The sequence below is a fragment of the Corynebacterium sp. 212_CJEI genome, assembly GCF_001055915.1.
Taxonomy (GTDB): domain Bacteria; phylum Actinomycetota; class Actinomycetes; order Mycobacteriales; family Mycobacteriaceae; genus Corynebacterium; species Corynebacterium jeikeium_D.
In genome coordinates this window covers 1-43392 of record NZ_JVPT01000059.1, presented here as the reverse complement: position 1 = coordinate 43392, position 43392 = coordinate 1, and the positions used below count along the sequence as shown (strand labels likewise).

40 protein-coding genes, 2 tRNA genes and 1 pseudogene are annotated in these 43392 nt (G+C 58.9%); 23 read left to right on the top strand and 20 right to left on the bottom strand.

The genetic code is table 11. The features are described from left to right. Positions 1-58 precede the first annotated feature (58 nt). Positions 59-134 (bottom strand) — tRNA-Glu (locus ADB02_RS07090). Between the two features lie 200 nt (positions 135-334). Here ADB02_RS07090 and ADB02_RS07085 point away from each other — a divergent pair. Continuing rightward, on the top strand, positions 335-865 hold the full coding sequence (locus ADB02_RS07085; RefSeq protein ID WP_016421372.1) for an NUDIX hydrolase: 531 nt from the start codon (positions 335-337) through the stop codon (positions 863-865). Between the two features lie 76 nt (positions 866-941). Here the strand turns inward: ADB02_RS07085 and ADB02_RS07080 are convergent. Next, positions 942-1014, bottom strand: a tRNA-Lys gene (locus ADB02_RS07080). A 202-nt stretch (positions 1015-1216) separates the two neighbouring features. On the opposite strand from ADB02_RS07080, the gene ADB02_RS07075 reads away from it, so the two are divergent. The 6 genes from ADB02_RS07075 (at position 1217) to phoU (ending at position 9276) form a co-directional block, all read left to right on the top strand. Continuing rightward, the gene (locus ADB02_RS07075; RefSeq protein ID WP_049190245.1) at positions 1217-2806 is read left to right on the top strand and encodes a cytochrome ubiquinol oxidase subunit I; all 1590 of its coding nucleotides are present in this window, start codon (positions 1217-1219) and stop codon (positions 2804-2806) included. Between the two features lie 19 nt (positions 2807-2825). Then, positions 2826-3842, top strand: a complete 1017-nt coding sequence (gene cydB, locus ADB02_RS07070) for a cytochrome d ubiquinol oxidase subunit II (RefSeq protein WP_049190244.1) — start codon at positions 2826-2828, stop codon at positions 3840-3842. A gap of 29 nt (positions 3843-3871) precedes the next feature. After that, positions 3872-5422: an ABC transporter ATP-binding protein/permease gene (locus ADB02_RS07065; protein WP_080969598.1), complete on the top strand. Its 1551-nt coding sequence runs from the start codon at positions 3872-3874 to the stop codon at positions 5420-5422. Then, positions 5419-7158 carry a thiol reductant ABC exporter subunit CydC gene (gene cydC / locus ADB02_RS07060; RefSeq protein WP_049190242.1) on the top strand — a complete coding sequence of 580 codons (1740 nt, stop codon included), beginning with the start codon at positions 5419-5421 and terminating at the stop codon, positions 7156-7158. The genes ADB02_RS07065 and cydC overlap by 4 nt, the downstream gene beginning before the upstream one ends. Positions 7159-7290: 132 nt before the next feature. Next, positions 7291-8448, top strand: a complete 1158-nt coding sequence (gene dusB / locus ADB02_RS07055) for a tRNA dihydrouridine synthase DusB (protein ID WP_049190250.1) — start codon at positions 7291-7293, stop codon at positions 8446-8448. Positions 8449-8538: 90 nt separating this feature from the next. Beyond that, positions 8539-9276: a phosphate signaling complex protein PhoU gene (gene phoU / locus ADB02_RS07050; protein WP_080969597.1), complete on the top strand. Its 738-nt coding sequence runs from the start codon at positions 8539-8541 to the stop codon at positions 9274-9276. A gap of 451 nt (positions 9277-9727) precedes the next feature. Here phoU and pstB read toward each other — a convergent pair whose 3' ends face one another. The 5 genes from pstB to mshD all read right to left on the bottom strand — a co-directional run bounded on the left by pstB (position 9728) and on the right by mshD (position 15152). Beyond that, a complete protein-coding gene (gene pstB, locus ADB02_RS07045; RefSeq protein ID WP_016421380.1) occupies positions 9728-10504 on the bottom strand; it encodes a phosphate ABC transporter ATP-binding protein PstB in 777 nt (258 codons plus the stop codon). Between the two features lie 48 nt (positions 10505-10552). Further along, a complete protein-coding gene (gene pstA / locus ADB02_RS07040; RefSeq protein ID WP_042388200.1) occupies positions 10553-11446 on the bottom strand; it encodes a phosphate ABC transporter permease PstA in 894 nt (297 codons plus the stop codon). A gap of 77 nt (positions 11447-11523) precedes the next feature. Beyond that, the gene (gene pstC, locus ADB02_RS07035) at positions 11524-12567 is read right to left on the bottom strand and encodes a phosphate ABC transporter permease subunit PstC (RefSeq protein WP_049173061.1); all 1044 of its coding nucleotides are present in this window, start codon (positions 12565-12567) and stop codon (positions 11524-11526) included. A 237-nt stretch (positions 12568-12804) separates the two neighbouring features. After that, a complete protein-coding gene (gene pstS / locus ADB02_RS07030; protein ID WP_016421383.1) occupies positions 12805-13902 on the bottom strand; it encodes a phosphate ABC transporter substrate-binding protein PstS in 1098 nt (365 codons plus the stop codon). Positions 13903-14243: 341 nt separating this feature from the next. Further along, the gene (mshD, locus tag ADB02_RS07025; protein WP_049190240.1) at positions 14244-15152 is read right to left on the bottom strand and encodes a mycothiol synthase; all 909 of its coding nucleotides are present in this window, start codon (positions 15150-15152) and stop codon (positions 14244-14246) included. A gap of 81 nt (positions 15153-15233) precedes the next feature. Between mshD and ADB02_RS07020 the strand changes: the two genes are divergently transcribed. Both ADB02_RS07020 and ADB02_RS07015 read left to right on the top strand, forming a co-directional pair. Further along, complete coding sequence (locus tag ADB02_RS07020; RefSeq protein ID WP_016421385.1) at positions 15234-16091, top strand: DUF2993 domain-containing protein; 858 nt, start codon at positions 15234-15236, stop codon at positions 16089-16091. Between the two features lie 101 nt (positions 16092-16192). Further along, positions 16193-16873, top strand: coding sequence for an FABP family protein (locus ADB02_RS07015; protein WP_016421386.1), 681 nt, complete (start codon positions 16193-16195; stop codon positions 16871-16873). A gap of 77 nt (positions 16874-16950) precedes the next feature. Here the strand turns inward: ADB02_RS07015 and ADB02_RS07010 are convergent, their stop codons facing one another. Continuing rightward, positions 16951-17838, bottom strand: coding sequence for an aminodeoxychorismate lyase (locus ADB02_RS07010; RefSeq protein WP_049190238.1), 888 nt, complete (start codon positions 17836-17838; stop codon positions 16951-16953). Between the two features lie 80 nt (positions 17839-17918). On the opposite strand from ADB02_RS07010, the gene ADB02_RS07005 reads away from it, so the two are divergent. Both ADB02_RS07005 and ADB02_RS07000 read left to right on the top strand, forming a co-directional pair. Further along, positions 17919-19073 carry a YgfZ/GcvT domain-containing protein gene (locus tag ADB02_RS07005; protein WP_049190237.1) on the top strand — a complete coding sequence of 385 codons (1155 nt, stop codon included), beginning with the start codon at positions 17919-17921 and terminating at the stop codon, positions 19071-19073. Positions 19074-19333: 260 nt separating this feature from the next. Next, positions 19334-19516, top strand: coding sequence for a DUF3073 domain-containing protein (locus ADB02_RS07000; RefSeq protein WP_005511943.1), 183 nt, complete (start codon positions 19334-19336; stop codon positions 19514-19516). A 370-nt stretch (positions 19517-19886) separates the two neighbouring features. Here the strand turns inward: ADB02_RS07000 and purM are convergent, their stop codons facing one another. From purM to ADB02_RS06985, 3 genes are all read right to left on the bottom strand, one after another. Then, positions 19887-20951 carry a phosphoribosylformylglycinamidine cyclo-ligase gene (gene purM / locus ADB02_RS06995; protein WP_016421389.1) on the bottom strand — a complete coding sequence of 355 codons (1065 nt, stop codon included), beginning with the start codon at positions 20949-20951 and terminating at the stop codon, positions 19887-19889. Between the two features lie 158 nt (positions 20952-21109). Then, a complete protein-coding gene (gene purF, locus ADB02_RS06990; RefSeq protein WP_049190235.1) occupies positions 21110-22678 on the bottom strand; it encodes an amidophosphoribosyltransferase in 1569 nt (522 codons plus the stop codon). Positions 22679-22732: 54 nt separating this feature from the next. After that, entirely contained in the window at positions 22733-23173 is a 441-nt protein-coding gene (locus ADB02_RS06985; protein ID WP_049190234.1) for a sterol carrier family protein, read from the bottom strand. Positions 23174-23202: 29 nt separating this feature from the next. Here ADB02_RS06985 and ADB02_RS06980 point away from each other — a divergent pair, with 29 nt between their 5' ends. Beyond that, positions 23203-24210, top strand: a complete 1008-nt coding sequence (locus tag ADB02_RS06980) for an acyl-CoA thioesterase (RefSeq protein WP_016421392.1) — start codon at positions 23203-23205, stop codon at positions 24208-24210. On the opposite strand, the gene ADB02_RS06975 is transcribed toward ADB02_RS06980, so the two are convergent. Further along, positions 24207-24914: a hypothetical protein gene (locus tag ADB02_RS06975; protein ID WP_049190233.1), complete on the bottom strand. Its 708-nt coding sequence runs from the start codon at positions 24912-24914 to the stop codon at positions 24207-24209. The genes ADB02_RS06980 and ADB02_RS06975 overlap by 4 nt on opposite strands. A 119-nt stretch (positions 24915-25033) precedes the next feature. Here ADB02_RS06975 and ADB02_RS06970 point away from each other — a divergent pair, with 119 nt between their 5' ends. Continuing rightward, entirely contained in the window at positions 25034-25972 is a 939-nt protein-coding gene (locus tag ADB02_RS06970; RefSeq protein WP_239272507.1) for a hypothetical protein, read from the top strand. A gap of 6 nt (positions 25973-25978) precedes the next feature. On the opposite strand, the gene ADB02_RS06965 is transcribed toward ADB02_RS06970, so the two are convergent. The 5 genes from ADB02_RS06965 to ADB02_RS06945 form a co-directional block, all read right to left on the bottom strand. After that, positions 25979-26470 (bottom strand): glutathione peroxidase, encoded by a 492-nt coding sequence (locus ADB02_RS06965; RefSeq protein WP_049190229.1) that lies wholly within the window; start codon positions 26468-26470, stop codon positions 25979-25981. A gap of 46 nt (positions 26471-26516) precedes the next feature. Continuing rightward, on the bottom strand, positions 26517-27326 hold the full coding sequence (locus tag ADB02_RS06960; RefSeq protein WP_241482432.1) for a polysaccharide deacetylase family protein: 810 nt from the start codon (positions 27324-27326) through the stop codon (positions 26517-26519). A 134-nt stretch (positions 27327-27460) separates the two neighbouring features. Then, entirely contained in the window at positions 27461-28132 is a 672-nt protein-coding gene (bluB, locus tag ADB02_RS06955) for a 5,6-dimethylbenzimidazole synthase (RefSeq protein ID WP_049190223.1), read from the bottom strand. Between the two features lie 4 nt (positions 28133-28136). Continuing rightward, positions 28137-30368, bottom strand: a complete 2232-nt coding sequence (locus ADB02_RS06950) for a S9 family peptidase (protein ID WP_414630088.1) — start codon at positions 30366-30368, stop codon at positions 28137-28139. Positions 30369-30373: 5 nt separating this feature from the next. Then, complete coding sequence (locus ADB02_RS06945) at positions 30374-31267, bottom strand: phosphoribosylaminoimidazolesuccinocarboxamide synthase (RefSeq protein WP_038626496.1); 894 nt, start codon at positions 31265-31267, stop codon at positions 30374-30376. A gap of 296 nt (positions 31268-31563) precedes the next feature. Here ADB02_RS06945 and ADB02_RS06940 point away from each other — a divergent pair, with 296 nt between their 5' ends. The 7 genes from ADB02_RS06940 to ADB02_RS06905 all read left to right on the top strand — a co-directional run bounded on the left by ADB02_RS06940 (position 31564) and on the right by ADB02_RS06905 (position 38588). Further along, positions 31564-32886, top strand: coding sequence for an acetyl-CoA C-acetyltransferase (locus tag ADB02_RS06940; RefSeq protein WP_016421400.1), 1323 nt, complete (start codon positions 31564-31566; stop codon positions 32884-32886). 47 nt (positions 32887-32933) lie between these two features. Further along, positions 32934-34292: a 3-oxoacyl-ACP reductase gene (locus tag ADB02_RS06935; protein ID WP_048732093.1), complete on the top strand. Its 1359-nt coding sequence runs from the start codon at positions 32934-32936 to the stop codon at positions 34290-34292. Between the two features lie 53 nt (positions 34293-34345). Continuing rightward, positions 34346-35308, top strand: a complete 963-nt coding sequence (locus ADB02_RS06930) for a MaoC/PaaZ C-terminal domain-containing protein (protein ID WP_048732091.1) — start codon at positions 34346-34348, stop codon at positions 35306-35308. A 380-nt stretch (positions 35309-35688) separates the two neighbouring features. Then, positions 35689-36153, top strand: coding sequence for a class Ib ribonucleoside-diphosphate reductase assembly flavoprotein NrdI (nrdI, locus tag ADB02_RS06920; protein WP_048732089.1), 465 nt, complete (start codon positions 35689-35691; stop codon positions 36151-36153). Further along, positions 36150-37154, top strand: coding sequence for a class 1b ribonucleoside-diphosphate reductase subunit beta (nrdF, locus tag ADB02_RS06915; RefSeq protein ID WP_080969595.1), 1005 nt, complete (start codon positions 36150-36152; stop codon positions 37152-37154). Before nrdI ends, nrdF begins: the two co-directional genes overlap by 4 nt. A gap of 42 nt (positions 37155-37196) precedes the next feature. Beyond that, a complete protein-coding gene (locus tag ADB02_RS06910) occupies positions 37197-37772 on the top strand; it encodes an NADPH-dependent FMN reductase (protein WP_016421405.1) in 576 nt (191 codons plus the stop codon). Positions 37773-37892: 120 nt separating this feature from the next. Further along, positions 37893-38588, top strand: coding sequence for a VOC family protein (locus tag ADB02_RS06905; protein WP_048732086.1), 696 nt, complete (start codon positions 37893-37895; stop codon positions 38586-38588). A 2-nt stretch (positions 38589-38590) separates the two neighbouring features. Here the strand turns inward: ADB02_RS06905 and ADB02_RS06900 are convergent, their stop codons facing one another. Next, positions 38591-39325, bottom strand: coding sequence for a hypothetical protein (locus ADB02_RS06900; RefSeq protein ID WP_187271209.1), 735 nt, complete (start codon positions 39323-39325; stop codon positions 38591-38593). Between the two features lie 49 nt (positions 39326-39374). Here ADB02_RS06900 and ADB02_RS11770 point away from each other — a divergent pair, with 49 nt between their 5' ends. Then, the gene (locus ADB02_RS11770; protein ID WP_232250787.1) at positions 39375-39755 is read left to right on the top strand and encodes a primase C-terminal domain-containing protein; all 381 of its coding nucleotides are present in this window, start codon (positions 39375-39377) and stop codon (positions 39753-39755) included. A gap of 261 nt (positions 39756-40016) precedes the next feature. Here ADB02_RS11770 and ADB02_RS06895 read toward each other — a convergent pair whose 3' ends face one another. Both ADB02_RS06895 and ADB02_RS06890 read right to left on the bottom strand, forming a co-directional pair. Further along, complete coding sequence (locus tag ADB02_RS06895; protein WP_048733056.1) at positions 40017-40418, bottom strand: hypothetical protein; 402 nt, start codon at positions 40416-40418, stop codon at positions 40017-40019. A 402-nt stretch (positions 40419-40820) separates the two neighbouring features. Next, a complete protein-coding gene (locus tag ADB02_RS06890; protein ID WP_048733057.1) occupies positions 40821-41096 on the bottom strand; it encodes a hypothetical protein in 276 nt (91 codons plus the stop codon). A 403-nt stretch (positions 41097-41499) separates the two neighbouring features. Here ADB02_RS06890 and ADB02_RS11320 point away from each other — a divergent pair, with 403 nt between their 5' ends. Both ADB02_RS11320 and ADB02_RS11315 read left to right on the top strand, forming a co-directional pair. Next, positions 41500-42018: a replication initiation protein gene (locus tag ADB02_RS11320; protein WP_197914907.1), complete on the top strand. Its 519-nt coding sequence runs from the start codon at positions 41500-41502 to the stop codon at positions 42016-42018. A gap of 1135 nt (positions 42019-43153) precedes the next feature. Then, positions 43154-43392 (top strand): annotated as a pseudogene (locus ADB02_RS11315) (IS3 family transposase); the annotation flags it as partial.

The following is a 43392-nucleotide window of genomic DNA, read 5'->3' as shown; positions in this document are numbered from 1 at the left end:
CCGCCGTGACAGGGCGGCGCGCTAACCAACTGCGCCACAGGGCCATCATGATTTTTAGTGGTACTCCCAACGGGATTCGAACCCGTGTTGCCGCCGTGAAAGGGCGGAGTCCTAGGCCTCTAGACGATGGGAGCCCGACTTAACGCTGCAAAGAGTTGGCCACTCAATGGCATATTCCGCGTACATCTGCAGTGTATGAACATTGCAATTGCGCGCGCTCTTGGCAACGTAAAGAACTATAGAGGATAAGTACCCTTTTCCCAAAATCCACGGTTGAACTGGAGTTTCTTACTATTTCCGCGGACGCTACTAGTACTCAGATAAGCTCGCAACTATGGCAATTCCGGATTTCATTGTTCAGCTCCGCGAAAAAGTGGGCCACGCTCCGCTCTGGCTCCCCGGTGTCACGGCTATCGTCATTCGCGATGTTCCGCCGAATGCACCGATGTACGCCTTGCCCGAGGTCTTGCTGGTTCGTCGCTCCGATAATGGTGAATGGACCCCAGTCACCGGAATTATCGACCCGGACGAGCAGCCTCACGACGCCGCCGTGCGAGAGGTAAAGGAAGAAACGGGACTCGATGTCACAGTTGAGGCCCTGCTTGGCACTGGCGCCGTTGGCCCTATCGAACACCTCAACGGCGATGTTGCCTCATATCTGGATATCTCCATGCGCTGCAGTGTTGTTGGCGACGACGTCCCCTATGTCGCTGATGATGAATCCACTGATGTCGGATGGTTCCAGATCTCACAGATGCCACCGATGAAGCCACGCTTCCGCCTGATAGTCGCCGATGCAGTGGCGCAGCTCAAGCACCCGGCGGGCTTCAAGCCACGGATGGGCTACCACAAGCGGGAGAAGTAGGTGCCGCAGAAGGAAAAATACAGGCAAGATACGACAAAACCCCAGGCCGTTGATGACCTGGGGTTTTTCGTGCTTGTGGGCCCTGCGGGGCTCGAACCCGCGACCTGCGGATTAAAAGTCCGTAGCTCTACCAGCTGAGCTAAAGGCCCGCGCAACAAAATAGCCTAGCAATAGCGCGCCGATTTTTGATAATTGCCCCCTCGAGAGTCGATAAGTTCACGCCCCGGAACTTTTTACCCCTCCTGTCCGACTGAATTAATAAGCAGGAATACTGCGGACACTTGATGCAGGCTTCGACAAATCCGTCGGAGTACACGCATCGTTTATGTCTACTTTTTCAGTCGAGGAAACATGGATGTCGTCGATATATCTCGTTGGCAATTTGGCATAACCACCGTCTACCACTTCATTTTTGTCCCGCTGACAATTGGTCTAGCTCCGCTCGTCGCGCTCATGCAGACACTGTGGGCCACGACGAAAAATGACCTCTGGTACCGAGCGACACGATTTTTCGGCACCATCTTCATTATTAACTTCGCCATGGGCGTAGCCACGGGTATCGTCCAGGAATTCCAGTTCGGTATGAACTGGTCGGAGTACTCCCGCATGATCGGTGATGTCTTCGGCGGCCCGCTGGCTCTTGAAGGACTCATCGCGTTCTTCCTGGAATCCACCTTCCTGGGCCTATGGATTTTCGGCTGGGGGCGTATCCCCACCTGGATGCACACGCTCTCGATTTGGATTGTCGCTATTGCGGTGAATATCTCGGCGTATTTCATCATCGTCGCCAATTCGTTCATGCAGCATCCTGTAGGCGCGGTCTACAACCCGGAAACCGGCCGCGCAGAGCTTACAGACTTTGGCGCACTGTTGACCAACTCCACTGCCTTGGCAGCTTTCCCGCATGCCGTGGCCAGCTCTTTCCTTACCGCCGGCACGCTCGTTGTCGGCGTCAGTGGCTGGTGGCTGGTTCAGAGCCGCCGCGGTGGCCAGAGCAATACTGTTCACGAACGGACGTTTCACAAGTCCATGAAGGTCGGGCTCTGGACAACTGTGCTCAGCTCGCTGGCGGTGTTTATCACCGGCGATATCCAGGCCAAGCTTATGTTCGAGCAGCAGCCGATGAAGATGGCATCGGCCGAGTCCCTGTGCCACACGCAGACAGATCCAATGTTCTCGATTCTGACCGTCGGTACGCACAACAATTGCGACTCGGTGCTGCATCTCATCGAGGTGCCATGGGTGCTGCCTTTCCTGGCCGAGGGCAAGTTCAGTGGCGTCACGCTCCAGGGCGTGCAGGACCTGCAAGAAAAAGCTGAGGCGGTCTTCGGCCCAGGCAATTACTCTCCGAATCTGTTCGTCACATACTGGTCTTTCCGCGCCATGATTGGGCTCATGGTCGGTTCTCTGGCTATCGCGTTTTTCGCTTGGCTATTTACTCGCAAGGGGCGCGTGCCGACGGGCAAGCGAGCCCGCATTTTCGCCGCTTGCAGTATCCTCGCGATTCCGTTCCCGTTCTTGGCCAGCAGCGCTGGCTGGATCTTTACGGAGATGGGCCGTCAGCCCTGGATTGTGCACCCGAACCCGGATCACGCGGGCGACCCGCGCACCGAGCTGATTCGCATGACCGTCGATATGGGTGTGTCCGACCACGCACCGGCCACGGTGATTATCACCCTGGTGGGCTTTACCCTGCTCTACCTGATTTTGGCAGTGGTGTGGTTCTGGTTGATTCGCCGCGCAGTTATTGCCGGACCTCCGACCGAATCCGCTGAGGCAATCAACGCCATCGGCAATGACCCCGAGCACGCTGGCCCATCGTCCCCAATCGCTACCGATCTGGGCGCGATCATCTCGTCTCCGGTTCGATTCAACAAGGTCCATGCCCAGTCCGCTGCCAGCCCCGACTCCGAAGTCTCCGCGACTGAGGACACAAAGTAGATAAGGATGTATCTCTGACATGTTCGGATTAGATCTTCCCGTTTTGTGGTTTATCCTGATCGCGTTCCTCTTCGCTGGCTACTTCCTGCTCGAGGGCTTTGATTTCGGCGTCGGAATGCTGCTGCCGTTCGTTGGCCGCGATGAACCGCGTCGTAAAGCGATGCTCGGAACTATCGGGCCGGTATGGGACGGCAACGAAGTGTGGCTAATTACCGCTGGCGGCGCGCTCTTCGCGGCATTTCCGGAATGGTATGCGTCCATGTTTTCCGGCTTCTACCTGCCGCTCTTCCTGATTCTGGTGGCGTTGATTGTCCGTATTGTCGGGCTGGAATGGCGCTTCAAAGTCAACGATGAGCGCTGGCGCGCCTGGTGCGACCGCGCAATCATCTTCGGCTCCTGGTTGCCGCCGATTCTGTGGGGCGTAGCGGTCGCGAACCTGGTGCGTGGTGTCCCGCTGAATGCCGACAAGAACTTGGACTCCGGCTTTAGTACCCTGCTCGGGTTGCTGAACCCGTACGCCCTGGTCGGCGGGATTGCGTTTGCGGCTGTGTTCGCTCTTCACGCAGTTACGTTCCTGCGGCTGAAGACCGCCGGCAAGCTACGCGACGAGGTCGGCAACGCCGCTCGAATTCCGGCACTGTCGGCGCTGATATTTGGCGGCGTGTTCCTCATCTGGACACAGCTGGGCTACGGAAAGACCTGGCTGTGGGCTGTTGTCGTCATCGCCGTCGCGGGGTTGGTCATTGCCATCTCCGCAACCGTAGGCAACCGCGATGGCATCGCTTTTTCCGCAACCGCGGTCACCGTAGTCGCCGTCACCACCGTTGTCTTCGGCGCCATGTACCCGTATCTGATGCCGACGACGCTTGCCGACGGCGTTTCCCTCGATATCTGGAATTCCGCCTCTAACCCTTACACGCTGAAAATCATGACCTGGACCGCGCTGGTGATTACCCCACTGGTGATTGCCTACCAGGCGTGGACATACTGGGTATTCCGCAAGCGGTTGATGGCTGAACGTAAGGTCTCGCAGTAGACCGTCCGTTGGAGGTTAGTTTCTAAAAAGTGGCACCTGTCGATCCGAAACTATTCAAGCTGTCGGCCCCAGCCTGGCGTTGGGTCATTTTCGCGGGCGCACTGACCGCCGCGAGCACAGGTGCCACAATCGCGTTGGGGCTGGCAATCGGCACTATTACGGCGCAGGTTCTGGGTGAGGCAACTCCTAATTGGACATTATTCGCGCTGATAGCCACGGCCGCTGTACTCGTTCGGGTGGCCTGCTCCTACGCGCTCGTGCGTTTCGGCCAATCTGCGGGTGCACGCGTGGCCACAGACCTGCGCAGCCGGGCACTGCGAGCCCTGGCTCTGCGCGATCCTCGCACTGTCGACACCGCGCACTGGCGCGCATTGCTTTCGGTCGGGCTCGATGGTGTGGCCGTCTACGTGGCGGAATTCCTCCCCGCACTGGTGGCCGCAGCGCTGGCTACCCCGATGGCACTGGTCGCAGTCGCATGGTTGGACCTCCCATCGGTTGCCATCGCGGTTGTCACGCTGCCACTCATTCCACTGTTCATGTGGCTGGTAGGTCGCCTCACTGAGGGCCGCACAGAACGCCGTCTGGCCGACATCGGCACGGTGCGTGGTCAGATTCTCGACCTGGTCATCGGCCTGCCAACGCTCAAAGCGCACAACATGGCCGACACCCCCAGCGAGGAAATCAAGCGCCTGTCGACCCGCCACCGGAAATCCACCATGGAGGTCCTGCGCATCGCTTTCCTATCCGCGTCGGTCCTGGAATTCCTCACCACCCTGTCAATCGCCCTCATCGCCGTCGGCATCGGTTTCCGACTTCTGGGAGGCCACATGACGCTGGCAACCGGCCTGGCAGTGCTCATCATCGCCCCAGAAATCTATGGCCCGGTGCGCCAGGTTGGCCAGAAATTCCACGCCGCCCAGGACGGTGTGGTCGCTGCCACCGAAGTCACGGAACTGTTAGACAAGGACGCTGGCCAGACTCCAAACTCCACAGACACCACCTCTGAAACTGTGGAAGAGGTGGCCGAAGGAACGTCGTCAAGCAGTGTCCACAGCGCCCCCACGGTCGTGTTCGAACGCCTTTCCGCGCCGGGGCGAGACGGCGTGCGGCCAAGTGAATTAAGCGCCATCGCGCAGCCAGGCACAGTGACGGTGCTGGCGGGGCCGAACGGCGTGGGCAAGACGACAGCGCTGCTTGCGGTCGCCGGCATCGTGCACGAGGGGTTGGAAGGCTCCGTAACTATTCGCGACGGCCAGCGCATTCTCCGTGACCAGGATCTGCTGCGGCGCATCGCGTGGCTGCCCCAGCGCCCAGTGTTGGACGCAGCGACGGTGGGAGACAATTCGCGGCGCTCGCTCGGGCAACGTCAGCGGGAGGCGCTTCGGCGCGAGCTTGCCGACGACACCCGCGACCTCGTCCTCCTCGATGAACCGACAGCTCACCTGGATACCGACAGTGCGCAGTCCGTGATTAGGCTCCTGCACGCACGTGCCCGGCGCGGAGCCACAGTGATTGCCACCAGCCATGATCCGCTGTTGATTGCGGCCGCCGACGGCGTGGTGGAGGTGCAGTCGCGATGACTACTCTGCAAGCGCTTCGTCGCCTGGTGAAACCCCGCGACCTGGTTTGGCCGGTGTTGGCGGGCACCATCACGCTGCTGTCCGCGCTGAGTCTGACCGTGGTGTCGGCGTGGCTGATTACGCGTTCTTGGCAGATGCCACCGCTGATGGACATCACCTTGGCGGTGACGTCTGTGCGCGCGCTGGGTATTTCGCGAGCTGCGTTTCGATACCTCGACCGGTTGGTCTCCCACGATGTGGCGTTGCGCACCGCCGAGCGCTCGCGCGTGAAGCTATGGGAGCATTTCGTGGCCGACCGTACGCTGGCGCTGCGTGAGCGTTCCGATATTGTCACAGCGCTTGGGGCGAATATTGACGCACTTGCCGATGCCGTCGTGCGATCAATAGTGCCCGCATTGGTGGCGCTGATGACCTCTCTCATCGCCGTCATTTTTGTGGCTCTACTCTCGCCTGCCGCTACGGTTCTCCTGGCGGTGGGACTGCTTCTGGCCGGCGGTGTTGCTCCTTACCTGACGTATCGCACCACTGCGCGCTCAAGTCAGCGTCGCGCGGCCGCGCTTCAGTCGCATGCCGCTGCCGTCGAAGCGCTGCTTTCCGACGCCGCCGGCCTGCGTATCCACGGCCAGTTGGATGAGGCAGTCTCTGCCGCGTCATCCTCCAGCAAAACGGTTGCGGCCATCGATGACGCCGCAGGTCGAGCAAATGCCCGCGCCTCCGCACTGAGCACCGCGGCTAGCGTGTTGACCGCTGTCCTGACCGTGGTCGTAGCGTCGTGGTTAGTGACGGATTCGGCCGGGGGCGCTGGAGGCGGTTTACTGCACTCCCCCGAGTGGCTGACAGTTCTGGTTCTGGTGCCGCTAGCTGCTTTTGAAGCGGTTGGTCCGCTGCCAGCTGCTGCGCAAACACTGGCGCAATCGAGGGAAGCCTTGCTGACGCTTGCGTCGAATGCGGGCGAATCAGAGGAAGCGGATGTCATGCGCTCGTCCCCAGCCCCCACAGCGCCAATTCACACGTCCACGCTCCCTCAGAACCACCTGGCAGTTCGGCCAACTCTGCAGGTTCAAGACTTGATCGTGGGCTACCCCGACGACAACAGCTCGAATACTGCGGAAGAGCCCGCTGCCCAGCCAGCTCAACTGCCGATGCAAAACTTCGAGGTCACCTTTGGCGACTACCGGGAAATCACGGCGCCGTCGGGAAGCGGAAAGACCACGCTGCTGAAAACAATCGCCGGACTAATCCCGCCGGTTGCGGGCACGGTGACCATCGCTGACGGAGACGGACGCGAGCTGTGGCGCAGTGCGGCAAGTGCCGGAGAACCCCACGAAAACACGGAGCAGTGCGACCTGGTGCGCTTCGTCGCCGAGGATGAGCACATCTTCGCCACGACGGTGCGGGACAACATCTCTATTGGTAACCCGCAGGTCAGCGACGATGACATTTACTCCGTGCTGGACGCCGTGGGCCTGCGCGATTGGGTCGATGCCGCACCCGACGGCCTGGACACGATTCTGGACAGCGGCGCGGACAGTCTCTCGGGTGGTCAGCGGCGCAGGCTCATTCTCACCCGTGCGCTTGTCAGCACAGCGCCAATCCTGCTTCTCGACGAACCCACCGAACACCTCGACGAAGAGTCGAACCACATCCTGGAAATTCTCCGCAATACCACCGACCTGCCCGGTGGGAGGGGTCGCCGAACGGTGATCGTCGTCAGGCATCCGCGGACGCAGCGCTAACCGGGGCGATTCAACCGGCCGCCCAAAACAGATTCGAAAACGGCAGTTCAGCGTGACACAATACTGTACGTGTTAGATACCTCCACGAGTCCACTCAGCGCCGCCAAGCCCGCCGATGCCACGTCCGCGCACATGCACATCGGCCCCTTTGAGCTCGCTTCCCCCGTGGTACTCGCTCCGATGGCCGGTGTCACCAACGTGGCATTCCGAACGCTGTGCCGCGAGCAGGAGCTGCAGCGTACAGGCACGGTCTCGGGCCTCTATGTCTGCGAGATGGTCACCGCGCGAGCACTGGTCGAGCACAACGAGAAGACCATGCACATGACCACCTTCGCGCCTGACGAAAACCCGCGCAGCCTGCAGCTCTACACCACTGACCCGAAGTGGACCTACGAGGCCGCAAAGATGATTGTCGACGAAAACCTCGCCGACCACATCGATATGAACTTCGGCTGCCCGGTACCGAAGGTCACTCGCAAGGGCGGCGGCTCGGCACTGCCGTATAAGCGCCGTCTCTTCGGCAACATCGTCGCCGCAGCGGTAAAAGCCACTGAGGGCACGGACATCCCGGTGACCGTGAAATTCCGCGTCGGCATCGATGACGAGCACCACACGCACCTCGACGCCGGCCGCATCGCCGCTGAGATGGGCGCCCAGGCTGTGGCTCTGCATGCCCGCACTGCAGCGCAGCGCTACTCCGGCCACGCTGACTGGTCACAGATCGCGCGGCTGAAGGAGCACATGGTCGACTCCGGCTTCAGCGATATCCCAGTGCTTGGCAACGGCGATATCTTCGCCTCCACCGATGCCCGCAAAATGCTCGACGAGACCGGCTGCGACGGTGTCGTCGTCGGTCGCGGCTGCCTTGGCCGCCCGTGGCTGTTCGCGCAGTTGTCCGCCGAGCTGCGTGGCGAAGAAGTGCCGCCGGCACCAACATTTGGTGAGGTCGCGGGGATTATCCGTCGTCACGCGGAACTGCTCGTGGAGCACGAGGGCGAGCGTAAGGGCTGCCGCGACCTGCGCAAGCACATTGCCTGGTACCTGCGGGGATACCCTGCCGGCAGTGAGGTGCGGAAGTCTCTTGCGCGCGTCGATTCGCTGGCAACGCTCGACGAGATTCTCGCACCGCTTTACGACGGCCCCAGCGCCCACGCCCGCCCGGAGGACGCCGACGGCGCCCGCGGCCGACAGGGGTCCCCTGCAAAGGTGGTCTTGCCGGAGGGCTGGCTGGACGACCCGGAGGACGACACCGTGCCCGAGGGCGCGGAGATTATGCACTCCGGTGGCTAAGCTTCGGTTCTGAGCGAGTGTTTACATAACTTTACGAGGGGTAATTGGGGGTTCCCCACTAACGCGCGACGTTGTTGAGGATTGCCTACTATGGAACGCATGCGCACTGTCTACCGAGAACAAATGGACAACTTGGCTCACAGCCTGATTGTGATGTGTGACCGAGTTGGCTCCATGCACAAGCTTGCGAACAAGGCCCTCTTCGAGGCTGATTTGGTCTCGGCTGAAACAGTTCTTTCCCAGATTGATTCTCTCGAGGACCTGCGCCAGGATGCGGAGCAGCGAGCCTTCGAGCTGTTGGCCCGCGAAGCTCCTGTGGCTGGTGATCTCCGACAGATTGTCAGTGGCCTCTACATTGTCGAGGACATCTCCCGCATGGGCGCATTGAGTGTGCATATTGCCAACGTTGCCCGGCGTCGCCACCCGAACAAGGCACTACCAGAGCCCGTGGAGGGGTTCTTCCGCGAGATGGCCTCCGTATCTGAACAGATGACGCACGAAACCCGTCAGGTGCTCATCGACTACGACGTTGACCAGGCATTGGCCTTGGATAAGACCGATGACAGCATCGATGACATTCACCAGCACCTGTTTACGCTGACCAACGACGATAATTGGCCGCACTCCCCTGCGCAGACAGTGGATGTCACTCTGCTGAGCCGCTTCTACGAGCGTTACGCGGATCACGCTGTCGAGGTTGCCGCCCGGATTATTTACCTGGCCACCGGTTACAAGCGCGATGTCTACCTGGACAAGCTCGAGGATGAGCGCGACCAGCGCAGCTTTAACCAACGCCTGCAGGCCTTGGAGCGTCACCTGCGTATGTAGGTCCGTGAAGCTGCAGGCTGTTGGGAGGCTGGGCTGTAGGGCTGCTGGGCGGGGCTGGGTGTTGGGCTGAGCTGTAGGGATGTTGGGGGGGGTGGCTGCTGGCCTAGGGCGCGGATTTTAGGCCGGAGTGGAGCCGTTTTTAAGCCTCACCAGGCTAAACACCTCCCCAGCCAAACACTGCCCCAGCCCGAGAAACTGACTAGGTTTATGACACTTTACTGTGAGTAAACGCTATTCATCTGACATAAACCTAGTCAGTAACTGCTTGATCCCGCCACAAAAACTGTTTTCCCCGGCACAAATCACCTCCGCGGTTAGACAATCAGGTGGCAAAACATGTGCGCGACATAGCAATCTCATAAACTGCAACAACAATAAGAACCCCGTACCTCGCGTGAACACGCGTGAAGTACGGGGCTCTTATTGGCTTATTACGGCATACGCAAAGCGTTTAGCCGAAGCGACCGGAGATGTAGTCCTCGGTTTCCTTCTTGTCTGGATTCTCGAAGATCTTCTTGGTCGGGCCAACCTCAACCAGGCGACCCGGCTTACCGGTTGCCTCGAGGGAGAAGAATGCGGTCTGATCGGACACACGAGCTGCCTGCTGCATGTTGTGGGTCACGATGACGATGGTGAATTCTTCCTTCAGCTCATGAATCAGGTCCTCGATTGCCAGAGTGGAAATCGGGTCCAGTGCGGAACACGGCTCGTCCATCAGCAGAACTTCCGGCTCAACTGCAATTGCGCGTGCGATACACAGACGCTGCTGCTGACCACCAGAGAGGCCGCCACCCGGCTTGTCCAGGCGGTCCTTGACCTCATCCCAGAGGTTGGCGCCGCGCAGGGACTTCTCGGCAACCTCCTGGAGATGAGCCTTGTTCTTAACACCGGCCAACTTCAGGCCAGCCACGACGTTGTCCTCGATGGACATGGTCGGGAACGGGTTCGGACGCTGGAACACCATACCGATGGTGTTACGAACAGAGACCGGATCGATCTTCGGGCCATAGATGTTTTCGCCGTCGAGAAGCACCTCGCCAGTGACGTAGGCACCCGGGATGACCTCGTGCATACGGTTCAGCGAACGGAGCACGGTGGACTTACCACAGCCGGACGGGCCAATGAATGCGGTAACGGAACGCGGCGGGACGTGCAGGTCGACGTTCTGCACAGCGTGGAAATCGCCGTAGTAGATGTTGACATCGTTAAGGTCTAGGCGCTTAGCCATGGTCTTTCAAAAACCTTCCTTGAAATAGCGGACGTTAGGCGCCCAGCATTAACTGCTCTTGACGGAGAACTTGGCGGATATGACGCGCGCCAGGATATTGATGAGGGCAATGATGAGAACCAGCGTGAGCGCTGCGCCCCACATCTTGTCGAATGCCGCACCGGTATTACCGGCCTTGTACATGTCCAGCATGAACAGCGGCAGCGAGGACTGCGACTGGCCGAACGGGTTATAGGTGATGATTCGTGAGGTTGCAACCAGGATCAGCATCGGTGCGGACTCACCCATGACGCGGGCGACGGCCAGCATGATGCCGGTGACGATGCCCGACAGTGCGGTCGGGAGCACGATCTTCAAAATGGTCTTCCACTTCGGAACACCCAGAGCGTAAGAGGCTTCACGCAACTCGTGCGGAACGATGCGCAGCATTTCCTCGGTGTTGCGGACAACGATTGGCAGCATCAGCAGAACCAGCGCCAGCGAGACGGCGAAGCCGGAGCGACTCATGCCGAACATGACCACCCACATCGAGTAGATGAACAGCGACGCGACAATCGACGGCACACCGGAGAGAATGTCGACCATGAAGGTGGTGACCTTGCCCAGGCGGGAGTTACCTGCGTACTCGACCAAGTAGATGGCGACGAAGATACCGAACGGCACGGTCATGAGAGTAGTAACCAGAGCCTGAACCAAGGTACCGACGATTGCATGCGCAACACCGCCGGCAGACGCACCAACGGTGACACCGCGCTGGGATGCAGTCCACCACTCACCACTCAGCAGTGACGGGGTACCTCGGACGACAAGCTCGAAGAGAACCCACACCAGCGGGACCAGAGCAAGAGCCATGCAGAAGTAAATCAGGACCGTGGAGACGCTGTCCGCCACCTTGCGGGAACCCTTAATCTGGGTGAATGCCGACTCGGTGGTGGGGACCATGTCTGCAGGGCCGTGAGGCGAAGAATCAGTAGTTGAACTAGTCATTGTTACTTCTCGTTTCTTTTCCTACGACCTTGCTACTTCTTCGCAATCATTCGGGCTGCGGAGTTGACCACGAAGGTCAGCAAGAACAGCACCAAACCTGCGGACATGTAAGCGCCGGCCTTGAGGTTGTCATTGAACTCCGGTGCCGCATTAGCAATTGCGGTTGCGAAGGTGGTACCACCGTCGAAAAGCGAGCCACGGAATGCCGAGGACGGGGAGATTACGAGGTACAGAGCCATCGTCTCACCGAGGGCACGTCCCAGACCCAGCATCGAGCCGGAGATAAAGCCAGAACGACCGAATGGCAGAATAGCCAGCTTGACCATCTCCCAACGGGTCGCACCGAGAGCCAGCGATGCCTCAATGTGACCACGCGGGGTCTGAACAAAGACCTCACGGGTGGTAGCCGCAATAACCGGCAGAATCATAATTGCCAGCACAATGCCACCGGTGAAGAGGTTTCGACCGGTCTCGAATGCCGGCGAGTTTGGGTACAGGGCAAACATCGGGATAAAGCCCAGCGTCTTAGCCAACCACCCGTACAGACCAGCCAATGCCGGACCGAGAGCCATAAAGCCCCACAGACCGTAAACAATCGACGGCACTGCGGCCAGCAAATCCACGAGGTAACCCAGCGGCTTGACCATCTTCTTTGGAGCATAGGCAGTCAGGAAGATGGCAATACCCAGCGCAACCGGCATAGCCAGAATCAGCGCCAGGATGGAAACCGCGACGGTCACCAGAAACATGTTCGGAATACCGAAGTACATGGCGGAGGTATCCGCCAGGTTCCATCGTTCGGTGTAGGTGAAGAAGTTCGCTTCGTTACGGGACATTGCCGGAACTGCGCGCAGGAGCAGGAACACTGCAATTGCGATGATGGCAGCAGTCACCAATGCGGAAGATCCTACCGCCAGAATCTTGAAGATTCGGTCACCAGGACGAACAACGCCGGTCTGAATGGCTTGCTCTTCCGAGCTCTCGTCGCCGGAGGAATCCACCTGCGGTGCTGAGGACTGCAACAGACTGCTGTCTACAGCCTCCTGCTTCCCTTCAATGGGAGTCGAGGAACTCATGATCTCATTTCCTAAGTAGAAGTGATTTGTGCTTCAACGCACATGAAGACCGATTGGCCTCAGTACCCCTCTACGAGCGGTACCCAATCAACTGAGGTGTCGATATATAAAGCCAACCGGTCTACGTCAGGTTTTCGGCCTACAGCTCAAATCTGCGTGGCCGGCTGAAGTGACCCTCGCGCCAACTGGGGTAACGACAGAGCTCACTCTGCTTTCACCCGCGTTGCACGCAAAGAATTACTTGATAGCGTCAACCGCTGCGGACAGCTTGTCCTTGAACTCACCTTGAACCGGGATGTAACCCAGCTCTTCGAGCTCTGGGCCCTGGCCCTCTTCCAGAACAACCTTCAGGAAGTTCTTAACCAGGTCACGAGTCTGCTCGTCGTAACCAGCGGAGCAGACGATTTCGTAAGTGGTCAGAACCAGCGGGTAAGCGCCTTCCTCGTCCATTGCGAACAGAGCGTCGGTGTCAACAACCATGTTGTGACCCTCAGTCTTAAACGTGACGGAATCCAGAGCCTTACCGACGGTGTCGTTGTTCAGCTCAACCGGACCATGACCGAAGTCCATCTTGGCGATGCCCAGGTCCTTGTCCTCAGCGAAGCCAGCCTCGACGTAGGTGATAGCACCGTCGATGTTGGCGACCTCGTTGACAACACCAGCCGAGCCGTTAGCACCCTGGCCAGTAGCAGTCGGGAAGGACTTGGAAGCCTCGTGCTGCCACTGCTCCGGAGCAGCTGCGCTCAGGAACTTCATGAAGTTATCAGTAGTACCGGACTCCTCAGAGCGGTAGACAACCTTGATGTCCTTCTCCGGAAGATCGACACCCTCGTTGACCTCAGCGATCTTCGGGTCGTTCCACTTGGTGATCTTGCCGTCGAAGATTTCAGCAACCAGAGCCGGGGTCAGAGCGACGTCAACACCCTCGAGGTTGTAGGCAACGGCAACCGGACCGATAACCATCGGCAGGTGCCATGCTTCATTGCCGTCGCAGCGCTTCTTAGCCTCTGCGACCTGGTCCTTGCCGTCCTTCTCCTTCAGCGGGGAGTCAGAGCCAGCGAAAGCAACGGTGCCGGCAATGAACTGAGTCTGACCGGAACCAGAGCCAGATGCGTTGTACGACAGGGTCGAGCCGGTCTCTTCAAACTTGGTGGCAAACAAATCCATGGCGCGCTGCTGCGAGGTAGCGCCCTCGCCCTGCAGCTCACCGGTGACGTCAGCCAGACCCTCAACGTTAGAAGCGCCTTCGCCGCCCTCTTCAGAGCAAGCAGCCAGGGTAAGGCTTGCAACAGCGGCCAAACCAATGACAGATGCCGCACGGTTCTTCTTCAGCACAGTAAATCCTCCGGGGTTTTACACAATGAGTGAAACAGTTCACGTGGAACCGCCACACTCCGGTCCACTGCGCTGAACCTATCTACCGATAGTAACCGGAACCTGTTCAGAACATTAACAATTGGTGAACGGCGCAAGTAATTCTTTATTTATCCTCATTTTCCCTGTAAGAGGCCCTAAAATGCGCCCCTGAAACACTGAGGATTGGACAGCATCTCCTCAAAAACACAAGAATCATTGCCCCCGCGCCAGAGGAAAACCACCTAAAACTGAGATAAAGCTAAGCTCCCCCTTCAACAACTCGCCTTCAATAACTCCCCCAATAAACCGAACCGTCGCATCTACGCGCCGTACATCACATCACGGCGGGCCACCTCGAAACCGACCGCACGGTACGTGCGCACTGCCGGCGCATTGTCGCCTTCCACATAGAGAATTACCTTTTCCGCTCCCCGGTTCCGGAGATAGGAAAGCCCAACATTGGTCAGCCATCGCCCCAGGCCACGTCCGCGTGCCTTCGAGCTCAGCCCGATCACATACACCTCACCAGTTGGCACAGACTCCTCGGCGTGCCACTTCGTCCAGTGGAAACCGCAAATCTCCTCCGCACTGTCGCGCGCCCCGGCCACATCCGCAGCAAAGAAAACGCCCTCCGGGTCGAACCACTGCACGTTTCGAGCTCGATCGAGTTGTGGCTGCGACCAACCACCCTGCTCCGGATGCCAGTCAAACGCCTCGTTATTCACAGCCAACCACGCCCGATCCACGGCCGCCTCACCCCACTTCGCACGTGCCGCAGCCAGGGTTAGCGCTTCAACATCATCACGCTTATCGACGTCCCCCGCCGCCTTCTCCAACGCTGAGCTCGAAATGGACATCTGCAACAGCTCGCGGATGACCTTGCGTCCCGTCAACTCTGCCAAACGACTGGCACCGGCAACATCTCCGTGAGCCCAGATAGGCAGGCGCTCGCCGACCTCAGCATCGATGTGCGCTAGCAGCTTCGCCCCCACTCCTTGCTTACGAAACTCCGGGTCAACAGCCATTTCCACAGCATCTGGCGCAACGGCTGCCAGGCCCAAGTAACGGTCGTTCTCAATAATCGCAAAGTGTCGATGCCCGAAAGATTCGTCGTCAAGCCCTCGGACGAAAGCCTCGCCGAACGCCTCCACGCCGTCGGCGGAGTGGGCGTGCTGCAGTAGCGTATCGGCGGCGGTGGTGTCTACGTCAAGCAGTTCGGTTACGTTCATACGCCCCACCCTATACACAGCAGCGAATTCAACACTTCCCCGATGTCGTCTGAGCCAAAAGCGATGGGGTACTAATAGAGTGTGTCCATTTCCCGACGACAGAAGAAGATCGGTGGCTCTATCCTCGCCGTTGCCGCGCTGGTGATTGCCACCGACATGGGCTTCGCCAGCCATGCGGAGTACAAGCTCTCCGAGCATATTCAGGAGACTGCTCAGCTGGAGATGACCCCATACGTCGCCATTGGTGGCAAGGCCTACTTGTCCTCTTTTGTTACGGGAAAATGGAGCTCCGTAACCTCGCGCATCCGCGATGTCGAGGTGCCCGACTTCGGCTTGGTATCTCTGGAGTACGGAGCCTCCAACGTTAAGGTCCCGGCATCGGCGGTGCTCAGCGGTAATTTCCCAGAATCGCCGACGAAGCAGTACTTCACTAAGCTCTCGCTCGACGGTGTCTCTCTGGGAAACAAGCTGGGACTGACAGACTTGAGTATCCAGAGCCTGAAGGACTCCTCCCCCACCGGCGGCTGGGAGACCGAGGCTATCTTCGAGGCCACGCCAGCCGGATGGCAGGGAAAAACCCAGGTTACGGCGAAGTTGCGCATTGTCAGCCGCGACGTGGTCATTACGCCGATGGAGATTATTTCTGCGCCCTCGTCCCCAACGGATTCTAAAAGCCACATCAAACCTGAGCTGTCTGAGGCTGATACGCAGCACATCATGGACACCTTCGCTCTGACGCTGCGGGATTCAGAGATACCGATGGGCATGCCGGCGACTCGCGTGTACGTGTCGGGCGGTTCTATCACCATCGAAGGCGAACAGATTCTGTGCACCGTGTCGCCAACAAACTTCATGCCGCCGACATCCCAGCAGGATGCCGAGGCGTCAGCTCAATCCACGGAGAAGCTGCCGGAGAAGAACTGTCGGGTGCGTCGCTAAGGCCGTCGTCAAGCATCGCCGTTAAGCGTCGGTGCAGCGTTAGCACCATGCGACAACAGCCCATACATGGCCACAAGAGCTTCAGCGGTAGAGTGTGAAGCATGACCGAGAAGAATGGCAGCAACCAGACAGACGCCGCTGCACAGGAGCCTGCAGCTGCGGAAGCCCCTCGCCTCGACGGCAACGAGGCCATCAACCGCGCGGCCGAACAGGCCAAGAGCACCGCTACGCGCAACATCACTGAGCTTGAGGGGCTCCCGATCCCCGACGAGACCGCTAACCTGCGCTTCGGCCCGAATATTCACGACGGCCTGCTGGCACTACTGCCGCTGGTCGGCGTGTGGCGCGGTGAGGGGCAGGCGAACACTGTCGTCGACGGCGAGTACAACTTCGGCCAGCAGCTCATTTTCAGCCACGATGGCGAGAACTACCTGAAGTATGAGTCGCGCATCTGGAAGCTGGACGAAGAAGGCAAGCCGACCGGCCCTGACCAGCGCGAAACAGGATTTTGGCGCATTAACAACGAGGACGAGATTGAGTTCATCTGCGTCCACTCCACCGGCGTCACTGAGATCTACTACGGCAAGCCGGTTTCCGAGCGTGCATGGGAACTGCAGGCAGCCTCCACAATGGTCACTGCTACCGGTCCTGCATCCCTTGGCCCGGGCAAGCGCCTCTACGGTCTGATGCCGAACAACGATCTCGGGTGGGTGGACGAGCGCCTGCGGGATGAGGAATTCGCTCCCCGCATGTCCGCGCAGCTCAAGCGCTACGCGGGCTAGGTTCTCCCCGCTTTACGACGGGCGTTGTGTGGCCTTACTGCGTCGCCCAACTGCATCAAGCCCTACTATTTGGGGCCCTACTGCGTCGCCAGCGCCTTGTCACACAGGTCGCGGAATTCCTTTTCCGCGATTGCATCCGGCTGCCGGATGGGCTCACCATCGATGGACTTAACCACGACCGCGATACGCACCGAAGACACCAGCCATACCGCATCGGCGGTGAATAGGTCCCCGGGCACCAGGACCGTCGGGGTGACTTTCCAGCCGCAGTTGGCGGCTGTTTCAAACAGCGCTGCCTGAGTTGTGCCCGGCAGCACTCCTTCACCGGGGTTGGGAGTCAGCAGTTCATTGCCGCGCTGAACGATGATGGTCGATGTTGGGCCTTCCAAGAGCTTGCCCTCTGCGGACGTGAAGATGACATCGTCAAAACCCTTGGACTTGGCATAGCGCAAAGCGGCCATATTAGCTGCGTATGACAACGTTTTCGCGCCGATGAGCGCCCACGGTGCACGGGAGCCAAGGTCGAGCGAGAAACCGCGCTCTGCAAGCATGACCGATACCGGCTTCAGACGGTTTTCCGCCACCTTTTCCGCGGAGCTAGCCAAAACGTAGCCAGTCGGCTCTCCGGTGGACTCACGACCACGCGAGTACACCCACCGCAACGTCGCATCCCCCTCAATTGACCTATCGCGCAACTCCTGTAGTGCGACCTCGGTAGCCGCCCGCCACTGCTGCAGATCTGGGGTTGGCAAATCCAGCATTAGCGCTGACGATGCGAATCGCTTCTCGTGCCGGTCAGTATTACAGGTATGACCACCCCTGACCAGGAGTGTTTCAAAAACTCCGTCGCCGCGAATAGCTCCGAGATCATCCGCGTAGAGGAACGGCTGTCCTGCCTCGACAGCAATCGGGCCGCCGTCTGCGAAGACGTCGATAAGCACTAGAGAAGAAAGCGAATCCGTCATACACACAAGCTTAATCCATGCTTAATTTGAGGATTTCTGGTTAACATGAGGGAGTGAGTGTTGAGTATGTAAGTCCTTTGATGTCTCACGTGGCTGGCGCCGCTGCCCTCGAACTGGGCGGACAGATGGAAGGTTTGGAGAAGGCCTCAGAGAACGCCCCAGACGGAAACTCAGCGAAAAACGTTGAGCAAACCACAGGGCAAGCTAGCGTGGCATGGCACTACGGCCGTCCGCTGGTAGAGCAACGTCACCTGCAGGAGGACTGCGGCGTAGTAGATCGCTCGTACTACCGCGTTATTGAGGTCACTGGCGAGGATCGCCTGACCTACCTCAACACACTTTTTTCGCAGAAGGTCGACGAAGCCGCTCCCGGCACTGTCACTGAAGCACTGAACCTGGATGCAAACGGTCACGTTCTCCATCACATGACGTTGACTGTTTTGGACGATTCCGTGCTTATCGACGTGCCCCCTGCCGGCTTCGACTCCCTGTTGAAGTACCTGAACATGATGGTGTTCTGGTCCAAGGTGGAAATTGCTGAGGTAGAAAGGGCGATTATTTCCGTCATGGGGCCGAATGCCCCTGAGGTCCTGGTAGCCGCTGGTCTCGCATTCCCGCAGGTGGGTAAAGCTACGACTGTGGGACATTCCTACGTCCGGCACCTGCCGTGGCCACGCGGCGGGCGTGTGGATGTGCTCGTACGCCGACAGGATTTAGTCGGTGCTTGGGACGCGCTGGTGGCCGCTGGCGCCTCCCCAGTCGGCCTGATGGGCTGGGAGGCCGAACGCGTAGTCTCCTTGCGGCCCGAGCTGGGAATCGACGTAGACGAGAAGATGATTCCGCATGAGGCTCCCCGCTGGATTGCTTCTGAATTCGACACGGCTGCCGTGCACTTGGACAAGGGCTGCTATCGCGGCCAAGAGACGGTATCACGTGTCCACAATGTTGGTCGCTCCCCACGAGTTTTGGTGATGCTGCAGCTCGACGGCTCGGCCACCCTGCCGGAAACCGGCAATCCAGTGATGATGGGCAAGCGCGCCGTGGGCCGCGTGGGCACCGTCGTGCAACATGCCGATTACGGCCCGATTGCTTTGGCTCTGCTTAAACGCTCAGCTCAGGAGCGCGAGGGCCTTGTGGTGGGTGACTGCGCCGTGGCCGTCGACCCTTCCTCCATCGACCGCGTTGAGCAGCTGCCGCCGGGCCGTGTGGCCATCAACCGCCTGCGTGGGAAATAGGTAACAGGAAATAGGTAAAGCCACCAGACAGAGTGGTGAAAAAATAACTTTTTCCATTCTTTTTCAGAAAGGACATTTCCCCAGGCCACAGCACATATTGAGTTGTCTGAGCGCGAGGACACGACCCACTATGGGCCTCCCCGCGTAACCCCTTCGTCTAAAAATCGGCTATGGTGTCTTACAGGAATTAACGCAATAAGACATAAGTGGGTCGGCCGTATCCCCGTGCCGCCCCACGGATTACACAAGGGGGTCAGGCCATGGGTCGCGGCCGTGCGAAAGCAAAGCAGGCGAAGGTTGCCCGTCAGCTCAAGTACGATTCACCAGAAATGGATTTGGAACGTCTGCAGCGGGAACTCGTCGGCAAGTCGAACGAGTCCGATCGAGACGACTATTACTCTGACTGGGAGGAATGGGCCTCAGGCGCTGGTCGCGACAGCTAGCGCAAGCTAACCGCTGTCGTATTTTCCGCAAAGCGTTTCTATTTCAATAAAGCAAGCACCCACCAACGATTCCGTTGGTGGGTGCTTGCTTTTGCTTAGTCGACTGCGTTTATGTTCCGCCGATTATGTTCGGCGGTGGCGGATCAATCCGAGTTACTGACTGCGTTTATGACAAAAATCGCCCGAAAAACGGCTCGAAAGTGTCATAAACTCATACAGTTTCACATTTGCAGCCCGTGGTTTTCTGGGATCTCCGTTGTGCAACCCAGAATCTAGACCGCCCCGTCGCATCAGTAGGCCGCCCTCCACGGCAGACCAGCCGGCCCAGTCCCCGGCCGCCCGTCGCAGTAAACCGACGGCCGGCCGACGCTTAGAAGCGCGGGTGGCTGCCGCGCAAAACAGCCCCGTCCTCGCCAGCCTCGCTCTTGCGGACAGTACCCAGCTCCCAAGCGTTGATGTGGCGGGCAGTCAGCAGAGCCAGTGCACGATCGCGGTCCTCTGCGGAAACAATCGCAACCATGCCAACACCCATGTTGAAGGTCTTCTCCATCTCCTCGCGGGAGACGTTGCCGAGCTCAGCAATGGTCTTGAAGATCGGCCCCGGGGTCCATGTTGCGCGGCTCATGTCAGCGGTCAGGCCTTCCGGCATGATGCGAACCATGTTGCCAGCCAATCCACCACCGGTGACGTGGCAGAAAGTGCGGACCTCGGCCTCGTTCATGAGAGCCAGGCAGTCCTTCGCATAAATCTTGGTTGGCTCCAGCAGCTCCTCCCCGAGGGTGCGGCCGAAGTCCTCGACGTAACCGTCGAGCTCCAGACCGGCCTTCTCCAGGAGAACGTAGCGAGCCAGCGAGTAGCCATTGGAGTGAAGTCCAGAGGACTCCATGGCGATAATGACATCGCCCTCACGCACGCGGTCCGGGCCGAGAAGCTTGTCCTCTTCCACGACACCGACGCCGGTAGCGGAGACATCGTACTCACCCGGTTCCATCACACCCGGGTGCTCTGCAGTCTCGCCACCAAGGAGGGCGCAACCCGCCTGGACGCAACCCTCGGCGATGCCGGAAACGATCTCGGCGACGTGCTCCGGCACGACCTTGCCAATTGCAATGTAGTCCTGCAGGAACAGCGGCTCGGCGCCGCACACAACCAGGTCATCGACGACCATGGCGACCAGGTCCAGGCCAATGGTGTCGTGCTTGCCGACGGCCTGCGCCACGGCCAACTTGGTTCCCACACCATCGGAGGATGCGGCCAGCAGCGGCTTTTCGTAGTTGCCCAGTGCAAACAGGCCGGCAAAACCACCGAGCCCGCCACGGACCTCTGGGCGAGTGGCCTTCTTGGCAATCGGGGCGAATAGTTCAACGGCGCGGTCGCCGGCTTCGATGTCGACACCGGCTGCAGCGTAGGAAGCACCAGAAACGTTCTCGGTCATTAGAGGCTCTCGCTTTAAACTTTCTCCCCCGGGCGGCGTTACTGCCGTATCCGGGAGTATTGGCGGACCGGGAACAAAGCAACGGCTGCAATCTACAGCACCGCTTGCGCTTCGTTCTCGGTTCAGTTCTCGTAGTTCATTCTAAGGAGGTTTCGAGGCTAATTGCTCGTTGCGGCTTTGGCAGCCTGGGCTGCCTGCATCCTCTCAACCGCTGCCGCATTCGGATTGCCCTCCGGCAGACCCAGCGGGTACTTGCCATCGAAGCAGGCACAGCACACTTCGCTCTTTGCCTGTTCGGAAGCGGCGACCATGCCATCGATGGAGACAAATCCCAGGCTGTCGGCACCAATCGCGGTTGCGATACCGGAGACAATGTCATTCTCATCGACACCGTTGGCCAGCAGCTCGCCCGGAGAGGCGAAGTCAATGCCGTAGAAGCACGGCCATTTCACCGGCGGTGCGGCGATGCGCACGTGCACTTCCTTTGCACCGGCCTCACGCAGCATGCGAATCAGGGCACGCTGGGTGTTGCCGCGGACAATGGAATCATCGACCACGACCAAGCGCTTACCGGCGATAACTTCCTTCAGCGGGTTCAGCTTCAGTCGGATGCCCAGCTGACGAATCGTCTGCGAAGGCTGAATGAAGGTACGCCCCACGTAGCCGTTTTTGGTCAGCCCCTGTCCAAACGGGATGCCCGATTCCTGGGCGTAGCCAACAGCGGCCGGGGTACCGGATTCCGGCACCGGCATCACCAGGTCACCGTCAGCCGGGAACTCACGTGCCAACTGGCGGCCCAGCTCAAGACGCACCGCGTTGACGGAGCGACCACGGATGTTGGAGTCCGGGCGCGCCAGGTAGACGTACTCAAAAATGCATCCAGCGTGGGCGGTCTCGGCAAAACGCTGCGAACGCACACCAGAAGCATCAATGGTCACCATCTCGCCTGGCTCGATCTCGCGGACGAACGATGCACCGACGATATCCAGCGCGCAAGTCTCGGATGCGACTACCCAGCCACCGGACAGGCGCCCCAGGCACAGCGGGCGCACACCGTATGGGTCACGCGCGGCGTACAGCGTCTCGCCATCGGTGAAAGTAAGACAGAAAGCACCCTTCAAACGCGGCAGCAGTGCCATCGCGGCCGCTTCTACATTGGTGCTGCAGCCGTAATCTTCGGGGTGGTCAATCTTGCCGGTTTCGTCGGCAAGCAAAGTGGTCATGATTGCGGAGTCACTGGGCAGCTCGCCCTCTTCACGCAGCAGGCCCTTGTCGACCGCCTCATGGAACAGCGTGAGGTGGTTGGTCAGGTTGCCGTTGTGCCCCAGCGCGATGTCCGTGCCGTCAGAGGCCATCTGGAACATCGGCTGTGCATTCTCCCACGCAGGAGCGCCAGCGGTGGTGTAGCGCGTGTGCCCCACCGCTACGTGCCCCTTCAGGGCGTCGAGCGTCTGCTCATCAAAAACCTGGGAAACAAGCCCGAGATCCTTGAATACGAGAATTTGGTCGCCGTCGCCGACTGCGATACCGGCGGCTTCCTGGCCGCGATGCTGCAGGGCAAACAGGCCATAGTAGGTGAGTTTGGACACGTCTTCGCCAGGTGCCCAAACGCCAAAAACGCCACATTCTTCGCGCGGGGATGTCTCCCCCAGATCGTCGTAAGGCGAAATTGGCAAAAGTTTGGACTTTGGTGCACCTGAAATGTTGGTATCGGCCACGACATTCACACTAATAGCCCCACCCGCCTAGGCACCAATTCAGCATCCCCCCCCCCACGGGCTTTAAGAAATGCGCGCCACCGGCAGATGATTCCCAATTTCCGCCGCGCGCGTGCCCGACATATCGATGTGCGCCTGCACCTGCTCTAACGTGATCATTCCGCACGCGAGTCCCAGCCAAATCTCCGGCGACATCTCCACGACATTGGGCGGCGTACCGCGTGTGTGCCTGGGCCCCTCAATACACTGGACCGCGACGAAGGGCGGCACACGCACCTCGACGCTATGCCCCGGCGCCTCTTGGGCGAGCATCCGCACGGACAGACGCACCGCTTTGGCAAGGCTCGCACGCCTTAACGACGACCCCTGCGCCCCATCCGCCCCGATGAAGGGGACAGCCTCTTGGTCAGACAGCAACTCGCGGCCGAGAAGCCGTTGCGCCGCCCAGGGTGCGGCGGTGGAAAGAGCGCTGCGAACGTCGAAAGGCGAGATTTTGGATACCATAACCTCATCCTAGAGTTATGCTTTCATATATGGATACGCAGTCAACTGAAAAAGCTGAACAGGTGCATGCTCCAGCGTCACCATCTCTTGTACTCCGTTTTATGGCGTCGCCGACCGATGTCATTATGGCCGGAACCAATTCCGTCCACGGCGGCCGTGTGTTGCAGTGGATTGACAAGGCCGCTTACGCCTGCGCGACCGGCTGGTCGGGACGCTACTGCGTGACTGCGTACTTCGGTCACATTCACTTCACTCGCCCGATTCCCAGCGGCCACATTGTTGAGGTGCGCTCCAAGATTGCGCATACCGGCCGCAGTTCCATGCACATCGTCAATGAGGTGCTCTCGGCTGATCCGCGCGAGGGCAAGTTCACCCGCGCAGCTGACTGCCTGGTGATCTTCGTAGCCATGGATGAAAACGGTAAGTCGACTCCGGTGCCGAAGTGGGTGCCGCAAACAGAGGAAGAAGAGCGCGTTGAGAAAGCCGCTCTTTCCCGTTTTGAGCTCCGCCGCGACATCGAAGCCAGCATGCGCGCGCAGACCTACTCCGCGGACTCTTCCGCACCCGAACTGACCACACGTTTCCTGGCAAAGCCGACCGATGTCAACTGGGGCGGAAACGTCCACGGCGGCACCGCCATGGAGTGGATCGACGAGGCTGCGACGGCAGTTACCACCAACTGGGCAGGGCGCCAGACCATTTCTGTCTACGCAGGTGGTATTCGCTTCTACAGCCCAATCCACATTGGCGACCTGGTTGAGGTGCGCGCACGCATCCTGCGTACAGGCACGACCTCGATGCACCTGTCGGTGCAGGTCTACTGCTGTGAGCCCCGCAAGGGTGTCGGCGGCCTGCGCAAGGCACTGCATTCGACCATGACGTATGTCGCAATTGATGACGATTTCAACCCGCAGCCGGTACCGCACTTCCAGCCGACGACGGATGAGGACAAGCGCCTGCACGCTCACGATCTGTCACTGAAGGCATTGCGTGACAAGTACAGCCCGCTGCCGCTGATTGAGCGCGAACAGGATTAAGCCGCCTGGCTACCCGGCTTCCTGTTTTTCCACCAGATGGATAGGAACATCCAGCCAATCAGCGCGAAGGTGATGTAGGTGACGTACCGGTCAATCGTCTGCAGGGAGCCCTGGATGCTTGGGCCAAACTTCAGGCCCAAGTACAGGTAGAAGCACTTGAGCATTGCGGCACAGAGGAAGAGGTACACGCCTACTACCCAGCCGCGCACCTTCGCAATACCACCGATGGCCACGACAATCGTGGCCGGAATCGGCGAGAATGGCACAAACGATGCCAGCACACTCAGCCCGATGCGTTCATAGATGAAGTTCTCCATCTTCTTAAACCATCGCGGTGGGTGTCCGCCGAAACTCATCGTGATGAATTCCGTGCCCCACTTCTTGCCCATCCAGTAGAAGAACGGCATGAACTTGATTGTCGAAAGCGCCGCAATCACTACAACAGCGAAGAGGAAGAGCGGCCGGTCCTCGTTTTCCGACGCGAGAATCAGCACCGACAGATTCGATCCTGTCAGCCATGTGTGCAAGAACGTGTACTTGAGCAGCAAAACCGCACGGAACGGGATGATTGCAAAGCCATACACGGCAACCAGCATCAGCGCTGCATAGAGAAGCTTGTCTATTTTGTCCGGCTCACGCAGGAAGCTCGGCAAATCCTCACGAGGGTCGTGCTCGGCCTCGTTACGCATGTCGGGTGAAGTCATGAACCACAGTTTAACTGCACGCCCTCTTCTGCAGCAGGAGCCGCAGACTAGGCCATTACGTACGGCTCAGACGCACTCGCCAAGGACGACCGCAGCGCCGCCTACTATCCTGGGAAGATATGACCACCGATTCACCCGCGCCTGTACCCGCACAGCAGCCTCATGCAGCACGGTCTGAGTCTTCCTCACCATCGCTTGACGACGGCCAGGAGAACGCATCCTCACCGAGCATGCTGCAACGTGTTCGCGCCGCTATCCCGCCTGTGTCCATCCTGGTACTGACGGCGGTATTCCTCTTCGCCGGGTGGTTCACGCTCTTCGGTCCTATCAATGTTCTGGCGTGGCGTGGTGGCACGTTCCCCCGCACCGAGGCAGACCGCCCTTACTATCAGCAGGCTCTGAAGGATGTTGCGCGCTATCAGTACGAGGAGCAGCCCTCCCCTGAGGTTTACTTCGGCCTGGCGTGTGGTGCTACTGATGACGACATCCGCAGCGTTATCCCCAAGGTCGGCGAGCACCCGAATTCAGACGCAGACCCAACTGCTGATGCAGATGCCGTCGCCGCCGCTGCTGCCACCAGGCCGGGTTCTGCACCTGCGGCTGCGAACGAGACTTCGAAACTGAATCCAAACCTTGACGCATTCGGCAACACGGTCGACTGCTCCGGTTCCTGGACTGCGCCATTCTTGTCATTCCTGCTCGCTTCCGCGGGTGTTCCGGTCTTTGATACGCCCGAGGATTCGGCTGCCACAACCGAGAACCCATGGCTGGTTACGGATGTCGAACAGCTCATGGATGCCTACAAGACACATGATGCTTTCGTCACCGACAAGGACTTCTCTCCTCAGGTGGGTGACATCATTTTCTACCGCTACCCCGCAGGCCTTGGGGTGCACGCCAACATGGTTGTCGCGGTTCAGGGTGACTGGGTCACCATCGGTGGCGATGAGCTTGGCAAGGTCGGTCTAGCTAGCATGACCCTGCGCAACCGAGGTGGCATCGTGGGCTACGGTGCCACGGGCTACTTCGAGCAAGCACCGCTGGACGCCACCAAATAGCCAAGTTTAAATAGGCAAGTTTTCCTCGATGAGGTCGCGCAGAGTGTCGTCGTCAGGCGAGACCTTAGAGCGGAAACGGCCGATGACCTCGCCCTCTGGGGAAACGACGAACTTTTCGAAGTTCCACTTCACATCCCCAGCCTCGCCGTCGGCGTCCGGGGTTTCCTTCAACAGCTTGTACAGTGGGTGCGCGCCATCGCCGTTGACCTCCGTCTTTTGGAAGAGCGGGAAGGTAACGCCGAATTCGCGCTGGCAGAACTGCTTGATTTCCTCGGCACTGCCGGGCTCTTGCCCACCGAACTGGTTGCAGGGGAAGCCGAGGACGAAGAAGCCGCGGGGTGCGAGTTCGTCGAAAAGTCCTTGCAGATCGTCGTACTGATCTGTGAAACCGCACTCCGAGGCGGTGTTGACGATAAGCAGAACGTGGCCGGCCCAGTCGCGCATCGTTGCTTCGTTACCGTCGATGGTGGTCACTGGGATGTCGAAGAGATTGCTCATAAACCCCACACTAGGGCAGTCCCTCGATAGCCGTCAGAGGTAGCGACTAGCCCACCTGCTCCATGCCTTCAAAGAGCTCGCGGCCCAGCGGCACCGAAGAGTGGTTGACCGGCTGCGCACCCCCATCGACCGCCTGGTCAATGATGCCGACAACATCCTGGCGCAGCTTGTGCTCCCGCAGTTTCGAAGCGTTGACGGAGACGCGCACCGCGCGGCCCTTCTCCAGCGAGCGCTGCACCGAGGAGCGCACCGCACGGCGCCACCAACCGGCGCCGCCGAAGCCCTCGCCGATAGCCAGCACGCGAGTCGGATCAACAGCACCAGTGGTCAGGTCGCGGACACCATTTCGGTCCGCTGCCACACGGAAGCCCAGCTCCGGCAGCACGTTCATGGTCTCTGGCGACATGGTCCACTTCGGCGGTGCAAAGACGTCCGTCTCAAAACCCATCGCACGCATCTGGCGCGTTGCGGCGGTCAGGCGCAAACGCGCTTCATGTTCGCTTAACGACGCAAATTCCGCGCCCCGGCCTCGAACTGACTGATCGAACCCCGCGAGAACAATCTCGATGCCGTCATCGCTACGACGGCGGAGCCAATCCAGCACCGCCGGAGCTTCCCGCAACGACCAGTTTTTACCCGCATGCGGCGCTACCAGCAGAGACGGTGTAATACCGCGCTGTTCCATCGCTGCCACGAAACGAGCGACGTCGAGCAATGTGCCATCGCGCAAACCCGACACCGACACCAAAAGCGGCGAACCGACCACACCACCGTCAACAGTTACGAGCTCTTTGCCCGCTGGACGAATGACCTGGTCGGTCGTCCGAATCTGTTCTTGCACCCCACTGCCTGCCATGGATTCAACAAAAACAGGCGTATGTAAATTTTTGGTAACGGAGAGGACAAGGCTTGGAGAATACTCAGAAGCCTTTCAAGTAAGAGTTCAAAAAAGCGCCATCGCAGGGCATCAATTCGCGTCTGCAGCGCGGATTATCCCCAATGCACAACCTCATCGAGCGCCAGTCCCTTGCGCCAACCGAACTTCTCCAAGTCACGCTCCGCTGCCAGGTGCGTTACCGGACCAATGCACAGCCAAGCCACCGGGCGCACGGGCGCCTCGACACCGACAAAGTCAGCCAGAAAATCCTCATGGTAGAAACTGACCCAGCCGACGCCGAGCCCCTCTGCTGTAGCGGCCAGCCACAGATTCTGAATAGCCAGCGCGACTGACATGAGGCCGGTGTCATCGACGGTGTCGCGGCCGAGAATGTTCTTGCCGCCACGGGTCGGGTCATAGGTGACGACGATGCCCGTTCCCGAGTCCACAATTCCTTCAATCTGAATCGGATTGAAGGTCTCACGCCGCTCGCCTTCGAGCTTGGCCGCGAATTCAGCGCGGCGTCCGGCTACGTGGTCGGCAAACTGCTGCAGGCGGTCCGGGCTCTGAATGATATGAAAGTCCCACGGTTGGGACAGCCCCACCGATGGGGCGGCGTGGGCCGCCGCCAACACGCGCATCAATCGCTCCCTGTCCACCACTTCTCCGGCGAATTCGCGGCGTACATCCCGCCGCCGAAAAAGGGTGTGGTAGACGGCCAACTGTTCGTCGGAAAGCGAATCGGTGTCAAAACCCTGCGCTGCCAGCAGCGTGCGCATATCCATGCCGTTACTCCACCGCACCAGCAGTGTGGACAATCCAGGCGTACTCGAAGGCAGTCTGACGCCAACGTTCGTAACGACCGGAGACACCACCATGACCAGCGGACATCTCGGTCTTGAGCAGGAACTGCCCCGGCTGACCTCCGACAACCTCGCGCAGCTTGGCGATCCACTTTGCCGGCTCCACGTAGAGCACGCGGGTGTCGTTCAAACTAGTAATCGCGAGAATCTTCGGGTACTTCGCATCGGCCGAGATGTTCTCGTACGGCGCGTAGGAGGCCATGTAGTCGTAGACCTCCGGGTCGTGGTAGGGATCGCCCCACTCATCCCACTCCACCACGGTCAGCGGCAGCTCTGGCATCAGCATGGATGTCAGGCAGTCGACAAACGGGACCACGGCCTGAATGCCCGCGAACCTATCGCCAGCAATGTTCGCGACCACGCCCATCAGCATGCCGCCCGCCGAACCGCCGAGTGCTACCAGCTGCTCGCGTGTGGTCCACCCAGAATCCAGCAGGTAGTCAGCGACGGCGACGAAGTCAGTGAATGTGTTCTTCTTCGTGGTTGCGCGACCGTTCTCCCACCAGCCACGGCCCATCTCGCCACCACCGCGGACGTGTGCAATGACAAAGATCATCCCACGATCCAGCAGCGACAGTCGCGCGATGGAAAAGCCCGGATCCATCGAGGCTTCATAGGAACCGTAGCCGTAGAGCAGCGTCGGATTCGGCTTGCTCAGGTCCAGGTCCGCGCGGTGGATAATCGATACCGGAATCTGGGCGCCATCGCTTGCAGTCACCCATTCACGCTTGGCGACGTAATCACCGCGATTAAACTCCCCGCGAATCTTCTGTTCCTTGAGTAGCACCCGCTTGCCCGAGGCAATATCAATCTGCCAGAGCTGCGACGGCGTGGTGAAGGAGCCGTAAGCGTAGCGCAACACCGGGGTGTCCCATTCAGCGTTGCCGGTAGTGCCTGCAGAGTAGAGCTCTTCGTCGAAGTCGAGCTCGACGAAGTTCACAGCGGACGCTGGCACTGGACCAGCAGCATGGCTTGTATCAGAGGAATCACCAGCGGAGCCAGCACCATCCTCGTCCTGCGCCAATACCGCCAGCGCCACACGCCCAATACCGCCGCGACGGTACCCAAACGCGATGTGCCCAGCGAAGCAGTCAACGCCCTCGACACGGACGTCATCGCGGTGCGGGACCAGCTCAGTGAGATCCGAAATACTGTCGAAAGACCCCACCGGCACCATGGCCAGTGCGAAGTTCGAGCCAGTCATATTGTGTGTAATCAGCCACATATCCTGGCCACTAATGACGGCGTGGTCGATGTCGTATTCAACACCGGACTCGCGCGGGCGCACGCAGGCGAACTCACTGGTCGGGTCACTGGCGTCCAGGTACCAAACCTCGGAGGTAATCTTCGAGGAGCTCTCAATAATCAGGTACTTTTCGCTGCGTACCGTACCGACTCCGACCCAGTAGGCCTCATCGGGCTCATGGAAGACACAGACGTCATCCTCGGTAGAGGTGCCCACGCGGTGACGCCACACGGAATCCGGCCGCCAGGCTTCGTCGACCTTCTGATAGAAGATCCATTCCGAGCCAACCCAGGTAGCACCTGCGGCGATGCCCGCAATTTCGTCGTCAAGTAGTTCGCCCGTGCGCAAATCCTTTACGCGCAGCGTGTAGCGCTCGTCGCCTGTGACGTCGGTGGAGTAGGCCAGCAGATTGCCGTCCGCGGAGACGCTCGCTGCGCCGAGAGCGAAGAAGTCGTGGCCTTCGGCCAGCTCGTTGGCATCCAGGATGACCTGTTCTCCTGGTGCCGGGGAGTCGTCCGCGATGGTCGGTGGCGTCCACGCGGCAAGACCGTCACCGGCCTCCGCGCGCACGCGACAGCTCATCCCGTAAGACTTGCCCTCCTGCGTGCGTGAGTAGTACCACCAGCCATTAAGGCGAGTTGGGACCGACATGTCGGTCTCCTGCACACGCGACTTGATTTCCTTAAAAATCGCGTCCGCGACGCCATCAAGATCGGAGGTAAAAGCCTCCGTATAGGCATTTTCAGCCTCTAGGTATTCGATAACCTCGGGGTTTTCCTTATCGCGGAGCCACTCGAAGTTATCGGTGAAGTCCCTTCCGTGGAAGGACCGAGTCACCGGCTTCCGTTGTGCACGGGGTGCGGGCAAATCCTTTTTTGCAGGCTTGCCGACGGATGCCGAGTCCAAGGTCACTTCGCTCACGCAGGTTCTCCAATCCAGTCCGAGAAGCGGCGGCCCGACAGTCGTTCGTAGGCCTCGACGTACCGCTCGCGAGTTGCTTCCACAACACTACCCGGCAGCGCCGGCGGCGGAGTGCCCTCGTCCTTCTTCCAGCCGGACTTGGAGCAGGTCAGCCAGTTTCGGACGTACTGCTTGTCGAAGCTCGGGTTAACCGAACCCTCCTGGTAGGAGTCGGCTGGCCAGTAGCGGGAGGAGTCCGGGGTGAGGACCTCGTCGGCCAGCACCAGGTTGCCGTCGGAGTCGAGACCGAACTCGAACTTGGTGTCGGCCAGGATGATGCCGCGCTTAGCAGCCAGTTCAGCAGCCTGGGTGTAGATACGCAGGGTGGCATCGCGCAGTTCTTCGGCACGCTTCTGCCCCAGGGACTCCACAACGGCGTCGAAGGAGACATTCTCGTCGTGCTCGCCCAGTTCGGCCTTGGTGGCCGGGGTGAAAATCGGTTCTGGCAACTTGGAGCCCTCGACGAGCCCTTCAGGCAGCTCAATGCCACAGACAGTGCCGTTTTCCTTGTACTCGACGAGACCCGAGCCGGTCAGGTAGCCACGTGCGACACACTCGAATGGCAGCATGTCCAGCTTCTTGCACACCAACGCTCGGCCGAGGCACTCCTCCGGAATGCGCTCATCGTCGGCCGGACCGGCCATATGGTTCGGGAAGTCGATCTCGTCGAAGAAGAACACGCTCATCGCGGTGAGCACCCGACCCTTGTCAGGAATCGGGGTCTCCAGAATGTGGTCGAAGGCAGAAATACGGTCACTGACCACAAGCAGCAGAGTCTCAGGGTCAATCTCGTAGATTTCCCGGACCTTGCCCGCGGAAAGATGGTTATACGAGGAAAGTTCAGGTCGCATGGCGATAAAGTCTAAACCCCTATACGCCTTTGCACTCTATTGATACCTCCGGCCGCCACCCCAACTAGTGGGGATTGACGCAATTACCGTCGTCAAGCGGGAAAACTTTTGAGATTCCGGAGTGCTGCCCATCGAATTTTTCACAGGTGGACGACGGTGTTTACCCCTCACCTCCCCCGCTCGGTAGATGACTGGACAAAAATATTTCTAAAAACGTGACAGAAAACACCGATACCAGTATTGTCTAAATTTAGTAATTCACGTCACACTTCAAGGATTTTGAAGGGAACAATCACATGGCAGCTCAGGCCAACAATAACTCTCTGCGCCGCGCAGTCGTCGTCGGTGGTAACCGCATTCCGTTCGCTCGTTCTAATAAGGAATACGCTAACGAGTCGAACCAGGACATGCTGACCGCCGCAATCGACGGTCTCGTCGCCCGCTTCGGTATCGGCGGCGAGCGCCTCGGCGCAGTCTCCGCCGGCGCTGTGCTGAAGCACTCCCGTGACTTTAACCTCACCCGTGAGTGTGTCCTCGGCTCCGCACTGGCGCCGGACACCCCGGCTTTCGACATTCAGATGGCATGTGCCACCGGCATGGAAGCCCTCAACTCTGTCTCCAACATGATCAAGCTGGGCCAGATTGACTCCGCCATCGCCGGCGGCGTGGACACCACCTCCGACGCTCCGATTGCTGTCAACGACCGTCTGCGCAAGATCCTGCTGGAGGCCAGCCGCCAGAAGTCCACTCTGGACATGGCAAAGGTCTTCCTGAAGGCTCGTCCGTCCGACCTGGCTCCGGACACCCCGTCGACCGGCGAGCCGCGCACTGGCCTGTCCATGGGTGAGCACCAGGCCATCACCACCGCCAAGTGGGGCGTTACCCGTGCTGAGCAGGACGAGCTCGCCGCCGCTTCCCACCAAAACATGGCAAACGCTTACGACGAGGGCTTCTTCACTGACCTCGTCACCCCGTACAAGGGCGTTTCCCGTGACACCAACATGCGCCCGGACTCCACCCCGGAGAAGCTGGCCAAGCTCAAGCCGGTCTTCGGCCGCGGCCTGGAAGCAGAGCCGACCATGACCGCCGGTAACTCCACTCCGCTTACCGACGGCGCCTCTGCCGTCCTCGTCTCCACCCCGGAGTGGGCCGCTGAGCGCGGTCTGCCGGTGCTTGCCGACGTCGTCGATTCCGAGGCAGCCGCAGTTGACTTTGTCCACGGCGACGAGGGTCTGCTGATGGCTCCGGCTTACGCCACCCCGCGCCTGCTGGCCCGCAACGGCTGGACCTTCGACGACTTCGACTTCTTCGAGATCCACGAGGCTTTCGCCGGCACCGTCCTGTCCACTATGAAGGCATGGGAGGACGAGGAGTTCTGCCGTACCAAGCTCGGACTGGAAGGCCCGCTGGGCTCGATTCCGCGCGAGAAGCTCAACGTCAAGGGCTCTTCCCTGGCAGCCGGCCACCCATTCGCCGCTACCGGCGGCCGCATTGTGGCAGCCCTCGCCAAGATGCTGCGCCAGAAGGCAGACGAGACCGGCAAGACCACTCGCGGCCTGATTTCTGTCTGTGCCGCGGGCGGCCAGGGTGTTGTCGCAGTTCTCGAGGCTCGCGTCTAAAAGCGCACCACCGATAAAGACACTTTTACTTTCAAGGAGAATTTTCCATGACCGATAAGTACCAGGAACTCGTCAACGGTGGTCCGCTCACTGGACTGGCTAAAGCAGCTGGCCTGCCACAGCCACCGTTCCTGCGCCGCCACAAGCCGGGCGGTCCGCTGCTGAACAACGACAAGGTGCTCGTCACCGGCGAGGGTGCAGATGCAGACGCAGTTGCAGCCCAGCTGGCTGAGTGGGGCCTGCAGGTCCGTCGTGGCACCGCCGCTGACGACAAGATTGGTGCCATTGTCCTCGTCGCCACTGAGGCCAAGCGTCCGGCAGAGCTGCAGGGCCCAGTGCTCGCTGCTGCAAAGCACATGCGCAAGCTGGACAAGGGTGGCCGCATCGTCACCGTCTCCCGCGCCAAGGATGCTCACCACAACGCAACCCCGGCCGAGATCGCTGAGAACGCTGTCGCCGGTGGTATCGAGGGCCTGATTCGCTCCCTCGGCCACGAGGTTCGTGGCGGCTCCACCGCCAACGGTATCCTCGTTGCTCCGGGTGTCTCGGTCACCGCACCGTCCGTGATTTCCTCCCTGCACTTCTTCCTCTCCGGCCGCTCGGCCTTCATCGACGGCCAGTTCCTCCGCGTCACCTCCGACGCTGGTGAGATCCCGGCCGACTGGGATAAGCCGCTGGCTGGCAAGGTTGCCGCTGTCACCGGTTCCGCCCGTGGTATCGGTGCCGCTATCGCTCGCCAGCTCAAGGCTGACGGCGCAGAGGTCATCGTCATCGACGTTCCGCAGGCTGGCGAGGCTCTGTCCAAGGTTGCCAACGAGCTCGGTGGCCTGGCTCTGCAGCAGGACATCACTGCCGACGACGCCGGCAACGCCATTGCAGATGCCGCTGTAGCTCGCTACGGCCGCCTGGACATCGTCATCCACAATGCAGGCATCACCCGCGACAAGATGTTCGCCAACATGGACGACGCCAAGTGGGGCTCGGTCATCGCCGTCAACATCGAGTCTCAGCTGAAAATGAACGAGCAGCTGCTGAACCACAAGGCCTTCGAGAAGGCTCCGCGTATTGCCACCATGGCTTCCACCTCCGGTATCGCAGGTAACCGCGGTCAGACCAACTACGCCACCTCTAAGGCCGGCGTTATCGCAATGGTCGAGGCTTACGCTGAGGAGTTCGCTAAGCGCGGCGGCAACATCAACGCTGTTGCTCCGGGCTTCATCGAGACCGACATGACCGCTGCTATTCCGTTCGTCAACCGCCAGGTTGCTCGACGCGTGAACTCGCTGCAGCAGGGTGGCCAGCCGGGCGATGTCGCCCAGGCAATCGCCTTCCTGGTCTCCGACCGCGCTCTCGGCGTCAATGGTCACGTCCTGCGCGTCTGCGGTCAGAACATCGTCGGCGCCTAAGCGAAGTCGCGGCTTCCGCATAGGCTCCCGATAAGGAGGAAAGAGGAAAACTTATGGCTAAGACCCTGGATGCCATTCCCAATCTGGTTCCGCTCTACGCCAAGGCAGCTGCTGGTTCGGCGAAGAAACGCCCGAACTCCACCGAAATCAAGGTCGATGAACTAGTGGTCAAGGGCGTCACTGTCGATGCCGACCGTGACCAGGACTTCCGCGACGTCGTTGGCGCCCCGAAGTCTGAACAGGCTTTCTTCGGCCACATCCACGCCCTAATCATGCCCATCCAGATGGAGCTAATGGCTGCGGATGATTTCCCGCTGCCGATGATGGGCCTGGTCCACACCGAGAACACCTACCGCGAAATCTCGCCTGTCACACTCGGTGGCAAAGTTGATATCGCGGTGAAGGTTGCCGCATTCCGCGCTCACCGCTCGGGCACTGAGGTTGTTCTGGAGTCAACTGTTACATCGTCCACATCCGGCGCCACCTTGGTCGAGGAGCAGTCGGTGTATCTGGCCAAGGGCGTTCGCCTGAAGGATGCCGAGGGCTTCGAAGAGGTCCAGGCACAGCGTGAGGCCATCAAGTCCGGCGCCGAGACCATCAAACGCGAGCAGTTCAAGGTTCCCTTCCCCACCGCTCAGTGGAAGCTAGCTGGCAACACTGGCCGCCAGTGGGCCAAGGTTTCCGGTGACTGGAACCCGATTCACATCACCTCTGTCTCCGCCAAGGCCCTGGGTATGCCGGCAGCAATTGCACACGGCATGTACACCGCCTCCCGCGCGCTGGCTGAGGCGCAGGTTCTGCCGGGTCAGCCATACGAGTTCCAGATTTCCTTCGGGGCACCAGTCGTTCTGCCGACCACGATCAATGTCGCCCTCACCCACACCGGTGACGGCGCGGGTGCCGCACACGATCTGACTGATGGCAGCTCCAACATTGGCCGCGCAGTCAAAATCGTCGCATGGGACCGCAAGAAGAAGCGTCCGCACTTCACCGGAAGTGTTCGCCCACTGAAGTAGTGGATTTCGCTATGCATCTGTAGTTATTCCATAACGCATTGATGCTAAGCGCTGTAGAAAAGGCCGCACTTTGGAAACCCAGTCATCTCGTTGACTGGTTCATTCCAAAGCGCGGCCTTTTTGTTTGCCCTGTTTGGCTCCGCTGAGAGGCCTCTGGAATCTACCTCCCCTCGTTGGGGAGACACCCCCGCTGCCAGCCCCGCTATCTTTCTCGCCTTGAAAATCAACTGCTGGATTTTTCTGCCGTTAATACAGAGCCGCGGCTTTACTTCTCAATTGCATTACTAAGCACGTTCAGTCTTACGTAAGCAGCACCTTGTTGACACCACGTTCACTCCTGTACGTTATTGTTCAACCCATTGAACACAGGAGGTAATTGAGTGTCTTCATCCTCGAAGACGCCGCTGACTTTCACGGAACTCCCACTGGAGGAGTCACCCAGAATCGTGTACTTCTCCAGTGCCTCTGAAAACACTCACCGGTTCGTCCAAAAGCTTGCTCAACCCGCAGCACGCATCCCGTTACATCCGCGAAAAGACGGAATGATTCGCGTCTGCAGACCATTTGTCCTGATTACACCGACTTATGGCGGCGGATGTCGTCGCCGCGCAGTACCCAAGCAAGTCATCGCTTTTCTCAACGACGAAACCAATAGGAGTTTCATCCGCGGTGTCATCACCTCGGGAAACACGAATTTCGGCACCGACTATTGCATAGCCGGAGCCATCATTTCTGCAAAATGCCAGGTCCCGGAGCTGTATCACTACGAGCTACTGGGGACAGACCACGATGTGGAGAACGTCCGAGAGGGCCTGGAAAAATTCTGGAGGAGTGCTACTTCTTGAACATCTACAGCTATTCAACTACGCCACCGTCTTTTCGGAAAGACCCATCTGCACGCCTTCGGCCAATCAACTGGAACCGAGTGCAAGATGACAAAGATCTCGAAGTGTGGAATCGCCTAACAGCAAATTTTTGGCTGCCTGAGAAAGTCCCGCTGTCCAATGACCTTGCAGACTGGCGGCGTCTCACCGATCTAGAACGCGAGCTGACTATGAAGGTCTTCACAGGACTGACCATGCTCGACACAGTGCAGGCGTCTGTCGGAGAGATTTCCCAAATTCAAGATGCCCGCACTGAACATGAAGAGGCGGTCTATACCAACATCGCTTTCATGCAAGCAGTGCATGCAAAGTCCTATTCTTCAGTTTTTTCAACGCTGTCCAATACCCCTGACATCGACGCTGCCTACCAATGGGCAGTCGGCAATGACATCCTGCAGGCACGTTCAAAAGCTGTGCTCAAACACTATTACGGTGCCGTTCCACTCAAGCGAAAGGCGGCAGCAACGCTTCTTTCGTCTTTCTCGCTTTACGCCGGTTTCTACCTCCCGCTGCACTTCGCATCACGAGGCATCCTGACCAACACCGCCGACATGGTGCGCCTGATCCTGCGTGACAAAGCTGTGCACGGCTATTACTCCGGCTACAAATTCCAGCGCGGCGTAGAAACCTACGACGCCACCACGCAAACGCAGATGAAGGCTTTCGTCTTCGAGCTTCTCGACGAGCTATACCAGCTCGAACTGAGGTACTCCGAAGCTCTATACGAGCCACTCGGGCTTTACGACGACGTTGCCAACTTCATTCGATACAACGCCAACAAAGCGCTTATGAACTTGGGATATCCGCAGCGGTTTAACCATGATGAGACCGCTTTCAAACCCGAGATTCTCGCCGCCCTCACCCCGGGATCAGATGAAAACCACGACTTTTTCTCCGGTTCCGGCTCCGCATATGTCATCGGAAAAGCCGAAGACACCGCAGACGAAGACTGGGATTTCTAAACCCGCGTCTTTCCCCATACATCCTAAGAAAGGAACATTCGCATGACTGCACAGATTTCTATCCTGGTAGGAAGCTTGCGTCGAGCCTCCTATGCACGAAAGATTGCACTCAAGGCAGCCACGTACTTCCCCGATGACTTCAAAGTCGACATCGTCGAGATTCGTGACCTCCCTCTCTACAACTTCGACTACGACGACCCCGCAGTGTCCGATATTGCGACTCCCGCGGAATACACCAGTTTCCGGGAAACCATTAAAGCCAGCGATGGCATCCTATTTGTCACCCCAGAAAACAACCGCACAATTCCTGCAGCTCTGAAGAATGCCGTTGACATCGGATCTAAGCCCAACGGTGATGTGGCATGGAAGAACCTGCCCGCGGGAATTATCAGCCACTCCGTCGGCCGTATGGGAGGTTATAGCTCTCAGAAGAACTTGCGACTCGCGCTGTCGTACTTCGACATGCCGATGCTCGGTCAGCCAGAGGTCTTCCTGGGACAATCGCCAACACTCATTGACGAACAAGGAGAATTCACGTCGTCAAGCACTGAGGACTTTGTTCGCGACTACATCAACAGATTTGCAGACCTAGTTCGCGAGCAGAGCCCACGCCACTAACTGAAATCCCCTAATCAGCGCAGCGTTACTGGGGATATCACCGTATGAAGATTCTTCACTGACTAGGATCAAACGCTGCGTTCTCTGCGCGGTTAAGCGCTCGTCGTTAGGCTCATTTTCATGACTGTTTCTATTTCGGCCGTGATCGCGCTTAACGACGACCCTCGCGCCGCTGCGCGGTTTTACGCCGAAGGTTTTCACTCCAACATCAAGCCCAACTCCACCACGCTCACCATCGGTGGGATGGACTTCGAGCTCATTGAGGACGGGAACCGCCGATTAACCCCCGCTGTGTCTTTTTTGGTGCGATTTGCCCCTGGTCAGGAAAACCAGCTGCGCAGACTGTGGGAGCATCTGATGGCGGGTGATGAAACCATCAGCGGTGGTGCTACGCTCATGCCCCTGACCAGCTACGATTTCTCGCCGCTCTTTGGCTGGTTGGTAGACGGCAATGGGGTCAACTGGCAACTGATGATTAATTCCTTAACCAGCGGGGCTGCAAGCACGGACGCTGCCGCAAAGACAGCGAATCCCGCCGTTATTCCCTACTTCATGTGGACAGGCGACGAACCACAGGCTGCCGCCGCCACCGAGGTATACAACCAACTTTTCGGGTCAGAGAATTTCATGACGCTCGACTCGCCGGGCATGCACACTTTCACCTTCGGCGACGGTGTGGCGATGCGTCTCTCCAGCGATTCTGCCGAAGAGGTCGAAAGCGCCTGCCAAGCGCTTGGCCTTACAGGCGCTGAGGTTGCCGAGGGCACGGAAACCGTCGTCAAGCCTGACCGATTCGGCGTGTACTGGACGCTCTAGAGTTACTTACGGGTCAACGCGATTGTCGCGCCGACGACCAAGACCAGAAGCACCGCCCCCATAGAGAACCACATCATCTTCGAGGAGCCGTCATCCTCGTTTTCTTCGGTGGTCTTCGGATTCTGCTGGCTACTAGTCGGGGTTTCGCTACTTGGCGACTTGTGCGCGACCTGTTCAAAAGCTGGGCCCGGAATCTTCTCGCCGACCAACTCCGTGGTTAGCTGATAAGTCACCGGGACATTTTGAACATCCGCGACATCGTGGGATTTACCGGCGCCCCAACTGTTGTTGAAGAAGACAACGATGTACTGGTCACCATCCAGCCACGCTCTTTCAGCCTCGTAATCGCCCGACTTTTCACTATCTTCGCCGATCCGATTGCGGTAGTTAATCCGGGCCGAGTTACCAAATGTTGTCTCTTCGCCGATCTGGTGTTCATTTACAGGACGGGTTTCCTCGCTACCGGCGAGTTGGCGTGCCGAATTCAGCGTCTTGATATCCAGGCCGGAGATCTGTGCAAGCTTGTCCGCTTCTGGGGCGTCAATGAGTTTGACGGCGCCGCGGAGCTGCTGCCCATACTCGGACTTGATCTTGTACACGTGCGTCTCACCAGGAACAATGTCGGCCGTGACGCTGCTGATGTTGTCGACAGTAAGTTCCGTGGCGTCATCGAACCACGAACCTGGGGTGACCTTCTTAGCCTGATCTGCTTCCGGTGTCGCGGGCGGAGGGTTCAAGCTCTACACACTCGACGAGCTGAACTTCTGGCTAACCGAAACCGGCTTCATGCCGCCACCATCGTGGAAGCGCACCCGCCGCAAAAACCCCGTCGGACTAGGGCGCAACTGCGCCCTATTCGAATCAGCACGCACCGGGGCATACCGCGAAATCCGCCACCACTTCGGCAACCCCGACGGACTCGGCCGCGCAATCCAAACCACCGCACAAGCCATGAACCAACAACTCTTCAGCGAACCACTGTCTACACGCGAAGTCGACCAAATCGCCCGCTCCATCCACCGATGGATCACCACCAAATCCCGCATGTGGGCAGACGGCCCCGCCGTCTACGAAGCAACCTTCAGCACCATCCAAAGCGCACGAGGCCGCAAAAGCGGAGCGGTTAGGCGTAAAGCTGCTCAAGAGAACTGGAGAAGTGCCCTATGAGTGAGGTTTATGCTCGCTATCCGCGTAACGGAAAAACAGCTCGCGCTCTTGCCGAGAAAATGGGCGCGTCTGTTAGAACCGCTCAACGATGGACTAGTGAATCGCGCGAAGACTACCTCGCACGCGCTAACGAGAAGCGTCGCCGCGTCCGAGAGTTACGTGCTCGTGGGCTAAGCATCAGGGCGATAGCAAAACAAACTGGGTACTCCGTGGGAACAGTCCACCGCTACGTATCAGAGTAAAGCCAGATGCTACGTTCTTCTACTCATCATCAGAGTGATTCTCCTTGAGAAAACCCATGAAACTGAAGTATGGGACATCTTCTGTAGCTCGTTGAACGGCTTCGAAAACAGCATCACTAATAGGGTCAATTATCTTGTCACTTAGGTTTAAGACTTCCAGGAAGAAATGCTGAGTAATCATGTACGGACGAAAATTTTCCTGATTACTACCAGGGTCTAATTCTTCAGCAAGCTGATACTCGTCTTCATCGCACTCATCAACTGTGAAATCAGGAAGATCGTCAATTTCGGGAAAAGAAACTTTGAGTTCCTTCTTGAAACGCTCGGCAACCTGGTAAGAGTCTTTTTCAGAGCAATAAACGTAAAGGTCTTCGTAAAAGCCTTGCAGCTCACCATTTGACAAGGAAGAAGGATTGGTCATGCGAAAGTCACTCCGTTCATTAGTAGTCGGGATAGTAAGCCTAGCTTTAACGGGGGGCAGCGTTCTCTGTTGCGCCGAGTGCTAGTGCGTATGCACCGAAGCCAGCATCGGAAGTCTTCCTAGCGAAGAAAAAGCCCCCACGAGGAAAAGGCGTCACGCTGAAGTGCGCTGTCGTAAATCTTCGGAATGAAGCAACTGGGCAATACATCTTTGGCAAAGGCAAGGACAGGGGCGCCGCTCAGCGAGATGCAAATAATAAACTGGGGAGGATGAAAGGAAAAGGATTCAAGCTCAAGCACTGCCGAGCAATCTAGCGCTCAACCTACGTTCCGCTTTCATCGAAAGAATCCGGCGCTTCGTTCCATGTGTTACCTCGCCGGCGACATCGCGCGAGCCAACGGCTTAACCGTCGCGCTTGCGCTCTGGCCGCGGCGCACCGCGCTTCCTGCGCGGGCGCACACCAAAAACAACTCCCGCGCTGTCAGCGACAGCCTCAGCCCCAAGCACACGACGAGGATGCGACTGCACCGAGCCTTGATCGCGATCAGCGCCCCGTAGAGCGTTCAAAGCATCCTCCACGCCTTGGAGTGCCAACTCGCGCTGTGAGGCGCTCAGCGTCGCGTCTGAGGCGATTTCTGAGCCAATTTCACGCAACCGCTCGATGTACGAACCACTCACACGCCCAAACCTCCCAAAAACCGGTCAATAGCCCCATCCTGCACGCCGCCCGCGCCACACACGCACCCAGTCCCGACCCTGCCAAGTAACGAAAGTGACCCGCCAGGGTCGACACACCTCTTGCAGATGAGCATCTGCGACTTTTTAGGGACTGCCGCGGTGGTGGGACCGCCTTGCCGAGGGGCCGGTTTAGTGGTCGATGAAGTCGGGGTGCGTAGTGCGCGTTGGGGGCCTCTCGGGGCGCCCAGGGGGAGGAACTCGCTTCGCTCGTGCAGTGAGAAAAGCTCTCCAGGGGATCCCCCCCCTGGAACCCCGGAAATATCTGACTTGGTTCGCGACGTACTTTGAACACGCTGGGGAGAAATCCCCGAGCACAAAACACCCCTGTGCAAGGATGAGCACCATGACAGCTCCCACCGACCGGCCAGACGGCAAATTCGAGCAGCTATGGCTGCCACTATGGCCGCTAGCGTCGGATAATCTGCGCGACGGAATCTACCGCACCAGCAGGCAAAAAGCACTCGGGAAACGATTCATCGAAGCCAACCCCGATGCGATTTCCAACCTGCTTGTCGTCGACATCGACCACGACGACGCACTCATCCGCGCCATGTGGGATCGCGAACAGTGGCGATCCAACGCAGTCGTCGAAAACCCCACCAACGGCCACGCACACGCCGTATGGGCGCTAGAAGCCCCATTCGCACGCACCGAGTACGCCCACCGCGCACCACTGGCCTACGCTGCCGCAGTCACCGAAGGACTACGCCGCAGCGTCGACGGCGACACCGCCTACTCCGGGCTGATGACCAAAACCCCGAGCACACCTGCTGGACAAGCCACTGGGTCACCAACCACCTCTCCTTGTCGGACGGGAACGCCTCCGGCACATCAGTCAGGTTTTCGTTGGCGAAACGCTTGATGGTCACTTCTGCAGGAATGTCCTGACCTTCGAAGGGGCCTCCTTTTCGGGCCACGGAGAACACCATATTGCCCGACTTACAGTCCCCCTCCGCTCCTCCGGACTGCTTGGTTGTTATCGATGCGAAAAGGGGGCCATTGGAGTCGATGATGCCATTGCCGAAATCATTGGCAAGGAAGCAACTGCTGTCGTCCAAATGCATAGTGAGCGAGAAGTTGCGGACATCTAGGTCCATCAAAGTCGCGCCTGACGACGCTCCCGGCACCGTGGCCGCACTAATTGCAAGCCGCTCTCCCTCAGCGACCGGGACGGAGAAGTACTCAGCACCGTCGCCTTCCTGATTACTGATGCTGCGCTCGGACTCAGGAGTCTTTTCCCGCAGCTTGGTCGAGAACGTTTCCACGTCGGCAGGCACCTGGGGAGCGCTCGTAGGAGCGTCGCCGCCCTGTATCTCTTGCGCGCTGGACTTCGCGGTGCGTGCGGTGCGGGTCGCCAGCGTCTTCATGGACTCAGCCAGCGAATCGGAGTCCTGGGCATCTAGGTACTCGCAGCCTATTGCGCCTGTGCACGCCCTGCTTTGATTCCCGCAAAAGAGCCTACGAGCACCAGCAACATGGAAATAGTGGGCACGACCGCCGAGAGTTGTCTTGTTCTGATCATGTGGTCGGTTCCTTTTCTTCCAGCGTGAAAAGAACGTTACCCGACAAAAGCATCCGCGCAATGGAAACTTATTAGAAGTGCGGTGGCTTTCTAGGGCTCACACAAGCAGCGCCACTCGTGGCGCACTCCGAGCTAGCGCACACGTTCTTCCAGCACCTCTGGATCGACAGACAAAAAGTGTGTCTGATTCTCAAGATAATGACTGGGCAGACACCAAAAATTACGGACTCCACACGTGAATACGGGCTGCAAATGTGAAACTGTGCGAGTCTATGACACTTTCAGGCCATTTTTCGGGCCATTTTTGACATAAACGCAGTCAGTAATTCGGATCGACCCGCCGTCGCTGACATAAACTCAGTCAGTAACTCGCATTGAGGTAAGTATCGAAGGCGCCCACCCGCCGACGCGCCGGTCGACACGCCGAGCGGGCACACTTTTTGGGGATGCGGACGGAATCTTGGAGGATTCCATCATGAACCGCTCATACACCAAGGAGCAGCGACGCAGAGCTCTGCAGGTTTACAAGCGTACTCAATCGGTGACCAAGACCGTCCGTGAACTTGGTTATCCAGGGCGATGGACGCTGTACAAATGGTTGCGTGAACCCGCCAAACCTGGTCGACCCCGCAAACAGTCAAAAACATTGACCCGCTACCCGTTTGAGGTCAAGCTTCGTGCTGTTGAGCTCTTCAACGCTGGTTGGAGGCCAGC

Excerpts from the sequence above, each read along its gene's own strand:
- cydC (WP_049190242.1), top strand. The coding sequence starts at position 5,419 with ATGACTACTCTGCAAGCGCTTCGTCGCCTGGTGAAACCCCGCGACCTG.
- mshD (WP_049190240.1), bottom strand. The coding sequence starts at position 15,152 with ATGAACGTAACCGAACTGCTTGACGTAGACACCACCGCCGCCGATACG.
- ADB02_RS06970 (WP_239272507.1), top strand. The coding sequence starts at position 25,034 with ATGACCACCGATTCACCCGCGCCTGTACCCGCACAGCAGCCTCATGCA.
- pstA (WP_042388200.1), bottom strand. The coding sequence starts at position 11,446 with ATGGTCCCCACCACCGAGTCGGCATTCACCCAGATTAAGGGTTCCCGC.
- ADB02_RS11770 (WP_232250787.1), top strand. The coding sequence starts at position 39,375 with ATGCCGCCACCATCGTGGAAGCGCACCCGCCGCAAAAACCCCGTCGGA.
- ADB02_RS06945 (WP_038626496.1), bottom strand. The coding sequence starts at position 31,267 with ATGCGACCTGAACTTTCCTCGTATAACCATCTTTCCGCGGGCAAGGTC.
- ADB02_RS07000 (WP_005511943.1), top strand. The coding sequence starts at position 19,334 with ATGGGTCGCGGCCGTGCGAAAGCAAAGCAGGCGAAGGTTGCCCGTCAG.
- ADB02_RS06905 (WP_048732086.1), top strand. The coding sequence starts at position 37,893 with ATGACTGTTTCTATTTCGGCCGTGATCGCGCTTAACGACGACCCTCGC.
- dusB (WP_049190250.1), top strand. The coding sequence starts at position 7,291 with ATGCACATCGGCCCCTTTGAGCTCGCTTCCCCCGTGGTACTCGCTCCG.
- ADB02_RS06985 (WP_049190234.1), bottom strand. The coding sequence starts at position 23,173 with ATGGTATCCAAAATCTCGCCTTTCGACGTTCGCAGCGCTCTTTCCACC.
- ADB02_RS06980 (WP_016421392.1), top strand. The coding sequence starts at position 23,203 with ATGGATACGCAGTCAACTGAAAAAGCTGAACAGGTGCATGCTCCAGCG.
- phoU (WP_080969597.1), top strand. The coding sequence starts at position 8,539 with ATGGAACGCATGCGCACTGTCTACCGAGAACAAATGGACAACTTGGCT.
- ADB02_RS06910 (WP_016421405.1), top strand. The coding sequence starts at position 37,197 with ATGACTGCACAGATTTCTATCCTGGTAGGAAGCTTGCGTCGAGCCTCC.
- ADB02_RS11320 (WP_197914907.1), top strand. The coding sequence starts at position 41,500 with ATGACAGCTCCCACCGACCGGCCAGACGGCAAATTCGAGCAGCTATGG.
- ADB02_RS06930 (WP_048732091.1), top strand. The coding sequence starts at position 34,346 with ATGGCTAAGACCCTGGATGCCATTCCCAATCTGGTTCCGCTCTACGCC.
- bluB (WP_049190223.1), bottom strand. The coding sequence starts at position 28,132 with ATGGATATGCGCACGCTGCTGGCAGCGCAGGGTTTTGACACCGATTCG.
- ADB02_RS06940 (WP_016421400.1), top strand. The coding sequence starts at position 31,564 with ATGGCAGCTCAGGCCAACAATAACTCTCTGCGCCGCGCAGTCGTCGTC.
- ADB02_RS07010 (WP_049190238.1), bottom strand. The coding sequence starts at position 17,838 with ATGACGGATTCGCTTTCTTCTCTAGTGCTTATCGACGTCTTCGCAGAC.
- ADB02_RS07085 (WP_016421372.1), top strand. The coding sequence starts at position 335 with ATGGCAATTCCGGATTTCATTGTTCAGCTCCGCGAAAAAGTGGGCCAC.
- ADB02_RS06975 (WP_049190233.1), bottom strand. The coding sequence starts at position 24,914 with ATGACTTCACCCGACATGCGTAACGAGGCCGAGCACGACCCTCGTGAG.
- ADB02_RS07015 (WP_016421386.1), top strand. The coding sequence starts at position 16,193 with ATGACCGAGAAGAATGGCAGCAACCAGACAGACGCCGCTGCACAGGAG.
- cydB (WP_049190244.1), top strand. The coding sequence starts at position 2,826 with ATGTTCGGATTAGATCTTCCCGTTTTGTGGTTTATCCTGATCGCGTTC.
- ADB02_RS06965 (WP_049190229.1), bottom strand. The coding sequence starts at position 26,470 with ATGAGCAATCTCTTCGACATCCCAGTGACCACCATCGACGGTAACGAA.
- ADB02_RS07075 (WP_049190245.1), top strand. The coding sequence starts at position 1,217 with ATGGATGTCGTCGATATATCTCGTTGGCAATTTGGCATAACCACCGTC.
- ADB02_RS06935 (WP_048732093.1), top strand. The coding sequence starts at position 32,934 with ATGACCGATAAGTACCAGGAACTCGTCAACGGTGGTCCGCTCACTGGA.
- ADB02_RS06895 (WP_048733056.1), bottom strand. The coding sequence starts at position 40,418 with ATGACCAATCCTTCTTCCTTGTCAAATGGTGAGCTGCAAGGCTTTTAC.
- pstB (WP_016421380.1), bottom strand. The coding sequence starts at position 10,504 with ATGGCTAAGCGCCTAGACCTTAACGATGTCAACATCTACTACGGCGAT.
- pstC (WP_049173061.1), bottom strand. The coding sequence starts at position 12,567 with ATGAGTTCCTCGACTCCCATTGAAGGGAAGCAGGAGGCTGTAGACAGC.
- ADB02_RS06960 (WP_241482432.1), bottom strand. The coding sequence starts at position 27,326 with ATGGCAGGCAGTGGGGTGCAAGAACAGATTCGGACGACCGACCAGGTC.
- purM (WP_016421389.1), bottom strand. The coding sequence starts at position 20,951 with ATGACCGAGAACGTTTCTGGTGCTTCCTACGCTGCAGCCGGTGTCGAC.
- ADB02_RS07005 (WP_049190237.1), top strand. The coding sequence starts at position 17,919 with ATGTCTCACGTGGCTGGCGCCGCTGCCCTCGAACTGGGCGGACAGATG.